The organism is Kitasatospora sp. NPDC029312 (assembly GCF_055569215.1).
In genome coordinates this window covers 1-57,391 of record NZ_JBVHXY010000014.1, presented here as the reverse complement: position 1 = coordinate 57,391, position 57,391 = coordinate 1, and the positions used below count along the sequence as shown (strand labels likewise).

Sequence of the window (57,391 nt, the reverse complement as noted above, 5' to 3'; positions counted from 1 at the left end):
TGCCCGAGGAGGTCTGCGGGATCCGGCTGACCGGGCGGATCGTCTCCGGTACCCGATGCGGCGGCAGCCGCCGACGGCAGAAGGCCAGGACCGCCGCCGGATCCGCCTCGCCGACGACGTAGCCGACCGGCACCTCACCGAGCACCGCGTCGGGTTCCCCCGCCACGGCCGCGTCCCGGACGCCCGGGCAGCGGGCCAGCACCTGCTCGATCTCGGCGGGGTGGATGTTCTCCCCTCCCCGGATGATGACCTCGCTCACCCGCCCGGTGACCACCAGCCGGCCGTTCTCCTCCCGGCCGAGGTCCCCGGTGGCCTGCCAGCCGACAGCGCCGGGCATCCGCAGCTGGAGCTCACCGTCGACGAACCGGGTCTCGATCCCGGGCAGCACCACGCCGTCGACGGCGACCTTCCCGGAGACCTCCGTGCTGCCGTAGCCGTCGTGCAGCTCACGGCCGGACACCCGGCGGAACCGATCCCGCAACTCCTGCGGCAGCGGAGCGCCGGCCGACAGGCAGCGGGGCGGCAGTGGGGCCCCGGCGTCCAGGAGCTGGGTGAAGACCGTCGGCACGCCGCCCAGTGCCGTGAACGGCGTCCGGCGCAGTAGGTCGGCCGCCGCCTCCGGCGTGAAGCGGTCCATCACGTGGGCGCTCGCGCCCAGGGCCAACACGCCCACCACGCACATCGAGTGCCCGAAGGCGTGGAACAGCGGCAGCGGCCACAGCAGGCGGTCCTCGGCGGACATGCCCAGCAGTTGCCGGTAGGCGTGGTCGGCCGACCGGAGCCAGGCCGCCTGCGTCGACAGCACGCCCTTCGGGTCCCCGCTGGTCCCCGAGGTGTAGTGCAGCCAGGCGGGCGCGTCCGGTTCGAGGTCGTCCCGGGGCGGCGTACGCGTGGGAGCGAGCAGGTCGTCCACGGTCACCACCCGGACACCGGCCACCCGTCGGGCCCGCGCCAGATGGGCGCGGTCGGTGATCACCAGGTCGGCGCCGCCGTCGGCCAGGCGGAACCGCAGGTCGTCGTCGCCGATCCGCGGGTCGAGCGGAACGCCGACCGCGGCGGCGCGGGCGACACCGAGGATCGCGGTGACCGCGGGCACCCCGCCGGCCAGGCACAGCGCGACCCGGCTGCCGCGCTCCACCCGGAGGTTGCCGGCCACCAGCGCCGTGTGGCGGGCGAGGCCGCCGTAACTCAGCGCGCCGCGGGCGTCGGCGAAGGCGGTCTTGTCCGGATGCTCCGACGCGTGCCGGAGGATCAGCTCGTGCATCTGGCACCCCTGCCTTCCGCGGTGTGGTGAACGGGTTGCCGCAACAGTCACGCGCGGCGTGTTCTTCCGTCAAACCCGAAATACCGGCAGCGAGTAGGGCGTCCTTGAGTCAGTCCATTAGTCAGTGCATCGACTCGGCGCTGGACTCTCCCACCGTGGGAGAGTCCACCATGATGGCGTGCACGACGAACTCCTCACCATCGGGCGCTTCGCCCGCCTGTGCCGCCTCAGCGTGAAACAGCTACGGCACTACGACGACACGGGGCTGCTGGCTCCCATCCGCGTGGACGCCGGCTCCGGCTACCGCTACTACGCACCCGAACAGGCGCGTGACGCCCTGACCATCGCCCTGCTGCGCGAGATGGATCTCCCCCTGGCCGTGATCGCCCAGGCACTGGCCGCCGGGCCTGAGCGCAGGGCAGGGATCCTGCGCGCCGAACGGGACCGGCTGGCCGAACGGATCAGCAGGGACCAGGCCCGGCTGGAGATGCTGGAACGGCTGACGGAAAGCGGTCTGCCCGGCTACGAGGTGACGCTGGGCAGGGAGCCGGAGCGACGGCTGGCGGTGATGCGAGCGGTCAGCACCCCCGCGGAGATCGCAACCAGGATCGAGGAGTGCGTAGGCCGACTGCTGCCCGCACTCGGCACGACGGGAATCACCTGGGAGCCGCCGCTGTGGGGGCTGTACCCGCTGGACCTGGAAGAGCGGATGGAGATCGCCGTCGGAGCGCAGACCCCGCAGGGGGAAGGCATGCCCGGCCTGGAATTCGCGATGCTGCCCGGCGGATTCGTCGCCGAGACCACGCACATCGGACCCTACGGGCACCTGCCGTTGGCCTACAACGCGCTCTTCGCCGCCATCCACGAGCGCGGACTGCGCCCGCAAGCACCCGTACGCGAGGCGTATCTCGTCGGACCGGCAGAGGCACCACAAGAAGAACTGCTGACCCGACTGGTCATCCCCGTCCAGGAGAGCACCGCATGACCACGGTCATAGGCATCGACGCCCGCGCCACGCAGCACTGCGAGACCACAGCCCTGGGGGTGCTGCTGCGGCACCAGGGACTCGATCTGTCCGAGCCCATGCTGTTCGGCCTCGGCTCCGGTCTGTCCTTCATCTACTGGGACGGCAAGAACATGGACTTCCCCTTCCTCGGGGGACGGGTCAAGCCCTTCGACCTCACCAGAAACCTCGCCACCAGGCTCGGGCTGGAACTCCTGACCCGGGAGACCACCTCCCCGCGCAAGGCATGGGACAACGTGGCGGCCTCCATCGACGCCGGCCACCCCGTCGGACTCCAGCTCGACAGCCACCACCTGGACTACTTCGGCTACGACGTCCACTTCGGCGGCCATATCGTCGCCATGTACGGCTACGACGACCACAAGGCCTACCTGGTGGACACCCACCAGCAAGGCGGAGCCGTCTCCACCAGCCTGACCAGCCTCGCCCAGGCCAGAGCCGCGCGCGGCCCGATGACCGCCAAGCACCGCTCCTTCACCCTCACCGCGCCGGAAAACCTCCCCGCCCCGCACGAACACATCATCCCCGCCATCACCGCCTGCGCCGACGCCTTCCTCAACCCGCCCATCGCCAACCTCGGCCACCGCGGCATCGAGAAGGCCGGCAAGCTGGTACGCACCTGGCTCCAGCGCACCGACGACCCCCAGCGAGACCTGCCTCAGGCCGCCCTGTTGATGGAGAGGGCCGGCACCGGCGGCGCCCTGTTCCGCAACCTCTACCGCGACTTCCTCGCCGAATGCACCGACCTGCTCGACAGCAGCCACCTGCGCACCGGCCACACGCTGTACACCGAGGCGGCCACCCTGTGGACGGAGGTAGCAGCACTGATCGAGAAGGCCGGTGAATCGGGCGATGCGCAGTGCCTCGCCCAGGCCGGCTCGATCCTCGGCGATCTCTCACGTGTAGAGCGCGAGGCCATGGAGGCGCTGAGCTGCCTGGGCAGTGAGACCCCAAGAATGATCCAGCCCTGACTGTCTTCGAGAACCATGGCGACCTCAAGCGGTCAGCGGATCACCTCATAGATGATCATGTCGTCCTGGAGGTGTAGGTGCGTGGTCGATCCCCCGGCGGGCCGGGACGGCGGCGAGCACTCCCGACCCCGTCCCGAGGTCCCATGCGGTACGGCGACCCGTACGACGGGCCGCCAGCGCGGGGAGCGGGAGCGGCGCTGGGCAATGAGGTCAACATATTCGCCCCTGACGGGGGAGGTCAGGTCGGCGGGCTGCAAGCTGAAGACGTCGTGCACGCCCTGCGCTGCCGCGCGCAGGGACTGCGGGTCGTCGAGGTCGCCGGTGACCAGTTTCGCGCCGAGCGCCTGAAGGTGCTTGGCGCCAGGCTTGCCCGAGTCACGGACGAGGACGCGCACCGCCCAGCCGCTGTCGAGCAACCTGCGGGCGACAGCGCTGCCCTGACCGCCGGTCGCACCCGTAACCAGGACGGACTTCATCTCCGGCACTGCGAGATCCTTCCAACTCCAACGCTTCAAAGATAAGGCCGTATCCCGTGCCCAGGAGTCTTACCGACGTGCCGTCAGCCGAGTGGGCGGGGAAGTTGCCCGGCAACGATCGCGGCGAGCGAGAGCACGAATCCCACGAGCTGGACAGGCCCGAGCGTCTGGCCGAGCACGACGGCGCCGAGAACGGCGGCGACCAGCGGCGAGAGCAGGACGAGCACCGCGACAGAGCTGACGGGCAGTGTGGTGACGCCGCGGAACCACAGCACATAGGCGAGCAGACCGCCGGCCAGACCCATCCAGAGGTAGCCGAGGACAGCCGACATGCCGATTGCAGGAGGTGCCCCCTCGACGAGAAACGTGACCGGCACCAGGAACAGACCCCCCGCGGTGAGCTGCCAACCGGCGAAGGCGGTATGGCTGGCCCTGGTGGGACGCCCCCAGCGCTTGGTGAGTGTCACCCCGAGCGCCATCGAGGCGGCGCTCGCCAGGCCGGCCACCACCCCGACGGGGTCGAGTGCCGCCTTCGGCCCGATCACCACCAGACCGACGCCCGCGACCCCCACTGCCCCCCAGGCGAGGCGCCAACCGGACAGGCGCTCTCGCAGGACCGCCACGGCCAGGACGGCGACGGCGAGCGGCTGGGCCGCCGCAAGGGTGGCGGCAACGCCTCCCGGCAGGCGTTCGGCCGCGATGAAAAGCAGCGGGAAGGTCAGGCCGATGTTCAGCAGGCCGAGCGCCGCGGCCTTCCCCCACCACGCACCGCGCGGCAGCGTCCGCGTGATCGCCAGCGCGATCAGGCCGGCGGGCAGCGCCCGCAGCAGGCCCGCGAACAGCGGATGCCCTGCCGGGAGGAGCTTGGTGGTGACCACGTAGGTGGTGCCCCACACCATGGGTGTGAGGGCGGTCAGGAGGGTGCGCGGCAGATTTCCACGGGGAGCATCGGGCGCCCCGGGAACACCACGGCCGGCTCGGTCGGAAACCCTCTGTACTGCTGGACTTGCTGGACTTGTCACGCTCGCAGTTCATCCCGCAGCGATCAATGAGTCCAACACATGTTTGTCACTCTATTGATCTCGATCCAAGATGGATACATGGAGCTCCAGCAGATGCGCTACGTCATCGCCGTCGCCGAAACGAACAGCTTCACCCGGGCCGCCGAACGGTGCCTGGTCGTCCAGTCCGCCCTGAGCCACCAGATCGCGCGCCTGGAACGGGAGTTGGGCGCGCGGCTCTTCGAGCGGACCAGCCGACGGGTGCGGCTGACGCCGGCCGGTGCGGCGTTCCTGCCCGCTGCCCGCCAGTGCCTGGACGCCGCCGAGCGCGCGGCGGCCGAGGTCGCGGCGACGGTCGGAGAGGTACGCGGACGGCTCGCCGTGGGACTGATCCCCACCGTCGCCGCAGTCGATGTCCCTGGTGCGCTGCGCGACTTCCGCGAGCGGTACCCGCACGTGCGCATCGCCCTCCGGGTGGGTGCCAGCGAGGATCTCGTCGAGCAGGTCAGGGAAGGAGCCATCGACGTGGCCTTCCTCGGGCTGCCGACCACGGCGCGGTCGCACGGTGTCGCCGCCCGCGAGCTCGCCCGCGACCGGCTCGTCGCCGTGGTCGCGCCGGACCACCCGCTCGCCGGCGAAACGGAGGTCGACCTGCGCAGGCTCGCGTCCGAGGTGTTCGTGGACCTTCCGGCCGGCACTGCCGGACGTGTCCAGTCCGACCAGGCCTTCGCGGCCGCCGGCCTCAGCCGCGACGTCGCCTTCGAGGTGACCAGCGCAGATTTCATGGCCCGCCTGGTCGGGCAGGGCCTCGGCATCGCCATGTTCGCCTCCGCCTACGTGCCGCAGCTCACCGGCGTCACCACCATCGAGGTCGCCGACGCACCGGCCCGCGTCGAGTACGTCATCTGGAGCCCCGTCAGCCGCACGCCCGCGGCAACCGCCTTCCTGGACATCCTCGACATCCTCGGCCCCCCGGCGGCAGCCGACCCTCACCTCACAGGGCGGTAAGTGACTTGCTGCCCGGTTCGGTGTCGCCTGATGGTGTGACGGTGGGGACTCCGGGCTGGTCGAGGGTTGGGCAGTGTTGGAGTGACGGGGTGAGCGACCGCAAGCCATCGCGCAGCGCATGAAGCTCGTTTTAGACAACCGCCAAGACCACCACCCTCCTAGCAGGATCGCGCGCGCTCCCTCCTCATGCGTTCCCGACCTACACGAGCCATCTTGCTGCTAAGTGGGTGGATGTCTTGGCGATTGTCTAAAGCAAGCTTTTTCGATGCCCGCCCCCTCTCCGCCTTCCTACCTGTTCAACATCAAAGCCAGCGGCCCCGGGCATGGCCTGAGCCCGCTGCGCGACCCGGACGCCGCGGAGGACGCCGATGACGAGTGGCGTGAGGCCGGCCTGCGGGTCAGCGCATGGTCAGGCCGCGGTCCCTTTCTTGAGCAAGCGATCCAGATAGGTTACGGTGGAGCCATGGCAAGGACCCGGGAGTTCGACACTGAGGCGGCGGTGAGCCGCGCCATGGAACTGTTCTGGATGCGTGGCTACGAGGCCACTTCGGTCCGCGACCTGACCCAGCAACTGGGAATCGGGCAGGGATCCTTGTATGCCGCGTTCGGCGACAAGGAGGGCCTGTACCGGGCGGCGCTGGAGCACTACCGCACCACCCTCGCGGCGGCCGCCCTGCGCAGCCTGGAGGAGGGAGCGGACGCCCGGTCGGCGATCCGTACGATGCTGGTCGAGCGGGTCCGGATCGCCGTGGAAGGCGACGGCCGGGGCTGCCTGGCAGTCAACGCCGCCTGCGAGCGCCTGCCGAAGGATGCGGCGATCCGGCGCACCGTGCGGGACATGCAGGACGCCAGTCGGGACGCGCTCGCGGAGGTGCTGCGGGTCGCGGCGGAGCGGGGCGAGGTCGCGGCGCGGCACGACCCGCACACGCTGGCCGCTTTCCTCGTCACGTTCCTCAACGGACTGCTGGTCTCCTCGAAGATCACCCCGGATGCCCACGCCTTCGAACCCCTCGTGGAGGTCGCCCTGGCCGCCCTCGGCTGACTTTTTCATGCCCGCAAACTGTATCAGTCGATCCAGAAAAGGGGCCGAAGCCCGCATGAGCACGGGATCCGGCGACATCCACCCCTGCTTCATCGACGCCTTCGGAGGACCCATGCCCCCCGCGCCCACTCCGAGCACACCCGCTCTCGGCGGTAGCTGCTGGAACACCTTCCCCGCCGGTGGCACCACCCTGACAGCCCGCGATTTCCTCACCGCCACCGAGCCGCTGCTGCAGGGCATCGTCGATGACAACGCCCTCACCAGCGCCGACGGTGAAGTGCTGGAGGGCCAGATCCGCGCGACTCTCGCCCTCGGCACCCGGGAGAGCTCCCTGCCGCTGGCCATCGGCCCGGACAGCTCCTCGGCAGCACGCGAACTGGGCACACAGGCCGAGACGATCGGCCGGGAGCTCGTCTCCTGGGCCACCGCCGCGGCCTTGAAGAGGCTGCTCGCTGACCGGATACCGCTGCCCGCCGGACCGCTGGTCGTCCGCAGCCACTGCTATGGCCACCTGCTCACCCCTCCCGCGGCCGATCTGCTCCGCGGCCGGCGCGGCGGGCCTGTCACGATGCAGCTCTCCAACGAGTGGCTGCATCAGATAGTCCTGCTGCGCGACGCCCTGCTGCCCTTCACAACTGGCAGGACGTGCCGCTCCTGATCACCCCAACCGGGCTGCGGCACACCGAACCGGCCCGCGACGCGTTCCTCACCGAACTGCTGGTCCGCCAGATCCGGCACTCCAGCATCATGGACTCCGCCCGCCACGTCGTCACCGGCACCTCCGGCCCGGCCGACTACGGCTTCGAGACGGGTGGCGGCACCGCCCTGCCCGCCGTCCTCGACCAGCTGCACCTGACCGCGCCCCGGCACCTGCTGACCTGGCGCACCGACCCGGTCGCCGAAGACACCGTCACGTATGTCACCGAAATACAGGACTACTACGCCGCTCCCCGCACCCTCGTCGAAGACCTGCCGCCCGCCAACACCGCATCGGGGCCGCTCACCGCCCGTACCATCACCGGGCCGATCACCGACGGGACTCGCACCGCCCGCATCGAGATCGCCCGCGACGTCACCACCGCCCACGTCGACCTCGGCCAGGCCCTGCGCGGCCACCGCTTCGCCCACCGACCGGACCCGGCCACAGGCGCCGCACACTCCGTTGCCGCGCCCGGCACTGCAGATGTGTGGTCCGCACTGCGCGCACCGGGGCTGGTGTGGACGCAAGCAGGCGACGTCACCCTGGACGCCACCGGCCAGGACGACCTCGTCGTACTGGCCCTGCTCGGCCGGCTCTACCCGGAGAACGTCACCCTGGACCCCGCAGGCCGTTCCGCTGCCCGGCCGACCTCGGACGGCACTGGACCGAGCCGCCTGGTGACGATCGTCGGCCCTCCCCAAAGCCCACTGACACCCGTATCGCGAAGCACACCAGGAAGGTTGGCGAACATGATGTTCGACCATGACAGAATGCCCGTCCGCACGGGCCGAGCCGCCGTCAACGGAACGAGTCTGCACTACCGCACAGCCGGATCCGGCCCCGCGGTGGTGCTCCTGCACGGCGTGCCCAAGACCAGCTACCACTGGCGCCACCTCGTCCCGAAGCTGACGCCCCACTACACCGTCGTCGTGCCGGACCTCCGTGGTCTCGGCGACTCCGCCCGACCGTCGGACGGCTACGACTCCGCGACGATGAGTGACGACATCGCCGAGCTGATGGCCCATCTCGGACACGAGACATACGCCGTGGCGGGTGAGGACTGGGGAGCGGTGATCGGCTACCAGCTCGCCGCCCGCCACCGCGACCACGTCACCGCTCTCGTGTTCGCCGAGGCGCTGTTCCCCGGATTCGGCTTCGAGGACCACACGGCCCTCACCCCCGAGAATGTCTCCAGCGGCCTGCACCTGTGGCATCTGGGCTTCTACTTCCAGCCGGACGTACCCGAGATGCTGATCGCCGGACACGAGCGCGAGCTGATCACCTACATGATCAAGTACGAGCGTAACCACCCTGACACCGCCACTCCCGACGCGGTCGACGAATACGTGCGCTGCTACTCCATGCCCGGCGGCATCCGCGCGATGCTCTCCGTCTACCGGGCAATGCTCGTCGATGCCGAACAGAACCGGCAGGCCGCGCAGAAGAAACTGGACATCCCGGTCCTGGCGCTCGGCGGATCCGCGTTCATCGGCGACCGCAACGAGTCCCAGATGCGGCTCATGGCCCACGACGTCACGGGACATGTCTTCGACGCCGGCCACGACCTGGCGGAGGAAGTGCCCGACGAGATGGCCGACGTCGTCATTCCGTTCCTGGCCGCGCATCTGTAACCGCACCCGGCCGCCGAGGTTGGCGAGCTGAAGCGGCCTGCAGGCCGTGGGGACCTCCTGGCTGAGGGGACCTGCCCGGACCCGCGCTGCCAGGAGGCCCCGTGGCACCCGACGACTCTCCGGTCGATGTGCGCTCGGCAATCCTCACCCGGCGGCGGTGAGAGCGTCGATCTGCCGTTCGAGCTCTGCACTACGACCGTGATCACCACGCCCGCACCCAGGCCCAGGCCCGACGTACGGCGCTCGAAACCGGCGGACAGCTGACGTTCGACTTGTAGGCGAACGCAGCAAGATCAATCTCGGCGGCACTTCTTGTACCGCAACTACTCACACTCGGAGAGCCCCGCGAGTTCGCGGAGACTGAAGGTTCCTCAAGGCGAACCCACGGGCTGACCACCCCGATTCTCGCGAAAGAACCCGCGAGTAGAGCCGAGTACGTGCACATCGACGCCCTGTTCGGGGAGCCGGGCCGCAACGTCATCGAATCCGAACTGATCGAGCCCCAGTTCCGGCACCTCATGCGGGTGGCCGTCTCCGTGCGGGAGGGCGCCATCTCCTCCACGCCGCTGCTGCGGCGCCTGCGGGCGGGCTCACGCAAGAACGCCACATACACGGCCTTCCGCGAGGTCGGCCGCGTCATCCGCACCGTCCAGCTGCTGCGCTACCTCTCGGACGCCCCGCTGCGCCGGCGGGTGATCGCCGCCACGAACAAGGTCGAGGCGTTCAACGGCTTCTCCCAGTGGATCGACTTCGGCAATGGCGGCGTCGTCACCGACAACGACCCCGTCGAGCAGGAGAAGACCGCGAAGTTCAACGCCCTGCTCACGAACGCGGTGATCTTCCACAACGCCCTGGACATCGCCGAGATCGTGCGCCAGCTCCAGGAGGAGGGCTACGTCATCGACCCGAGGACCTCGCCCACATCTCGCTGTACCTGACCGAGCACATCCGCCGCTTCGGCGAGTACTCCACCCACGAACTCGGCATCCAGCCCGAGGCGTACGACCCGCATCTGGACGTCGACTTCAGCCCGCTCCGAGGCAACGACCCGCCCACCCCGGACGGTTACGGCCAGGCGGCATGATCAGGAGAAGTCGGCCCTGGAGTCCTCCTAGCCCAGACACCAGGGGACACCTGACCCGCCGGTAGGTTGGCGGGGCCGTACCGCCGTTCGGCTTCCGTCTGGATGCTGGCCCTGGTGCGTTCCAGGACTCGATAGACGGTGGCCCGGCTGACGGAGAACTCGGCGATGGTGTGCTCGCGGGTGGCGTGCTCCTTGACGAGGCCGGCCAAGCCAGCACCGCATGACTTGCCGCGTGAAGTTGTAACAACTACAGTTACGACTAGGACCGAGGGGCGAGGGAGGTGGAGTCCGACGTGAGTGCCAACAGCAGACTGACCATCGCGGCGCACGCCCTGACATGGATCGGGCTGTATCAGCGGCGCGGCCACGAGGTCGCGACCTCCGAGCAGATCGCGACGAGCGTCAACACCAACCCGGTGGTGATCCGCCGCCTGCTGGGCGAGCTGCGCAAGGCCGGCCTGGCCGATTCACGGCGGGGTGCGGGCGCAGGCTGGATGCTCGCGCGGGACCTGGCGGCGATCACCCTGCTCGACGTCTACCAGGCGATCGAACCGGGACCGGTCTTCGCCCTGCATCGCGCGACACCGGATCCCGAGTGCGTCGTGGGCCACGGCATCGGGCCGGCGATGACCGCCGTGTACGGCAACGTGGAGGCTGCGCTGCGCAGGGAGCTGGCCAAGACCACGTTGGAGGACGTGCTGCGGGACGTCTTGAAAGCCGCCTGACCTCGGACCGTCGACCTTCCTTGATCGAGGGGGGTCGCATTCCGCGCACATCGATGTAACCAAAATAGTTACACTAAGGAAACGCAGAGTCTCATGGGACAACTGGAAGACAAGACCGCCCTCGTCACCGGCGCCTCCAGCGGCATCGGCCTGGCGATCGCCCGCCGTTTCGCCGCCGAGGGCGCCACCGTCTACCTGACCGGGCGCCGCAAGGCCGCGCTGGACGCCGCCGTCGCGCAGGTCGGCGCCCGCGGCATCGCCGTCCAGGGCGACGCCTCGGACCTCGGCGACCTCGACCGACTCTTCGCCGAGATCGCGAACCGCAGCGGCCGCCTGGACATCGTGGTGGCCAACGCCGGGGTCGGCGACTACGGCCCGCTCGGCGCGATCACCGAGGAGGAGTACGACCGCACTACCTCGATCAATCTCAAGGGCACGGTCTTCACTGTCCCAAAGGCGCTGCCGCTGCTGACGGCCGGCGCCTCGGTGATGCTGCTCTCCTCCAGCGCGGCCCTGCGGGCCACCCCGGGCCTGGGCGTCTACGCCGCCACCAAGGCCGCGATCCGCAGCCTCGCCCGCACCTGGGCCGCGGAACTGGTCGGCCGCGGAATCCGCGTCAACACCCTCACCCCAGGCCCTGTCGAGACCCCGGGCCTGGACGAGCTTCTCGCAGCTTTCCCGCACGGCGATCGGCCCACCGCGGCCGAGCCAGCCCCACCGACCCCGCTCGGCCGTGCCGGCCGTCCCGACGAGGTCGCCGCCGCCGCCCTCTACCTGGCCGGCGATCAAAGCAGTTTCACCACCGGCGCGGAACTGCTCGTCGACGGCGGCGCCACACAGCTCTAGGCGTCGAGTTCGCGCCGGTCGACCTCGGCGCGCTGCGTGAAGGCGCGGCAAGCACTTCCTGTTCCAGGGCTGAGGCTCGACCGACACCTCAAGCAGACGAAGAGACAAAGGACAAGGACCATGGCAACAGATACTCAGACGTCGCGGACCGTGGCCGAGAAGTTCCTGGAGAGCCTCGGCAGGCGGGACCCCGACGGCATCCAGGAACTGTTCTCCGAGGAGATCGACTGGCACGTCCCCGGCAGTGACGCGCTGCCCTGGACCGGGCGCCGTACCCGCCGGGAGGAGGTCGCGCCGTACTTCACCACGATGTGGCCGCACTTCGCGCACGGCCAGAGCAAGGTCGTGCTGGAGCGCTTCATCGTCGACGGTGGTGACGTGGTGCTGCTGGCGGTCTTCACGCACACCGTCGCGGCCAGCGGCAAGGAGTTCACCACACCGGTGGCCATGCACCTGGCGGTCGAGGGCGGCAGGATCGTTCGCATGCACCTGTACGAGGACACGCTGACCGTTGCCGAGGCGTTCGACACCGCCTGAGAGGAGGGCGCTCAGGGGCCCCGCGGCCCGGGGCGGCCCGGCCGGGCATGTACGCAGAGGGTCAGCCGGGACACGACCAAAGCCGAAACGGAGAGCAGAACTCGCCCCCGGCCGATCGCTACCAGCCAGCACGTTGGGGCGGTCGGCCTTCGGGGCTGACTGCCGATCAGTTTCACCAGCGACGCCAGGCCGTCGGCCGGTGTCGCCATGTCGACCTGGCCAGGACGCTAGTGCCGCATCAGGCAACGTTCGCCCTGCCGTGACGTGGCCGGGATCCGTCCCGCTGTTCGCGAGGTCAGTCAGGTGTGTCCCGGTGGCGCTTCAGTCGGACTCGCTGGCGGACGAGAGGCCCTCGACGAAGGATCCGAAGTCCGAGGCGAGGGCCAACTCCACGAAGTCGACGTCGAACCACGCGACTGAAGGTTCCCCATGTCGGCCGCACGCCCGGTAGTCCAGCGCGATCCAGCAAGGCCCGTCACCCGAGAGGAGCACGGCAGGCGAGGGTAGACCCCATTCCTCGACCAGGTAGGGGGTGTCGAGCAAGGACGGCCAGGGCCTGGGCCGCGGCGGATCAGGCGGTCCACGGCAACCGGGTCGCCGGGAGCCTGCACGCGCAGGGCGGCGAGTTTGATCACCTCGACGTCGCCGAGGGCGTCGAGGTCGTCCTCGACGCGGTCGGGGGTAGCGCAGTAGGTGAGGTCGCAGTCGCGTTTGGTGAGGCGCTCCAGGACCAGCACCAGCTGGTCCTCTGCCCAGCGCAGGGCTTCGGCGGCCGGTTGGCGATCGAGGGTCCAGCCGGTGGCGCCCTCGGGGGTCGTCCCAGGCGTGCCAGACGGTAGCGGTGGTCTCGTCGAGCCACACGGTGTGCAGGTCGGCGTCCAGGACCGCCGCGCCGCCAGTGCCATCAAGTCGACGGCGTCGGGGGCCATGGCGTCGGCACGGGAAGTGGCGGCCGAGTAGTCGGTCTCGGTCAGGATGGACGTGAGCTAACTGCGCTCCGACTGCGGTAAGGCGCTGGGTCCCAGATAACGCTGGCTCCCTCGAGCCGGAGGCGAACGCGCCCCGACCCGCGCTGGCGCCAGACAATCGCGCCCTCCCGGGGCCGCCGTTGGGGTCACGACGTCACGGTCACCTCCGGGCTGTTCGAGTGGACGCCAAGTACGACGCCGGGTGAGAGCGCCCCGAACTGAGCCGGTTCGTGCAAAAACGGAATGTCAGGTTGGCGCTCCGGCACCTCCGGGCGTGCGTCCCCACCGCCGACGCCGACAACCACGCACTGCTTCCCGTCGATCGCACCCGTGAAGGCGAGGAAGGCGCTGCGTCGTACGTATCCCCATCTCGAAGGAAGGTCCACTCGTGAAGAAATCCCATCGTTGCCTGATGGCGAACGCCCTAACCGCGGTATGCAGCCTCGCTCTCGCGGCGCCGGCTCATGCCTCGACCACCTTCAAGGCCCGGCCCCCTGCCCGCTCCGCGGTCTCCGTCACCGAGCCGCGGCAGATCCTCCAGCCGCCCGCAGACGCCAGGACGGATGCCCTGGTGAACACCGCCTGTACGCAATGGCGCGCGGAGGGGTGGCCGACGACCAGTGGGATCTACACCTGGAACAACGGCCAGCGCGTCCAGGGCGGCGCAGGCTACGACAACCGCGATGGCCAGCTGCCCGGCGGAACCACGTACTACAAGTACGACATCCCGGTAGCCCCAAAGGGTGCATACGACCCCGTGAAAAACCGAGGCGTGACGAGACTGGTGCGCTCCGCCGCCGGCGACGTTTACCTGACCCTCAACCACTACAAGGACTTCCGGCAACTGACGCACTGCTCCGCCGCTTGAGCCGAGGCCCGGCCGCGTGAGGGAGCGTCCTGCGAGCCGTAAGGCATCGGGTGGGTCTGAATCCTGGCAGCCCTTGGTGTTGACGGCCGCCGACGTCTTGCTCATCAATTTCATTGATGGATTGACGAATGCCGGCGCCGGGGCTTCGTTGCAGTGCTGCTGTACCTGGCGCTGCGCGTCGCATCGACGGAGCGGGCAGTGCGGAGCGGCGGCGTTCATCGGAGGATGGACGGCCCGCCCCCGCTTGGACGTCGAGAGGCGGGCCGCCACCTCTTGGAGCGCGCATCGTTCGTCTGGATTCCAGGCCGGCGGCCTCTGCGGTGTTCTCCCGTGGAGGCGCTCGGACCGGTCGAGGCGGCGCACTTCTCACGGCCTGGTTCGCGCCGCCTGGTGGAGTGAATTCCGTTGGCCGGGCCGCATATTCGGTGACCGGATGTGCCATGGTGTAAATGGTTCGTCCGGGAACCATTTGATGGGGTTCATCGGATCGCCGCCGCCCTGCGCTGCGGTCGACCACTCGCCCGGGCCTGTGCGCCGGCCTCGGTGCCCTTGTTGAATGCGGAGGAGAGTGCAGTGGCAGAAGTGCGTCGCGATGCCGGGAAGAACGACTCCGAGGGTAAGCCGTGGATGATCCGGTACGTCGGCGGAGACCAGGGCTGGTCGAGCCCGTCGGCCGTCGCGGAGGTCATCGGCGGCTGGCGCCCCGCGCTCGCATCGTTCGCACAGTACCCGCAGAAGGCGAAGCTGTACTGCTTCTACACCGGTACATCGGGCGACCAGGCACTGAACTGGTCCGCTTGGGACGGTACGCAGTGGTCCCCCGGCCAGGACTCCTCACGTACCGTGCTCTACCGCGTGAGCGCGGCACGGCGCAACGAGTTGCTGCACTGCGTGTACACCACCGACGAGTCCGGCACGCTCAACTGGGCCTCCACGAAGGACGGCGTCACGTGGAGCAAGGGAGTCGGGGTCGCGGGTATCTCGGCGTACTGGTACGACCTGGCATGCGTCAACAACAAACTGATCATGGTCTACACCGGCAACGACTACGACCTGCACTGGACTTCCTTCGACGGAACGAAGTGGGCCGCTGGGCAGCCGATGGCCAACCAGCGGCGCTGCTCCGCCGTGCCGGCGCTGGTCTCCTTCCGGGGAATCCCGCACTGCGTCTACCAGACGTTCGATGGGTCCCTGCTGTGCACCCGATACGACCAGGGCACCTGGAGCACGCCGTCTCCTCTGCCCGGCTTCACTGGTGTCGCCTACCCCGCGCTGGGCAGCACCAAGGACGACCAGCGGCTCGTCTGCCTCGTGTCGTACTTCGACTACGGCTTGTGGTGGAGCGAGTTCGACGGCAAGAAGTGGTGGGACAAGCCCCGCCACGTCTCCGGCATCAGCGACCCCAACAGCCAGCCCGCACTCGGCTTTCACGACGGCTCCCTGTACGCGGTCTACACGACTCCCGGTGCCTGACGCACCTCGTTGTCCGACCGGCGTCACGCCGCCGTCCCGACAAGGCCTCAGGCGCTTCCGGACCCACGTCCGCACCCATGACCTGCCCGGAGGGCCGATCCTCCGGGTGCCCAGTGAAGGAGAACCCGGCATGACCTACACCCTCAACATCAACCCTCTGGGAAACCTCGACTACATCACCAAAGTGCTCAAGCAGCAGGTCGTCGTCGCCAAGAGCACCACCATCGGGGGCGACGGCACCAAGCACGACAACGACGACCAGCCCACCAACGTCGGCTGGCTGATCTTCACGCCCATGGAATCCAACAACATCACCTGGGACGTCAAGTACACCCTCTATGCCAGCACGACGGACATCAAGAACGGTGCCACCATCTACCAGGCCTCCTGGGTCGACCCGCCGGCCGACTCCGGCCTCTACTACGAGTTCGACGGCGGCGCGTTCAGCCGGGGCGCTAAGGCGGGGGAAGGCCAGTTCTGGGTCCACAACAACACCACCGACGTCTACAACTTCGGTATCTCCCAGGCCGCGAACCTCACATCCGGCAATTTCTCCCCCCTGATCATCACCCCGCTCGGAGGAGACGAAAAGTGCAGCTTCACCCCTGAGCAGACGGTCAGCGTCTTCTTGTCCAAGCACGTAGACAACGGGACGATCATCCTGGAGGAATGGAGCAACCCTTGCACGGTCACTCTCCTGGACAACCAGCCCGTCACCTTGCTCTTCGACAAGGACAACTCCCGCTTCTACGTCCAGAACTAGCATGAGGGTGGCCCCCGCGTCGAACGGCTCCGCTGTTCGACGCGGGGGCCGTCCACATGCGAGGAAGCTCGTCAGGCCAGCCACAGCACTTCCCTACGCCCGAGACCACCGAGTAAGCGCGCTGACTCCAGCCGGCCTCTCAGGCCGACTCGCGCCGCCGGCCTCCGACACGCCCACGCGCTCTTACCGATGCTCTCGGCTTTCGCCGACATCTCCTCGGTCCTCGAGCCAGAACCGATGCCAGAACTCGCCGACATCCGCTCTCCGAGCTCGCCTGAACAGCCAAGGCGCAGATGCTGCGAACTTCTCGGCAACAGCTTCCCAGCCCTGAGGTGACCGCAACGACAACTTGGAGAGGACACTGAAGGCCCGCCAGGTCGCCGCCGAAAGGCGACCGTCCGCGACAGCCGGAGCGTCGCCGCCGCCAGCTCCGGCACGCGCGCCAGCTCCTCCGCAGGCGACGCATTGCGCCGTCTGGGCACCTCGGGCGACCCCGCCCAGCGCAGCACTGCCGTGACGTGCCGCGCGCTGCCGCGCGGGCTGGTGCCGGTGACAGCACGGCGGACCAGCACCTGCTCGGTGACGGTCAGTTCGTCCCAGTTCTCCATGGCAGGAGATCGTGACACACGCACCCGCTCCGACCTGCAGAATTTTCCCGGTTGCGGCCCCGGAGCGGGCGGGACACCGCCCGCCAGCACGGCATCGCCGCATGCTCGCGCAGCAACCCACAGACCTTCCCTGCCGGTCACGATCAGGTGGCAGAAACCGGCTGGTGGTCAAGATCGCATCGCAACGGTCAACGCCCCCTGTCACAGGACAGTGGTGTCCAACCTCTTCGGCCATGCTGTCCTGGTGGCCGAACGAGCGCGGGCGCGGGAGATCTTCTCTGGGCCGTTGCTGCGCTGCGCAGACAGCGTGTTGAATCACAGGCCATGACCCGCTTCCGCCGCCTGGTGATTGCCACTGTCTCCGTTGCCGTCCTGACGGGTGGCGCCGTCTGGTGGCACCGGCAAGGTGAGGACCGGGCCATCTGCCAGGCCATGCAGAAACTTGACGGCCACACGTACCAACCGGGGGTGGTGCGGGCGATCCGCGCGAGCGGACACAACTGGGACGGAGACCACCTCAGCGAGATCGCCGGCTCGGCAGACGGAGAGAGCTTGCCAGGCCATCTCCTCCTGAACAGCGAGGACTACGACTACACGCTTTCCACGTGCTTCGACCTGCACGTGCCTGTTCACCACCTCGACTGACCCGGTGCCGGCGACGTTCGACGTGCACCGACGCGGGCGCCGAGGCGTCAGGCGGGCTGGGCGGTGATGGTGCAGAGGCGCTTGGTGGCCCGGGTCAGGGCTACGTACAAGTCCCTCTCCCCGCCGGGGCGGGCCGTGACGATCTCCTCGGGGTTCATCACGACGACCCCGTCGAATTCCAGGCCGCGTGCCTCGGACGCCGGCACGATGCGTGCGTGGTCAGCGATGCCTTGGGCCGTCAGCTCGTTCACCCTGGTATCCGCGCAGATCACTCCCAGGAGCTCGCCCGGGTGCGCGGTGCTCTGGGCGCGGAGTTCCTGGACGACGGCGGTGACCGACCCGTCCGCAGGTGTGGTCAGGGTGCGAGGGCTCTCACCGCTTCGCAGTGACCGGGTGGGCTTCTGGTCCGGAGCGATCCGCGTGAGCAGGTCCCGGACGCTCTCCAGGATCTCCCGCGTCGTGCGGTAGCTGACGGTCAGGTGGTGCAGCTTGAACCGCGGTCCGACGTGGGGGCTCAGTGCCTCCTTCCAGTCGCGTGCCGTCGCGACCGGGCCCGCCTGGGCGAAGTCACCCACCAGCGTCATCGCCCTCGCCGGGCAGCGGCGGACGATCATCCGCCACTGCATGGCGGTCAGTTCCTGAGCCTCGTCGACGACGACGTGCCCGTACGTCCGCTCCGGGGGGCCGTCGAGCAGGCTCGCCGCCTCGTCCAGCAACGCCACATCGGCATCGGTCCACGGGGCGTCCGGACCGCGCAGCAGAAGGGACCGCTCCTGCGCGCTCAGGCGGGGCAGGAACTCGGCGAGAGCGCCGGCATTCGTCAGGAGCGCCTTCACCAGGTCACCGGGTACCAGCCGCGGCCACAACGCCTCGACCGCCCGGTCGACGCCGGCGTCGTCGAGGAGGTCGGCGCGGACGGCGTCCAAATTTAGTTCGTGGGCCGGACCCGCGTCGGGCGCGCCTTCGGTACGGCGCTGGGCGGCTCCTGTGAACCGGTCGAGGTCCAGGCCCGTCATGCTGGCGGCATCGGCGTCGATCTGTTCCAGGAGGTCGCCCATGTCTCGTTGCATCGCGTCGGTGACGGCGTCGACCAACAGCTCTTTGAACACCTGGCGGGCGGGGTTGTGCCCCGGTACGGCCGCCACGGCGGCGTCGCGTGCGGTGGCGACTTCCTCGGCGGACAGGTGGACCGGTTCCTGTCCGACCCGCACGGTGAAGTCACCGGCGGGGGCTTGGTGGACGCGCAGCAGGCCGGTCAGGGCGTCGGCGAGGTCGGAGCCGCCCTTGAGACGTGCCGTGTCGAACGGGTCCACCGTGTCCGTGGGCACTGCGGCCAGTTCCCGGCAGGTCGCCAGGACGACGTCGTTCTCCCCGAGTGAGGGAAGGACCTGGGAGATGTAGTCCAGGAACCGGGCGTTGGGGCCCACCACCAGGACACCCTCCTGGGCGGCGCGCGGGAACGCGTACAGGACGTAGGCCGCCCGGTGCAGGGCAACCACCGTCTTGCCGGTGCCGGGCCCGCCCTGCACCACGGTCACCCCGCGGTGGGCGGAGCGGACGATCTCGTCCTGCTCGGCCTGCAGCGTCGCGACGGCCGCGTGCATCCTGCCCGTACGCCGCGCCGACAGAGCCTCGGTCAACGGGCCGTCGCCCACGACGTCCTCGTCGGTCGGGGCGGTCCCGTCCAGCAGTTCGTCGCTCACCGAGACGACCGTGCGCTCCTCGAGGCGCAGGTGCCGGCGCCGCCGCAGGCCCATCGGGTGGACCGGTGTCGCCTCGTAGAAGGGCCGCGCCGCGTTCGCGCGCCAGTCCACGAGCAGCGGCAGGTCGTCCTCCTCCGTGTGCAGTCCGATCCGCCCGATGCGCAGGGCCGTGCCATCCGTCCAGTCGATGCGCCCGAAGACCAGCCCCTTTTCGGCGCCCTCCAGCCGACCGATCTCCTTGGCCAGACGCTCGGCGGTGATTTCTCTCTCATACGCCTTATCGGCGCTGTCCGCCGGGGCCTTCAGCACACTCGCCCTGTGTGCTCGCGCCTCGGAAAGCCGCTCGGTGAGCAGCTCATACAAGGAGGACACATAAACCTGCTCGGATTCAACCGGACGCGCAGCGGGATCGTTCATCTTCGACAAGAGGGGGCTCCTTCGATCGGAGCCATACCATACGGTCAAGTTTCCTCGAAGGTAAGTCTTGACTTACCTGGTCAAGCCATGTCCTTACGGCTGAATCCATGACGGCTGACCGTATGGCGTGGCGTATTACGCATTCCGCCGTTCCGTATATCGCCGATTGCGCTCCCGACGCCCGGTTGCCTTATGGGCGAGCCCGCCCTTGAATGCCGCCGAGGTTTTGCCGCGCTCGGGAAAAGGGGGAAGACCCGGCGAGGCGACCGGCGCCATCGAGCTCACCGCCAGGGGGCATCCGGTCGCTTCGTCCGGCGATCCGACCGGCCCTCGGGGCGTGGCCGTAGGACGCGAAGGCCCGCCCCGTTGCGCAGGGCAGCCCTGCCACGGCTTCAGCTATCAATCACATGACGAACGTCCTTGCGAGCCTCAGGAAGTCTGCGAACGCCTCCGGGGGTGACGAGCAGGGCTGGGCCATCGGGGTCCTTTGAGTCGCGGATAGCGATGGCGTCATACGGCGTGCTGGTCAGGTCGGCGATCTCGACGCAGTTGTTGCCAGCGCCGCTGTAGGACGACTTGATCCAGTCGGCCGCATCAGCAATTTCGGGGGCGGTGACGTGCTTGGTCATCAGCTGGCCCCTCGAATGAGCTCGTGCAGGAATGCGGGCGTCGCAATCGGAGGGCAGCGCCGAGCGGGACAGCGACTCGAAGCTGCGGACGCAGGGGCGACGTCTCAGACCGTGGCGGGCCGTCTGTCGCCGAGTGCAGGAGCGTGAAGTCAGTGAGCGCCAGGTAGCTGCGATTGCCTGGCGGCCGGCCGGGCAGCGCCCGGCTCGCCGGGGAGTTCGGACCGACGGAACCGTACAACCGAACACCGGCCGGCCCAGCAGTCCGGCCGGACTCAAGCGATGCCCCCCCCTCTGCGCCGAGTCCGTCGTTCTCAGCCGCGCAGGCAACCTGAACGAGGCCGACATCCACGTCAAGCGCCCGGACCTGGCCCAGGAGTCCCAGCCGAGAGACCAGCCCTGAACGGTCCTGAGCGGAAGCTGGTACAGCGGATAACGGTGAGATTGATCTTGGAGTTCGGGCAGCGGCCCGGTTGCGCTGTGGGCGCACGGGGGACGCGCAAGGCGGCGGGCGGTGGTGACCGGTCGGCCTCGCGTCCTGGGGAGGTGCAAGGCCGACCGGCGTTCTATGCGGTGGCGATGGCGGTCAGCACGCGGGTGCGGGCGGCCTTCATCGCGGGCAGGATCGCGGCGGCCAGGCCGGCCAGGGCCGCGCCCGCCAGGACCGCGAGGATGGTGGCCCACGGGATGCTGAGCGCGGTGATGCCGTACAGGGTCAGTACCTTCTGCCCGGCCACGCCCCAGGCCAGGCCCAGCCCGAGGCCGAGCAGGGCACCGTGGACGGCGATCAGGACCGATTCCAGGCGGACCATCCGTCCGACCTGCCCCCGCGAGGTGCCGACGGCCCGCAGCAGGCCGATCTCGCGGGTGCGCTCGATCACCGACAGGGCGAGGGTGTTGATGACGCCGAGGATCGCGATGACGATCGCGAGGGCGAGCAGGGCGTAGACCAGGTAGAGGATGGTGTCGACCTGGCCGGTGATCGACTTCTTGTAGTCGGCCTGGCTCTGGACGCTCACCTGCGGGTAGGGCGTGAGCGCGGTGTCGAGGGCGGTCTGGACCTGCTGCCGGTCGGCGCCGGGCGCGGTGTTGAGGTAGAGGGTGAAGTCCTGGGCCTCGGGCGCGAACTTGTTCAGCGTGTCGAGGGAGACTTCCCAACTGCCGCCGTCCTTGCCCGCGCCCGCCGGGGGCTTGGAGATGGCGCCGACGGTCAGGGTGCCGTTGTTGCCGTTCAGGAAGTTGAGCGTGACCTGCGAGCCGATGGTGAGGTGGTCGGCGGTCGCGGTGGTCTGGTCGACCATGAGCTTTCCCGCGGCCACGTCGGCGGTGGAACCCTGCACGTGCTGCGGTTTGACGGCCTGATCCACGGTCGCGACATCGACGCCCGACAGCACCAGCTGGTAGCCGTTCAGGTGCGCCACGGCGTACCGCTGGCGGGTGACGGCCTGGATGCCGGGCACGGCCTTGACCCTGGCGGTGACCTCGTGGCCGATCGGGGTGGCGCCGTTGCCTGAGAGCACGTAGTCGGCGCCGAAGGTGTTGTCCACGTCCTTGTCGACGGAGGTGGTGAGCGAGGCGGCGAGGACGGCGACCGCGCCGACCAGGGAGAGGCTGATCATCAGCGCGCCGGCGGTGGCGCCGGTGCGGCGCGGGTTGCGCACTGCGTTCAGCCGGCTCATCCGTCCGACCGCACCGAACAGCGCCGGGAACGGCGCGCCCAGTCCGTACACCACGACCCGGGACAGGGCCGGGCCGAGGACGACCAGGGCGACCAGCGATGCCACGATGCCGCCGCCGAGCAGGCCGGCCGCCGTGATCAGGGTGGCGTGATGGGTCGCGGCGCCGTACAGCAGGCCGAGGCCGGCCACCAGCAACACGGCGCCGAGCGCGGTGCGCCGGCCCAGCTGCGGGGCGGGCGGGGTGGCGGCCTCGCGCAGTGCGGCCATCGGGGAGATCCGGGCCGCCCGGCGGGCGGGAAGGTACGCCGCGACCAGCGTCACCAGCACACCGACCGCGTAGGCCGCCACCGGCGTGACCGGGTTGACGACCAGCGCGGTGCCGGACAGGTCGACGCCGAAGCCGGAGATCAGCGACTTGAGGCCCAAGGCCAGCCCGATGCCGGCCGCGAGGCCGAGGGTGGAGCCGATGACGCCCAGCAGCAGCGCCTCGGTCAGGACCGCGCGCATCACCTGGCCGCGTCCGGCACCCAGGGCCCGCAGCAGGCCCAGTTCGCGGGTGCGCTGGGCGACCAGCATGGAGAAGGTGTTGAGGATCAGGAAGATTCCCACCAGCACCGCGAGGCCCGCGAAGCCGAGCAGGGCCGTGGTGACGACGCCGAGGAAGGAGCTGATCTGCTGGGCGGCGGTCTGGGCCTGCTCCTCCTTGGTGGCCACCGAGTAACCGGAGCCGAGGGCGGCCTTGATCGCCGCCTGGGCGGCGGTGTGGCTGGTGCCGGAAGCGGTGTCCACGGTGATGCCGGTGAACTGGTCGGGCTTGCCGAGCAGTTGCTTCTGGGCGGTAGCGGTGTCGACGTAGGCCATGGTCACGCCGGGGTTGCCGCTGGTGTAGGTGACGATGCCGACCAGCGTGCCCGGCATGGAGCCGGTGGGGGAGAGGATGTGCAGCGCGTCGCCCAGGCGGATGTTCTTGTGCTGGGCGCTGGCCTGGTCGAGGACGATCTCGCCCGCGGTGGTCGGGGCGTGGCCCCGGACCAGGTGGACCTGCGGGTCGTCATACCAGTTCTGGCCCAGCGTCGGGGTGCCGGTGGTCGGGCCGACCGGCTTGTCGTCCTTGTCCACCACGGTCAGGTTCTGCAGCGAGACCTGCCCGCGGGCGGCCTTGACGCCGGGTACGGCGGCGAGCTTCGCCACCACCGAGGCGGGCAGGGTCGGGGTCTCGCCGGACAGGCCGCGGTCCTCCACCTCCGGGGTGAACGCCTGCTTCGGCTTGACGGTGACGTCCGCCGCCGTGGAGCTGGAGATGTTGGTGAACGCGACGTTGATGGTGTCGGAGAACGCCAGGGTGCCGGAGACGAACGCCACGCCGAGCAGCACGGCCAGCGTGGACAGCGCCATGCGGCCCTTGTGGGTCAAGAAGTTGCGGATGCTTGCCTTGACCATGCGTCAGCTCTTCCGTCCGGCGCCGTCGAACTTGCGCATCCGGTCCAGCACCGAGTCGGCGGTGGGCTCCAGCAGCTCGTCCACGATCTGCCCGTCCGCCAGGAAGAGCACGCGGTCGGCGTAGGAGGCGGCGGCCGGGTCGTGGGTGACCATCACGATGGTCTGCCCGAGCCCGTCGACCGAGGAGCGCAGGAAGCCGAGAACCTCGGCCCCGGCGCGGGAGTCGAGGTTGCCGGTGGGCTCGTCGGCGAAGATGATCTCCGGCTTGCTCGCCAGCGCGCGGGCGCACGCGACGCGCTGCTGCTGGCCACCGGACAGCTCGGACGGCCGGTGCTTCAACCGGTCCTTGAGCCCGACCGTCTCCACCACCTTGTCGACCCACGCCTGGTCCGGCTTGCGGCCCGCGATGTCCATCGGCAGCGTGATGTTCTCCAGCGCCGTCAGGGTGGGCAGCAGATTGAACGCCTGGAAGATGAAGCCGATGCTGTCCCGGCGCAGCTGGGTGAGCTTCTTGTCCTTGAGGCGGGTGATCTCGGTGTCGCCGATGAAGATCTGCCCGCTCGTGGCGGCGTCCAGGCCGGCCAGGCAGTGCATCAGGGTGGACTTGCCGGAGCCGGAGGGGCCCATGATCGCCACGAACTCGCCGCGCCGGACGGTCACCTGGACCGCGTCCAGGGCCACCACGCGGGTCTCCCCGGCGCCGTACGCCTTGGTCAGTCCCTCGGCGCGGGCCGCGATGGTCTGGGGCGGGGCACCGGCCGCCGTTGCTGTGCTCACGGTTGCTGTGCTCACGCACATCCTCCTGGGTTCGCTGCCCGGACCTGCCCGGGCCTGCCGGGAAGGGGCGGGCATGGCAGACTCTGGGCAGGCACGTAGCTTCTACGAAAACGTAGAACTTCTACGTGAATGTAGAAGATAGTGCAGGAGGTGACCAAGTCCGTGGCCGCACACGAACACACCCCACCCGAGGGCCGGGCCAAAGGCGAACTCGAATCCGAGATCCTCACTGCCCTGCATCGGGCAGCGCCCGAGGCGCTGACCCCGGGCGAGGTGCTGGAGCGACTGGACGGCCCGCTCGCCTACACCACCGTGGTCACCGCCCTGACCCGGCTGCACGACAAGGGAGTGCTGGACCGCGCCAAGCGCGGCCGGGCCTACGCCTACGCACCGGTCGCCGACGAGTCCGGCCTGGCCGCCCGCCGGATGCGCAAGGTCCTCGACGACCGCAGCGACCGCCAGGCCGTCCTCGCCCACTTCGTCGACGAGCTCTCCGACGACGACGAGGACTTCCTGCGCCGGCTCCTGGACGGCGGAAAGTAGGCCTGCCCCGGTGCGCGTCGCCGTCTACCTGCCCCTGCTCCTCCCGCTACTGGCCGCGCTCCTCGCCCGGCCCATCGGCGAGAAGCTGCCGCCCCGGCAGGCCACCTGGCTGCTGACCATCGGCTCCCTGGTGCTGGCCGCCGCCAGCACGGCGGCCCTCGGCATGCTCGCCGTCACCGGACTGATCCGCATCCCCCTGCTCGCCCGCCTCGCCCAAGGCCACTGGTCCGCGCACGCCGCCCAGCACCACGACCCCGCCCCGTTCTCCACGGCCGTGCTCGCCGGCACCCTGCTCACCGCACTGGCCATCCTGGCGGGCCGCATGCTCTGGCGCCGGGCCCGAACCCTCGCCCAAGCCGCCGGCGAAGCGGCCTGCCTGCCCGGCCACGAGCAACTGGTCGTCGTCGACGACGACGCCGCCGAGGCATACGCCGTCCCCGGACTGCCCGGCCGCATCGTCGTCTCCACCGGCATGCTGGAAGCCCTCGACAAGCACGAACACGAGATCCTGCTCGCCCACGAACGCGCCCACCTGACCCACCACCACTACCTGTTCGTCGCCCTGGCACAGCTCTCCGCCGCCGCCAACCCGCTCCTGCGTCCCCTGGCCTCCACCGTCACCTTCACCGTCGAACGCTGGGCCGACGAGAGCGCCGCAGCCGCCATCGGCGACCGCAAGCAGGTCGCCCGCACCATCGGCAAGGCCGCACTCGCCGCGCGCCGCACCCGTGCTCGCACCCGGCAGCCCCTGCTGAACCTCCTCGGGGCCTCCGCAGCCCGCAGCCTCCTCGACCGCCTCCGCCCCAGCGAACTCGGGCCCGTCCCGCGCCGGGTCACGGCCCTGCTCGCGCCCGCGCCGTCCCGACACTCCTGGACGGCCGCCGCATTCGTGGCCCTCGAAATCGCTGCCGCACTGAGCGCCGCCGAAGCCGCACACGACCTGGAAAGACTGCTGGAACTGGCCAAGCACGCCGCGTCCCACGGCTGACACGGAAAAGTCCCGGGCTTCCAACCTGCTCCCGGTGCAAAGTGAGGCGGCAAACCCGCACGCCATCCTGTGCCACTGCATGGAACGCTGACGCCCGACTCCGACGGTTCATCGCCGCTCCGCCCTCCGGGCGCCGGGCCACTCCTCGTCCTGGTCGTCGTCCACCCCGGCCGGGTCGCGCAACGGGCGCAGGGCACCCTCAGGCTGGGAGGGGGTGAAGGCGTATCGCCCAGGACATTCAGACGCCCGGCTTTAGCGGCACAGACGGGCCACGACCTGGCCCATGACGTCCTGGACACGCTGGTTGGCGCAGCGCCCGCGTCCCGGACAACTGATCTGACGGCGAACCAGTACGTACTCGACCAAAAACCGCTCACCGGAGCTGTCGTTGCCCTGCTGAACCCTGATCGCCGCCTTGACGACCTTCGCCGTGACGTTGCCCAGATTGGATATGGAGGCGACCAGACCAACGGTTGAGTCCAGCAAAGCGCCCGAGAGGCATGGAGAATGGCCGGTTGGCGATCTTTCACTGCTCGAATTACCAGCTGCCTCTGACCGTGGAGGTGCAGCTGTTAGATCGGGCCGCGGTCGCGGCGAGCAGGCAGACGGCAAGGGCGGCGATGCCGGCGCGGCGCATGATCCGCCCTGGGCCGCGAGATCGTGGTGGGGACCAGTACCGGCGAAGGGTCACAGGGCTGGCCGGTTTATCCGATCTGTGACCGGACGGATCAGGGCCGTGCCGCTGCAACTGCGTCGGTGTAGAGCTCCGTCGTCAGGTCGTCCTCGCTGATCCCGAGGTCGGTGAGTGCGGCCCGGACGACGTCGAGCGCCGGCGCGAGGTCGTCCGCGGTGGCTGCGGCCGTCTCGACCTCGATGAACGTGGCGTCCAGCTCGGGGATTCGGACGAGCGTGGCGAGGAGGCGCCGTCCGGCTCGTTCGAAGGCAAAGTTCCTGCACCGCTTCTCGAACTGGATGCGCGGGGCGAACCCGAGACCGCGGATGATCTCGTGGACGGCTTCGGCATCCTCCACCCTCGTCTCCGCTTCCGGCTTCGACCCGGAGGCCTCGTCGACCCGGGCGCCCTTGTACGTGAGGACGGTACGGGTGTCGTCGGAGCTGTGGACGGTGCGGACGCGCAACTCGCGGTCACCGCTCATCAGACTGCCGTCGGCGGCGTCGAAGTAGGTGTCGCGGTAGACCTCGGCGCGGCCGGCACCATGGTGGTCCTCCAACTGCTTGAGGACCGCCTCGGGATCGTGCACAACCGCCTTGAACTCCGCCTCGATCGCCATCGTGGTCCCTCCGTCAGATCACGCGCTCAGCGCCGTCCAGCAACATCTCGAACTGCCGCCACCCCCGGTACAAGGGCCCGCTGGGGGTGGGCAGCACCTTATACGTTGCGGACTCATGCCCCTGGAGTGCATGGAGTCAGCGCATGGAGCGTGATCGAAGCGGTCACGGGGCGGTCTGGACGGGGAATCCGGTGGGGCGGTTCTGCTGCTTCAACCAGGAGAGCACCTGGCTGAGGGCGTCGACGGTTTGTTGGCGGTCGCCGCCGCCGTCGTGGAAGAGGATGGTCGGACCGTTGCCGATCTCCTTCTTGACCGTGCCGACGATGGCAGCCGTGCCGGGCTTGGTGAAGTCCTTCGAGTCGACGTTCCAGCCGAGCGGGCGCATGCCGTTCGCGGCGGCGATGCGCCGGCTGTCGGGGGTGAACGAGCCGCCGGGCGCCCGGTAGTACAGCACCTTGGCGCCGCCGCCCGCGGCCTCCTCGATCGCCTTCTTCGCGTCGAGGATCTGCTTCTCCTGGTAGGCGACGGGCTTCTTGTCCATGGTGGTGTCGTGGTCCATGGTGTGATCGCAGAGCCGGTGGCCGCCCGCGACGACCTGCTTGACGAGGTCGGGGTGGGCCTTGGCCTGCGGTCCGATCATGCAGAACGTCGCCTTCACGCCGTACCGGTTGAGCACATCGAGGACTTTCGGGGTCCAGACGGGGTCAGGGCCGTCGTCGATGGTGATGTTGACGGCGCTGGGGCCGGCCTCGGAGGCGTGGGCTATGCCCTCGGGTATGCGCTCCTGCTGCGTACCGCCGTTGCTGCCCGGAGCGCCGTCCTGGCTGTTGTGGCTGTCGGCGGTCGCGTCCCGTTCGGGGGCGGCCTTCTGGTGGGAGGCGGAAATCGACCCGGTGACCGCCGGAACCGCCCAGGACGTCGCCGCCACGGTGACGACCGACAGAGCGATGGCCACCCGCGAACGGATGCCCGACTTCCCCACGCGCGCCTTGAAATCCATCAACGCCCCCTAAACCCCGAATGCGACTGCGCCTTCTCTGAGGTCCAGGACATCGACCGGCGCGGAGGGGTTCCCCAGGCTTGACGCGCGTAGCAGGTCGGTGACAATTCGACGTTGTCGTCTCAGTCCAGAGGCTAGGTCGTACAAGTGCCACCGAAGCCCCGAAGGGCCCGGGTGGCGAAAGCCGGTGATGTCACGAGCAGCTAGGAGGGCCGCGCGGGGCGTCGAGCCCTCGTCGGCATCGCCCACCTCCCTGCCCGCTACACCCGAAACCTGATCAAGCACCTGACCCGCCGAACGGGTGAATCCGAGAACGGCTGCGCGCTCGGCGACCGCCGCGCCCGCCGCGACGTCCGCGGCCGCCTCGGACCCGGCCGGAGGCCCGTGCTCGAACAGGCGCTCGCCGCCTGCGCACTGGGCTCCGTCGTCCTCCCCGAGCCCCTGTGCGATCGACCGGAAGGCGCTCTGGCCCTCACTCGGGGTGTGCTCGAAAAGTCCCCGTTCGACCCGGGCTCGCCCGGAGGCAATTCGCTTGAACGACGCGCTCGAACAGCACCATCATCGGACGCCACCCGCCCGTAGCGGACCCGCCAACTCGGCCTGGCCGAAGCCTACTTGGGCTTTGCGTCCGGCCGAGCCCGGCACGTTCCGCACGTCCGCGCACCGCTTCGCGTCTGGAGGATCTGTGGCCTTTCCCGTCGCCCCGGCGATCCACGTCCCACCCGTCCCAGGGCCCCTGGCGGCCCGCGCGCCGCGCACGGAGGCGAACGCGTGAGCACCGCGACGGCGTCGGCCGTGACCGCCGACGAGGAACTGCAGTGGCTGGCCGACGGACGCCGCATCGAGGCGATCGAGGCGATCAGTGTCAGCGCGATGGCCCGCCGCCTGCCCGCGCTCGTCGTCCGCGCCTTCCGCCTCGGCTGGCGCATCGACCGCACCTCCGTCGCGCTGCTGCTGACCTGTCAGGCGGTCTCGGCGGTGCTCGGCGCGGCCGGCCTGTTCGCGACCACCGGCACGATCTCCGCGCTGTTCGGGCCGGGCCAGGTCGGCGACAAGCTCGCCCACGCGGCGCCGTCGCTGGTCGTGATCGCGGCGGCGGCCGGCGGCCGTTCCCTGCTGGGCATCACGATCCGCACCATCACCATCCACCTGTCGCCGCGCATCTCCCGGGAGGCGGAAGCCGCGGTGTTGCGCGCCACCGTGGCGGCCGAGCTGACCGCCTACGACCACGCCGGCTACAACGACGAGCTGGAAGCCGCCGACCGTGGCGCCGAGGTCTGCGTGGACATCGTCGGCGAGGCGCAGAACCTGCTCGCCTCCCTCGCCTCCCTCCTCGGCGCGGCCGGCGTCCTCACCGTGCTCCACCCCGCCTTGCTGCCCCTCCTGGTGTTGGCGGCGCTGCCGCAGGGAGTGGCCTCGGTGCACGCCGCCCGGGTGCAGTTCCTGGCGAACCGGGCCACGATCGGCGACCGCCGGATCATGGCGAACCTGCGCTGGTACATCCACCTCAAGCGCAACGCCGACCAGGTCCGCTCCGACACCATGGGCGAGTTCCTGCTCGCCAAGTACGACCAGGTCGGCCGGCGGCTGGACGCCAGTTCCAGGCGCGCGGCGATGCAGAGCGCCCGGGTGTCGGTGATCGGCGCCGCCGCCTCCGGCCTCGGGACCGCGGTGGTGTGGGCGGCGATGCTGTGGCTGGTCAGCACCGGCCGGATGAGTCTGCCGCGCGGCGGCGCGGCGGTGTTCGCGTTGACCGCGGTCGGCACCAGCCTGCGCGGCATCGTCGGCTACGGCGCGGACCTGTTCCGCACCGGCATGTACCTGGACGACTGGTCGAGCTTCCTCGACACTGCTGGCGGCCACCGAGCCGAGCGCGGCACCGAGGCCCCGGAGGCACCGCACCGGATCACGGTGGAGGAGCTCGGCTACGCCTACCCCGCGTCCGACCGCAAGGCCTTGGACGGGGTGAACCTGCACGTCGAACGGGGCGAGATCCTCGCGCTGGTCGGGGAGAACGGCTCCGGCAAGACCACCCTCGCCAAACTCCTGGCCGGGCTCTACCTGCCCGATGCCGGGTCCGTGCGGTGGGACGGGCGCGACACCCGCGACCTCGATCCGCACGCCCTGTGGCGTCAGGTCGCCGTCGTCCCGCAGGATTACGCGCGCTGGCCGCTGACCTGCCGCGAGAACATCACGCTGGGCCAGCCCACCGCCGACGGCGACGCGGCGGTCCTGCGCGCCGCCGACGCCTCCGGCGCGTCCGACGTCGTCGCCAAGCTCCGCCGGGGGCTGTCCACCCTGCTGGCGGTGGAGTGGATGGGCGGCGAGGAGCTGTCCGGCGGCCAGTGGCAGCGCCTGGCCATCGCTCGGGCGTTCCACCGAGAGGCCGGGCTGCTCGTCCTGGACGAGCCGACCGCCGCCCTCGACCCGCGCGCCGAGCACCGGATCTTCCAGAACCTGCGGGCGGTCGCGCGGGAGCGGGCGGTCGTCCTGGTCACCCACCGGCTCACCAACGTGGCCGTCGCCGACCGGATCGTGGTCCTGGAGGACGGGAAGGTCCTCCAGGAGGGCACCTTCGCCGAGCTGGTCGCCGACGAAGGCGGCCGGTTCCGGGAACTGTGGGACCTGCAGAACGAACGCACCGGCCTCCCGGCCCAACGAAGCCTGCCGGTCCATGAGGCCGAGGAGAGCGACCGGTGATCGACTTCGACGTGCTGACCGACCTGGCTCTGCGCCAGGGCATCGAGCGGATCGGCGTCGGCGTGGTGGTCCGCGACGCCTCCGGCCGGATCTGATGGTCCGCCGGGCCGCGCACGCCGTCCTGCCCCGGCTGTGGGAGTACCCGGGCGGGGCCGGGAGGACGGCGAAGCCGTGCCGGCGGGCGCGGCACGGGAACTGGCCGAGGAGGACCGGGTTCATCCGGGCTGGTGTGGGAGTACGCGCGGTACCTGGACTTCACCGACCAGCGGGGCCTGCAGGTGCGCCAGGAGTGGCCGGGCCGGTGGGCGGCCGGGAGGTGCCTCAAGCTCCTGCCACCCCGATCGGGATATGCATAAAGGATGAATATAAAGCTGCTATGCTTCAGGTGTGAGTCGCCAACGCGCCGTGCACGGCGCTTCCGATGCCATCGGGTCAGCCCTCTACGGGCTGGCCACCAGAGCCGTGAGACGCCTTCCCCGCGACATGAGCCTGACGTCCGCCGCCACCTTGGCCACCCTCGACAAGACCGGCCCGCGACGGATCACCGATCTGGCGGTGGCCGAGGGCGTCACCCAGCCCGCGATGACCGTCCTGGTCCGGGTGATGGAGGAATCCGGGCTGGTCGAGAGGAAGGGCGATCCGTCCGACAAGCGGGTCACGCTGGTGTGCCTGACCGAGGCCGGCGCGTCGTACGTCCGGACACGGCACCAGGCGGGCGTCGACGCGTACGTGCGGTTGATCGACGAACTCACCGGTGACGAGGTCGAGGCCCTGGCAGCGGCCCTTCCGGCTCTGCTGCATCTGGCAGAGCTCGAAAGCCACGACCGAGAGGAGTCGGACCGGTGACCGCGGCCCAGGCTCATGGCCAGCCCATGGGCACTGCCCTGATACGTTCCGAGGCACGTCTGCTGGTCCCCGCCCTGGTGTTCATCGCCCTGGTCGTGGCGGCGGTGGCCAGCCTCGGGACGCCGCTCATCACCAGCGTGGCGACCACGTTCCACGTCTCCCTCGACAGCGCGCAGTGGACGCTGACCATCGCCCTGCTCAGCGGCGCCGTCGCCACACCCGTCCTCGGCCGGCTCGGAGCCGGCCCACACCGGCGGGCCGCGATTCTCGCCACGCTGGCGATCGTCATCGTCGGCAGCGCGCTCACCGTGCTACCGCTGCCGTTCGCCTGGTTGCTCGTGGGCAGAGCGGCCCAAGGCGCCGGACTCGGTCTCACGGCGCTGATGATGGGCGTGGCCCGCGACCATCTTCCCGAGGAGCGCAGCGCGGCCACGATCGCCCTGATCTCAGTGGTCTCCATCATCGGAGCCGGCGTCGGCTACCCGCTGGCCGCGCTGCTCGCCGAGTTCGGCGGACTGCGGGCCGCCTACGGCCTCGGCCTGCTCGTCACCGCCATCGCCTTCGTGACCGCGTGGCGCTCCATGCCCGCAGCTCCCGAAGGCCGCTCCGCTCACGTGAACGTGGCCGGTGCGCTCGTCCTGGCGGGTGGACTGCTCCTCGTCCTGTTCCTGGCCGGCGAGAGGAGCCTGTGGACCCGACACCTCGCCGTGGCGGTGACTCTTGCCGTCGCCGCCGTACTCCTGCTCTGCGTCTGGACCGTTTCCGAACTGCGAACCAAGACGCCCCTGATCGACGTCCGAGCGGTACGGCACCCGGCGGTCGCCGGGGCGAACATCGCCATGTTCGTCGGAGGGAGCGGCATGTACCTCCTGCTCACGCTCATCACCCGCTACGCGCAGACGCCGCACAGCGCCGGCTACGGCTTCGGGCTGACCACCTTCGTGGCGGGGCTGGTCCTCATCCCGTTCTCCGTGCTGGGCTTCGTCGCCGGCAAGCTCACACCCCGGGCCCGGACGCGGATCGACGGACCCCTGCTCCTGGCCGGCAGCGCCGCCATCGTCGGCGGCGGGTTCGTCCTGTTCGCGGCGGCCCGCTCCAACCTGACCGAACTGCTCGCGGCCCTGGGCGTGCTGGGCTTCGGCGTCGGCAGCTTCTCGGCCGCCATGCCCGGCGTCATCCTGGCCGTCACGCCCACGAGCGAGACGTCGAGCGCCATGAGCTTCCACTACGTCGTCCGCAGCGTCGGGTACTCCCTGGGCAGCGCCATCGGTGGTCTGGTCCTGGCCGCCGGCACCGACACCGGCCGCCTCTTCCCGAACGACGGCGCCTACACCACCGCGGCGCTGGTCGGCGTCGCCGCGATGGCGATCACGACGATGACCAGCCTCGCCCTCGCCCGCCGACGCCCACCCGAGACCGATCCGATCGCAGCCCCAGCCGGTTGATCGAAGCCGTCCGACTTCGACGCCGTCTCCGTCGGCTCGCTGACCCACAGCGCGCTGGCCGTGGATCAGAGCACGCTTCCGAACATCGAGCATCAATTCCGAACACAGGAGGAACCGTGGCCAAGGGCTACTGGGTCAGCGCCTACCGCACCATCGCAGACCCTGAGAGGCTTGCTGCCTACAACGAGCTGGCCCGTCCAGCCGTCGCGGCCGCGGGCGGGCGGGTGCTCGCCCGCGGCGGCCGGGTCGTCGCCCACGACGCCGGAATCGCCGAGCGCACCGTCCTGATCGAGTTCGACAGCTTCGAACAGGCGGTCGCCGCACACGCGAGTGCGGCCTACCAGGAGGCGCTGGCCGCACTTGCCGACGGCGTCGAGCGCGACTTCCGCATCATCGAAGGCCTCGACTGACGACCGGTCGGTGGTAGTGAAGTCGTCGTCGAGACACACTGCGGCGCCCGGCCTGTAAGCCGCTGGCCGCATCTAGACCACCTGACAGGGCTGGTGAGCACCGAGCCCATGTGAAGCCCTGGACATGCCGAGATGCTCACGATCGGGCCGGTAGGCGGGTGACGCCTGAGGCTGAACCGAGTTCGGCTTTCGCCTGTTCGAGTTCGAGCGACAGTTCGGCGATGATCCGGCGCATCACCTTGGTCCTCGACCGCTCCTCGGCCAGTTCGGTCCTCAGCTCCGCTGCGGCCGCCTTGAGCGCGCGGTTGGCGTCGGCGAGTTCCTGCATCGCGGTCGGGGTGGAGTCCTGGGCCTTGGCTCGGGCCTGGAAGTCCTGGGCGAGGTCGGTGTGGCCATAGACGATGTCGCGTCGAAGACCGCTTTCGGTGATCAGCTCGGACGCGGTGAGCCTCCCGGACGATGAGCGCAGGGGTGTGCCGGCCAGGAGACGGTCGGCCGCCGACTGCCGGTCCGCTGACCACCGGCCGCCGGACAGGGGACGGCCGGTCGATCGGAGCGCCGGGAGCCCCGATACCCGGAAGCCGGACCCGGGCGACCCGGGCGACCCGAGCGGCCGTACGCCAACCGTGTCCGGCCGCTCGGCCTTCCGTCCAGGGCGAGGGCTACCGTTCGGGTGATCTTCCGCTGCTCGGGGCCGTGGCGGCCCACCGGGCTCGTTGAATCCGGTGATCCAGTCACGACGAGTCGCGAGTGCAGCGACCTCATCGAGCAGGGAGACCGGATGACCGATCAGGACGCCTTCTCTCACGGACGAGTCCCGGGCAAGGCCTGTTTCGACGACATCTACGACCAACCCGATCCGCGGGCCTACTTCACCAGGCTGGCCGCGCTCGAGTACCAGATCCCGCACCACGCGCAGGCGGAGTTCCGCCGGACCCTTGCCGAGCGCAACCAGGCGGCCGACCGCGCGGGCGAGCTCGCCGTTCTCGATCTGTGCTGCTCGTACGGCATCAACGCGGCCCTGCTCAACCACGACCTGACGCTTGCGGACCTCTATGCCCACTACACCGACCCCGCGCTGCGGCGCGTGACGACGGAGGAACTGGTCGAGCGGGACAAGCGGTTCTACGCTGCCCGACGCCACCGCGACGCCGTACCGGTCATCGGCCTCGACATCGCGGGGAACGCGCTCTCCTACGCGCTGGCCGTGGGTCTGCTGGACGACGCCTGCTCGGTCAACCTCGAACACGACGAACCGAACGCATCGGTGCGTCGTGCGATGGCGCGCACCGGCCTGATCGTCGCCACCGGTGCCGGAAGCTACATCACCGACCGCACCGTCTCCGCCCTGCTGGACCAGGCGCGCCGCCCCGTGTGGATCAGTGCCTTCATCCTGCGAACGGTGGACTACCGGCCGGTCGTCGACCGCCTGAACTCCTACGGCCTGCTCACCCGCTCCGACCCGGCCGACCTCCACCCCCAACGGCTCTTCGCGACACCGGAGGAACAGGACCACGCCGTTGCGGCGGTGCTGCGAAGCGGTCAGGACCCCCGCGGCCTGGAAGGCGCAGGGCGGTACTACGCACGGCTGTACCGCTCCCGCCCCGCCGACGCCTGGGCCACCCGACCAGCCTGACGTGCTGAAAGCGCGGCGGTGAACAGGTGCGTCGCCGACGGCGTCCTCGCCCAGGCCACCGCTGACCCATGGATGCCGCCCCTCTGACGCCCGGCCCGGCTCATGGCACGGAAGGCGAGGGCCTCGGCCGCTCGCGCGGCGGGGAGCGCCTTACCGGCGTTTCGGCGGTGGATCGAGGGTGACTTCGCGATTACGCGGGATGAGGGCTACGGTCCGCTCGCCGCGGCCGATGGCCTAGTCGATCTTCTTGATCTCCGTCCAGGTGAAGCCCTGGACGTAGTGCGCGGCGTCAGGACAAGAAGGGCGTGCCGGACTGGTCGATGGTAACGGTGCCGTGTTGTCCCAGGCAGGTCCAGTCCAGCTCTAAACGCCACTCGATCAGACCTTCGACTCCGGTCGGCCGGATCACGAAGTACTCGGGGTCGCCGGAGGTGACGGCGAAAGGGAAATCGGCGCTCCCGGTGGGGCGGAGCTGGTCGACTTGGACGGTCGCCTGGTTCAGGTCGGCGATGTGATGGTGTGGTGGCACGTCGAGGTTCACCGTGAACGCGAACTCCCGCCTCGGCATCTCCCTCGGGAAGCCGGCGCTGTAACGGGAGATGCGCCTGGAGACGACCGGGCGGAAGCGGTGCAGGATGACGGCCTGCTGGGTGTACGCCTCGACGACCACGTGTACCTCGCGGACCCTACCTTTCTCCCTTGGATAAGAAGGCTCATCGTCGCGGTCGTAGAGGTAGGTTTCCCTCCCAGAGTTCAGGGCGACGACCGAGACGATCAGCTGCTTACCCGGGGGCCGCTGAGGTGCGGCCTGGACGGTCAAGCTGCCCTGTATGACGCCGACTTGGATGACGGACTGAGCCGTGCCGCCGGAGACGTGGTTGGAGATGTTCGGCAATTCTTCTGTCATGAGTCCACGCTAGGTGGCTGGTGGTCCGTCCTGTGGGCGAAGCCGTGGATTGGGTCGTTTTGACCGGGATGGTGCGAACTCGAAGACGCCGGCTCGGACTGGGGCGAGGACGCCGAGCGGGTGGCGGCCGTACTCGAGCAGGCGCGCGGTCCTGGATGGCAGAGCACAGCCGCGAGCGCGCGGAGGTGTTCGGGCAGCTCCGCCAAGCCGTTCAAGACCGTGAGTCCGAAGCCGTGCGTACCCTGCCGGCGCGGGTGGATGCCGCGGCTGCCCGGGATCGGACCCCGGCGCATCACGCCATCGCGACAGATGCGGCGGACCTCCTCAAGGACCAGGAGCGTCAGGCCGCCTGGGCTCGCCAGTCCCAGCGGGCCCTGGAATTCGCCGCCGAGAACGCGCGTCGCCGCGACTGCGCGCCCGTCCCGCCGGCCGAAGACCGGCTCGGCGCCCAGGTCGGCGAAGGCACCCGATCCGACCGAGGTCGCGCACCGGCGGATGCGAGACCTTCTCGGCGACCTGCGGCGGCTGGGGACCCGAATGGGACCCCGCACCATGCTGCACCTGCTGGACTCGCTGGCGACAACGATGAAGGGCGCCGGGTGCGGGTGACCCCGGCCCAGCGCGAGGAGATTCAGCGGTGGCCGGCGCACGGCCGGCGGCTGCGCGGCTCGGCCAGCATCGAGGCCGCAGCGGTGCCGAGAACGGCGGCCGATATTCCGGCCTCCCGGCGTAGCCCTGAGGCTCGGACGGCCGAGCGCGACGGCGGTCGGGTCAGGCGAGGCGGTGACAGGTCGGTGTCAGCGCCCGCCGAGCGCAACAGCGTCTCCGCCGAGCCGCCGGCGCGCTCGAAGAGGAGGACGGCACCGGCGGGTCCCTCCCGGCTGCCGGCCGAGGCGGTGGCGCCGGTGGCGGCCGCAGTGGCCGGGGCCACTCAAGAAGACCGCCCGGGAACGCTCCACCACCTCCTGGTCGCGGCTGCGCCGCCAGGTGGGCAGCGCGCTGCCCGACCTGCACCGGACGACCAGCTGGAGGTGCCGGCCCAGATGGAGGCGGACACGACGGCCGGCGAACCGCTGCTGTCCTCGCTGCTCGCCGCGGACGGCAGCAGCCCTCCCGCGCTCTACCAGGGCCTGGCTCGTCGCCTGGGCCGGACGCTTCCTGCCGACGCCGGTGCGGCCCGCGCGCACTGGCAGTCCGAGGTCCTGAGCCCGCACCAGCTCTTCCGCTACCGCTGACCGGCCTGCTGGTGCCGCGCGGTCTCCCGGCGGCTGGCCACGCCTGGGTCGAGGACGCCACCCGCACCGTCTTCACCCTGGTCACCCGCTACGGCCTCCCGGCCTGGAACGGCGCGTACCGTACGCCTGGCAGTGCGTGGCTCCGGGAGTGACAGCACCGCTGCCCCCGCGAACCCCAACCGCTGGCCGACGTGTTCCTCGCCCTGGTCGCCGCCACCAGGCCGCCGCCACCGGCCGGTCGGCCACCGGCGGTTCCCGGCTGCTATCCCCGGTTCGCGGCCTGCTTGACGGTCTTGATCGACGGCGCCGTCTCGACGTGGGTGACGGCCGGGAGCGCGGCGACCCGGGTGGTCAGGTAGCGGTAAAGGGCGCGCTGGTCGGCGCACACCACGGTGGCATACAGGTTGGTCGGACCGGTCGTCGCGCAGGCGAAGGCGACCTCCGGGTGCCCGGCCAGCGCCCGGCCGGCCTCCTCCAGGTACGGGGGAGCGACCGAGATCCACAGCAGGGTCCTGGTGCCGACGCCGAGCAGGCGCGGGTCGCAGTCGATGTCCAGGTAGAGCACCCCGCGTTCGCGCAGCTCGGTCATCCGGCGCCGGACGGTGGTGGGCGACCAGCCGGTGACGGCGGCCAGTTCCTCGAACCCGGCGCGGCCGTCCGTGCCGAGGGCGGCGAGCAGCCTGCGGTCGCCGTCGTCCAGCCGCACCGGGCCGGGCGGCTGCGGCACTCCTTCCGGCTGCGGCAGTCGGTCCCGCGGCGGCCGGTGCGGCGGGGCCGGGCGCAGGGCCGCGACAGCCGCCGGGGCCAGCGGGCCGAGCTTGGCTATCAGGCTGTCCGGGCCGCCGTAGAAGGTGTGCAGCACCGAGTGCGCGCTCACCCCCTCGACCCTCGGGGTGCGCGGGAGCCGGGCCAGCAGCAGGGCCTCGCTGTCGGCCTCGGTCTCGGCGCGGACGGTGCAGGTGATTTCGGTGCCGCCGGAGGTCAGGCTCACCCAGGAGGTGTCGGGGCGGCGGGCCAGCGCCTCGGCCACCGCGACCGCCGCCGAGGGCGCGCAGCGCACCCGTAGCAGCCACAGCTCCGCGCCCAGCGCGACCGGGTCGACCCCGCCGAGCACCCGCACCGCGCCGGATGCGCGCAGCCGGGCGTACCGGCGCGCGACGGTGCGGTCCGATACCCCGAGGACGGCGGCGACGGTGCTGAACGGGGCCCGGCCGTCGATCTGCAGGGCGTGGACGAGGCGGCGGTCCAGCTCGTCGTAGTCGGATTCCACCGTGCCGAGGGTAGCCGCTGTCGGATTCCGCCGTCACCGCGCCGGTCACTGGCCCAACGGCCCCCACCGGAGCGAGCGTTGACCCCGTCAACGGAACCACCCGGCGGAACTTGAGGAGACGCACCATGGACACCGACGTACTCGTCGTCGGAGCCGGACCGACCGGCCTGATGGCGGCCAACGAACTGCTGCTGGCGGGCGTGTCGACCGTGCTCGTAGACCGGCTGCCCGCGCGCAGCGCCCTGTCCAGGGCGGGCGGCGTGCAGACCCGGACACTGGAGGCGCTCGACCAGCGCGGGCTGCTGGAACCGCTGCTGGCCGGCGGCGACCACCCGGTCGGCGGGGGCCACTTCGCCGGGATCCCGCTTCCGGACGCCCCGGCCGCCGACACCGAACCCCCGGGCGCCCACCGCCCCCGGCAGCCCTGGCGCTCCGTGCCCCAGGTCGTGCTGGAGGCCTTCCTCGAGGAACACCTGGCCGGGCAGGGCCTCAAGGTCAGGCGCGACCACGAACTGGTCGCCCTCGCCCAGGACGAGGAGTCCGTCACCGCGACCTTCGCCGACGGCCGGTCGCTGCGCGCCCGCCACCTGGTCGCCGCCGACGGCGCCCACAGCACCGTGCGGTCGCTGCTCAGGGCCGAATTCCCGGGCCGGGCAGGCACCTTGACCACGATCGCCGCCGACGTGCGGCTCAGCGGCGCCGACGGCCTGCCCACCCACCACCACAGCCCGGACGGCCACTGGACGGGGATCTTCCCGCTCGGCACCGACAGCGAGGGCAGGCCGCTGCGCCGGCTCGCCATGGGCGGGCCGGGCCGCTCGCTGCCCAGGGACGTGCCGATCACCGAGGAGGAGATCCGCGACGGACTGCGGGCCGTGTTCGGCGATCGGGTGCAGCTGCTGGAACTCTGCCACGCCCGCCGGATCACCGACGCGGCCCGGCAGGTCGCCCGATACCGCCACGGACGGGTGTTCCTGGCCGGCGACGCCGCCCACGTCCACCTCCCGCTCGGCGCCCAGGGCATGAACGGCGGGATGCAGGACGCCTTCAACCTCGGCTGGAAGCTCGGCGCCGCGGTCCGGGACTGGGCGCCGGAGGGCCTGCTCGACAGCTACCACACCGAACGCCACCTGGCAGGGACCACCGTGCTGCGCAACGTCCAGGCGCAGGGACTGCTGATGGACTGGGCCGGCACCCGCGACTCGGACGTGCTGGCCACCCGGGACCTCTTCGCCGAGCTGATCACCCTGCCGGAGGTCCGGCGCCGGCTGAGCGGCCTGATGTCCGGCACGGCCACCCGCTACCCGATGCCGGACACCGGCCCGCACCCGCTCCTCGGCGGGCCGGTGCCCGACATCGACCTCGGCCCGGTCCGGGTGCACCAGCTCCTGCGCTCCGGCCGGGGCCTCCTGCTCGACCCGCAGGACGCCCTCGCCGGGGCCGTCGCGCCCTGGGCCGACCGGGTGGACCGGGCCGACGGGGGAGCGCCCGTCGAACCGATGCTGATCCGCCCGGACGGCCACGTCTGCTGGGTGGGCACCCCGGAGACCCTGCGGTCGTCACTCACCCGCTGGTTCGGCGCGCCGAACCCGGCCGCCTGACACGTCCCCGGTGCCGGGCGGGTGCCGTGGTCAGCCGCCCGTGGTCATCCGGTCGAGCAGGGCGACCAGTTCGGCGGGCCGGGCGAGGAAGGGGAAGTGGCTGCCGGGGGAGTCGGTGGACCGTGTCGGTGCGCGCCGCGAGGCTCTCCTGCCGGGCCGGTTCGAGCGCCAAGTCGTCCTCGCAGACGATGTAGCCGGACGGTCCAGTGCGCCAGCCTGCCACGGTCACCCGGGCATCCGGATCGGTGAGGGCGGCCCGCGCTGCGGCCGGGGTGCCGGAGGCGTCGAGGATGGAGAGGTGGGTGATCGCTGTGGCCCGAACCCCGACCGTCGCGGGAATTCGCTTCCGCCTGGAACCTGGGAGGGGGACGGGCGGGTCGGCCGCCAGAGGCGGCTTCAAGTGGCCGCTCGCGACGACCGACCCGCCTGCCGTTTCGTCAATCCGTCACAGGATCTGGATGGACTTGACCATCGGCGGACGGTTCGGGAACGAGATGTCGGTCCAGCGCGGGATCTTGACCGAGTCGCCGTTGGCGTCGTAGTAGATCAGGTCGTTGTTCCCGGTGTAGATCCGGTCGACCCACCAGTTGCCGAAATCGGTCCGGCCGGCGTTCGCGTAGCAGTCCACGCTGTTGCGGTCACCGCTGTGTGACCAGATCTTCAGGAAGTTCTCGCCTCCCTTGCACTCGATGTGGTCGATGGCGAAGGCGTTGCCCGACGGGACGGCGACGGTGAACGCGGCCGCCGCGGCGAACGCGGCGGCCATGGAACTCACGATCTTCTTTGTTTTCGAGATCACGTATTCTCCTCAGTCGAATCACAAGCCATCGAATGCTGAATCAGGAACCCACTCTGCGGTGAATTCCGGTTGGGTCGTGCCAGACCAGACTCCCGGCGGTCGTGTACACCGTCAATCGCGCCCTTGATCGACCGCCTGCATATCGGTCATATTTGTCCGAACTTTCCGTGCACGATGAGACGTCGGGTGCCTGATGGGACGTGAGTGACTGCTCCATGGGCCGGCCGAACCGCCCCCTCCCGGGGCCACGTCGGGCGGCTGCTGCGGTAACCGGGTGCGTGACCGCCCCGGCCGGGCCGCGCAGCCGGAGCGCCGGGCATGGGTGGCCGATCCTCGCCCCCGCCCGGACCGGCCGTTGATGCCGGCGTGGAAATTCTTCCGGGGTGCCCTGCAACCTCGGCGAGGGAGTGAGCGGGTGACGGGTCGGTCAGTGGTGCGGTTGTGCTGGAGGGGGCGGGTCGTCGCCGGCAGCCGCTGGCTGATGTGGGCGCCGGCGCGTTCGTTGGAGGGGCCGCCGTTGCCGTCGGCTGTCGCCTCCGTGGCGGCCGGCGGGCGTACCGTGCGTGGGTGCGGCGATCCTCGAAGGGCCGGATCGAGCGGGGCGAGCCGCAGGACTTGTATCCCACCCGGGCGGCGGCGTCACGGGTGTTGGACGGCCTGTCGGCGGGGGGCCGCTGGGTGGGGGAGTCGGAGGGCCAGGAGCGTTCCGGCTGCGGCCAGGGCGGCTGTCGCCAGGGCGGATGAGGTGAGGGCGGTGCCGGGCGGGGTGCGGCCCGCGACGGTGGTGGCGAGGGCGACGCCCAGTGCTGGGCCGATGTTCATCGCCGTCTGCTGGAGGCCGCCCGCGACCCCGGCCTCGGCGGAGGTGGCGCCTCGGACGATCATCGAGGTGGCGGTGGCCATCACCGCGCCGAAGCCGCTGCCGAGCAGGAGGAAGCAGCAGCCGATGGCGAGGGCGCCCGAGGACGGGCTCAGCCGGGCGGTGAGCAGTGCGCCCGAGGTGATCACCGCCATTCCGAGCAGCACGGTGGTGCGCGAGCCGTGGCGTTTCGCCAGTCGGGCCGAGGCCCGCGCGGCGAGGATCATCGCCCCTGCGAGCGGCGCCCCTCGCAGGGCGCTGTCCAGCGGATCGAGGCCGAGGACGTCCTGCAGGTAGTAGGTGGCGGGGAAGAGGGTCCCGAACACCGTGGCCGACGCCGTGAGCAGGACGCCGAGCGCGGGGCCCACCGCCGGTGACCGGAGCAGGTCGGCGGGCAGCAGTGGACGGGCGGTGCGGCGCTCGTGGCGGGCCAGGGCGGTGGTGGCGAGTACGGCGGCCGCGAGGCCGAGGATCGTGGTCGGGGACCAGCCACCGGTGGGCAGGGCGACCAGGGTGTGCACCAGGCAGGCCAGGGCGAGCGCGAGCAGCCCCGCGCCGGGTAGGTCGAGGCCTGGGGCGGTCGTCCGCTCGGGCGGAGCCGAGGGCACCGCGAGGGCCGCGAGCAGGAAGGCGGCCACGGCCGGCAGGACGCCGAGCAGGAAGACGGCCCGCCAGCCGAAGTGGGTGGTGAGGGCGCCGCCGACCAGCGGTCCGGCCGCCGCGGAGAGGCCGACGGCGGCGGTGCGGGCGGCGATCGCGCCGGGCAGCCGGTCGGCGGGCCAGACGGCGCGCAGCATGCCCAGGGTGGCGGGCTGGAGCAGCGCGCCGCAGACGCCTTGGAGGACGCGCAGCGCGATCACCCAGCCGATGCCGGGCGCGAGGGCGATTCCGGCGGAGGCGGCGGCGAAGCCCGCCACGCCGAGGGTGAAGACGCGCCGGTGCCCGTACCGGTCGCCGAGGCGGCCGGCGAAGACCAGCAGGGCGGCGACGGTGACCAGGTAGCCGGTGCTGGTCCACTGGACGGCGGTGAGGGAGGCGTGCAGGTCGTGTTGGAGGGTGGGCTGGGCGACGGTCAGGACGGTGCCGTCGAGGGCGACCAGGACGGCGCAGGTGATGCTGGCGGCGAGGGTGAGCCGTTGGCGGCGCTGCGGCGTCACCGGGGGGCCGGGCCGAGGTGGGCGTCCAGGGTGGCGCGCAGCAGCGGGGTGATGTCCTCCGTGCCGGTGACCAGGCGCAGGCTGCCCCAGGCGCGCAGCTGGGCGAGGCCGTGCAGGTTGGCCCAGAGGGCGGCGGTGGCGGCGGTGGGGTCGTCGCACTGCGGGTGGACCTCGGCGATCAGGCCGCTGAAGGTCCGGAACAGCGGCAGCGTGGTGCGGCGCAGGTCGGCGCCGCTGCCCTCCAGCAGGTCGTGACGGAACATCAGCTCGAACATGCCGGGGTTCGCCGCGGCGTAGCCGAGGTAGGCGCGGGCGAGGGCGTCGAGGCGGGTGCGCGCGTCGGCGCCGGTGGTGGTGGCGACGGCGTCGGCGCCCGCGAGGGAGTCGGTGAGCCTTCCGAAGCCGTGCTGGGCGATGGCGGCGAGCAGTTCCCGGTGGGTGGGGAAGTGGCGGCGCGGGGCGCCGTGCGAGACCCCGGCCTGTCGGGCGATCTCGCGCAGCCCGAGCGCGTTGACGCCCTCCCGGGTGACCAGCTCGACGCCGGCGGCCACCAGTCGGGCGCGCAGGCCCCTGTCCTGTTCAGTCATGGACACTGTCTACCAGCACGTCGTAGACAGTGTCTACCAGCCTGTGGCGACGCGAACGGAGGCAGAATCGGGGTATGGACGAAGGCGGCGAACCGGCCTGTTGGCTGGACCGGGTGTGCCCGGAGTGCGGACGGCTGCGCGAGCGGCCCGGGCCGTGGCCCTGCGAGAACTGCGGCGCGGTCGGGGAACCCGAGGCCGGCGGAGTGCCGGATCCCAGTGGGTCGCCGGATCCTGGGGCGTTGCCGGAAGGCACGCGGGAGCCCCGGCACGAGCCGGAGCCGGTGTTGGATCGGCCACGGGAACGGGACCGTCCGGGCCGGGGTGACGGCTGAGAAGCGCCGCACCCCGGCCCGGACGGGCGGAACGGGTGCCGCGTGCTACTGCGGCGGCTGGTCGCGGAACTGGTCCTTGAGCCGGTCCTGGGCGGCGTCCGTCTGGCTGCTGTACTTGCCCTGAGTGCGTTCGTCGAAGGTGTCGCCGCCCTTGTCGACGGCCTTTTCGGCTTGCTCCTCGTGGCCCTTCAGCATGCTCTTGAGCTTATCCAACATGGACATGTGGTCACCCTCCTGGATGAGACGCCCCCTCTCCAGGATCACCGCGAAGGGCGTCCCGCGCATTTCGCGGCCGCGCGGCGGCCTTGGCAAGTCGATCCCGGTCATGTCAAATCGTGAGTTCACGGGCCGTCGGAAGGAGTCTCCTTGAAGCCGCCCAGCCGTCGTCAGACGTCCCCGTTCGACCGTCCCACTCCGCCGGACCACATCGCCCTGCCTGAATCCGCCGTCGCGGGCCCGGATCCCACTGCCCCGGCTCCGCTTCTGCTCACTGACCGTCACCGTGGCGACGGAGGCGCCGCGCTGACCGCCGCCGCGCTGGTCACCCCGCTGCTGCTGCTCGGGGTCGGTACCGGCACCGCGAACGCCGACTCGGACCCGGCGCTCCGGGGTGCCAGGCTCGCCGAGCGGCTGGTCGAGACCAGCAGCGCCGAGGGCGCGCACCGGACGCTGGCCGCGCTGCAACGCTTCGCGGACCGCAACGGCGGCACCAGGGCCGCCGGTTCGAAGGGGCACGAGGAGTCGGCGCGGTACATCGACGAACAGGCGCGGCGCGCCGGCCTCAAGGTGTCCGAGCAGGAGTTCGAGTACACCTTCTTCGAGGTGCGCTCGGAGCGCCTGGACGTCGTCTCCCCGCAGGCCGAGTCAGTCCCGGTGAGGGCCATGACCTACTCGGTGAGCGGTCCGGAGGCGGGCCTGACCGCCGACCTGGCCGTGGCGCCGGTCAGTGCGGCCACCGGCTGCACGCCCGCGGACTACCCCGCCGGCGCCTTCACCGGTCGGATCGCGCTGATCCGCCGCGGCGGCTGTGGTTTCGCCGAGAAGCAGGCGGCCGCGGCGGCGGCCGGTGCCCTCGGGGCGGTCATCTACAACAACACCGAGGGTGACCTCAACGGGACCCTGGGCGAGCCGACCTCCGGGAGGATCCCGACCGGCGGGATCGCCGCGGCAGCCGGGGAGGCGCTGGCCGCGCGGGCGGCCGCCGGGCCGGTACGGATCGAGCTCGACATCCGGGCCCTCATGGAGCCGCGCAGGACCTGGAACGTCATCGCCGAGACCCGCGGCGGTGACCCGGCGAACACCGTGATGGTCGGCGCCCACCTGGACTCCGTCCCCGCCGGGCCCGGCGTCAACGACAACGGCTCCGGCTCGGCGGGCATCCTGGAGGTCGCCAGGAACCTCGGCGTCCGCCCGGTGAAGAATAAGGTCCGCTTCGCCTGGTGGTCCGCCGAGGAGTTCGGTCTCAAGGGCTCCGAGGCGTACGTGAAGTCACTCTCCGCAGCCGACCGCGAGAAGATCCGGCTCTACCTCAACTTCGACATGATCGCCTCCCCCAACTACGCGCAGTTCGTCTACAACGGCTCCGGCAGCGCGGGCGGCGGCGCGGGCCCGGAGAGCTCGGCGCAGATCGAGCGGGACCTCACCGAGTACCTGGACGGCCGCGACCTCCCGCACGACCCGTCGGCCTTCAACGGCCGCTCCGACTACGGACCGTTCATCGACGCGGGCATCCCGGCGGGCGGCACCGACACCGGCGCCGAGGTGATCAAGTCCTCCGAGCAGCAGGCCCGTTACGGCGGCACGGCGGGCACCGCCTTCGATCCCTGCTACCACAAGGCCTGCGACGGCCTGGACAACATCGACATGGACGCCTTCGACCTCAACATCGACGTGATCGCCCACGCCGTCGGCACCTACGCCTGGGACCTCTCGTCGCTGCGGCGGCCCGCGCCCGCGCCCGCCCTCCGCCCCGCCGCTCAGGCGGCGCCCGGAACGGGTATCAGCGGTACGGGCGGCGCCTCCGGCGGCGGGGCGGACGCCCACCAGGTGGCTGCCTGACGCCCGGGTGGGCCCGCTGCCGTCCTCGGGCGGCGGGCCCACCCGCCTACCCTGCGCACACCATCCATCCGGGAACCTCCCCTCCGACATCGCCCCTGGTGGGGCCGGGTACGAGCCACCGTAGTGGGGACCACTGACAATCCGGCCCGGGCGCTGTACGGTGCCGCGCGGAGCGCATCCACCGAGACCCGGTGGGTGGGCCGGGTCCGGTCCTGACACCATGGGACCGAGATCACGACACCGTGACACCCTCGGAGGAGTCAGCAACATGAGCACGCACTACGACGTCGTCGTCCTCGGCGCGGGCCCCGGCGGCTACACCGCCGCCGTCCGCTCGGCCCAGTTGGGCCTGAAGGTGGCGGTCATCGAGGCCAAGTACTGGGGCGGCGTCTGCCTCAACGTCGGCTGCATCCCCTCCAAGGCCCTGCTGCGCAACGCCGAGCTCGCCCACATCTTCACCAAGGAGGCCAAGACCTTCGGCATCAAGGTCGACGGCCAGGTGACCTTCGACTTCGGCGAGGCCTTCCGCCGCAGCCGGTCGGTGGCCGACGGCCGGGTCAAGGGCGTCCACTACCTGATGAAGAAGAACGGCATCACCGAGTACGACGGTTGGGGCACCTTCGTCGACGACCACACCCTCCAGGTCGCGCTCAGTGGCGGCGGCTTCGACGTCGTCACCTTCGACCACTGCATCATCGCGGCCGGCGCCACCACCCGCCTGCTGCCCGGCACCAGCCTGAGCGAGCGGGTGGTCACCTACGAGGAGCAGATCCTCACCGAGCAGCTGCCGGAGAGCATCATCATCGCGGGCGCCGGCGCGATCGGCGTCGAGTTCGCCTACGTGCTGCACAACTACGGCGTGAAGGTCACCATCGTCGAGTTCCTGGACCGCATGGTCCCGCTCGAGGACGTCGAGGTCTCCACCGAACTCGCCAAGCAGTACCGAAAGCTGGGCATCGAGGTGCTCACCTCCACCCGGGTCGAGTCGATCGACGACAGCGACCCGGCCGCCAAGGTCCGCGTCACCGTCACCAAGGACGGTCAGCAGCAGGTGCTGGAGGCCGACAAGGTGCTCCAGGCGATCGGCTTCGCGCCGCGGGTCAACGGCTACGGCCTGGAGAACACCGGGGTCAAGCTCACCGACCGCAACGCCATCGCGGTGGACGGCCGCGGCCGCACCAGCGTCGACCACATCTTCGCGATCGGCGACGTCACCGCGAAGCTGATGCTCGCGCACGCCGCCGAGGCGATGGCCGTGATCGCCGCCGAGACCATCGGCGGGGCGGAGACCATGGAGGTGGACTTCGTCATGATCCCGCGCGCCACCTACTGCCAGCCGCAGATCGCCTCCTTCGGGTACACCGAGGCGCAGGCCCGCGAACTGGGCTACGACGTCAAGGTCGCCAAGTTCCCGTTCACCGCCAACGGCAAGGCCCACGGCCTCGGCCACCCGATCGGCTTCGTCAAGGTCATCAGCGACAACAAGTACGGCGAGCTGCTCGGCGCCCACCTGATCGGCCCGGAGGTCACCGAGCTGCTGCCCGAGCTGACCCTGGCCCAGCAGTGGGACCTCACCGTCCACGAGGTCGCCCGCAACGTGCACGCCCACCCGACGCTGGGCGAGGCGGTCAAGGAGGCCATCCACGGCCTGGCCGGTCACATGATCAACATGTGACGGACCCGGATCCGACACCGCGCCCCGCCGGGAAGTCCACCGGCGGGGCGCGTGTGTTTCCCACCCGGCCGCCATCAGGTCCACCCGGCCACCGAAGCGCAGGCAGGGCGTCAGCGAGGCGCCGGCCGAACCGGGCGGGACGCGGCGGATCGGTGCCGCGCGGCGGGTCGGTGACGGCCGGTCAGCGCAGCCGGGAGTGCAGCCAGTCGGTGACCTCCGGGGTGACCGGGTCGGCGAGATCGGCGAACTCGGCGTGCTTGGTGAGGAAATCGGCCACGTACGAGCAGACCGGCACGACTCGCCGGCCGGCGGCGCGGACGTCGGTCAGCGCCTCCTGGACAAGCCGGCCGGCCAGGCCCCGGCCGGAGAAGGCGTCGCCCACCACGGTGTGGTGGAAGACCCGCTGCCCGTCGCGGTCCAAGTACTCGGCGAATCCGGCGAGTTCGTCGTCGACCAGGATCTCGTAGCGGTGCAGGTCGTCCGCCCGCCGGACGACGGGAGTGCTGGGAGTGCTCACGGTCGAGACCTTTCGCTTCCGGGGCGCAGACGGGACACGGACGGGTCGCGGTGCGGGGCCGGGGCCGCCCCGGGCACTGTCCCGCCCGAGGACGGCCGGTGTCCTGGTCCCGTCCGGTTCCACGGCAGCCTACGGGTTGCCTGGCGGGGTCTGCGGTGAAGGCGCCCGGTGCTGGGCCGATCGTGCGACGGCCGGGGGCGCGAGGCCGTTGCGCGCGCCTCGACGGGCCGCGCCGCCTAACGTGGGGCGCGACGTCTCCGCCCGGAGCCACGCGCCCGGCGGGGATCCGGACGGCTTCCGGATGGGCGCGCGGACCGTCGAGAAGCCGTGAGCCGAGAAGCCGTGAGCCGAGAAGCTGTGAGCCGAGAAGTCGAGAAGCCGTAGGCCGTGGAGCGGGAGAGACGGCCGGCGGGAAGCCGTGACGTCGGATTGGGCGGATGAGTGGAGGGGCACTTGCCGGGACGGTCCGTGGAGGTGCAGCAGCAGCCGCTGCCGATGCTGGCCCGGTACGGCCACCGATCGTGGCTGGTGCCCGCCGCGCTGCTGGTGGCGGTCATCGCCGTGGACGCGCTGACGCCGCACTCCTTCGCCTCCGTCAGCTGGCTGGTCCTGGTCCCCGTGGTCGCCGCCGGGCTGTGCGGGCCGCTGCTCACCGTGGGCTTCTCCGGCCTGTCGATCGCCATCTACCCGGCGCTGGACAGCATCTGGGCCAAGTCCCAGGGGATCGATGACTTCCTGCTGGTGATCGCCGGGGCCGCCCTCGCGGTGCCGCTCAGTCTCGCCCGCGCCCGGGCCGCCGCCTACGTCCGGCACCTGCAGGGTGCCGCCGAGACCACCCGGCAGGTCATGCTGCGTCCGGTGCCGCACGGCTGGGGCGGAGTGGACTCGGCGGCCCGCTACCTGGCGGCGGACATCGAAGCCCGGGTGGGCGGCGACTTCTACGACGTCGTGGCCACCCCGTTCGGCGCCAGGGTCATCCTGGGGGACGTCCAGGGCAAGGGACTGCCGGCCGTCTCCACGGCGGCGGCCCTGGTCGGCTGCTTCCGGGAGGCCGCCTTCCAGCTGGAGGACCTGGCGGACGTCGCGTTCCGGCTGGAGGAACGGCTGCTCCGGCAGAACCGGATGTCGGCCCGGCTGGGGGAGCGGGAGGAACGGTTCGTCACCGCGGTCGTCCTCTGGTTCCCGGCCGACGCGACGGGGGAGGTCCGGCTGGTCAACTTCGGCCACGACAGCCCCCACGTCATCGGTCCGGCCGGCGTGCGGCAACTGCCCGCCGGCAACGGTGCGCCGATCGGCCTCGCCCAGCTGACCGGCGGACTTCCGGAGGTTCAGCGGCTGCTCCTGGCGGCGGACGAGACCGTGCTGATCGTCTCCGACGGGGTGACCGAGGCGCGCGACCGGCAGGGTGACTTCTTCGACCTCCGCGCGCACCTGGAGCACCTGGCCGGGCAGTCCGGTGCCGCCGACCCCGAACACCTGGTGGGCGACGTCGCCGCGGCCGTCATCCGGCACACGGGCGGTCGCCGCACTGACGACACGGCGCTGCTCGCCGTCCGGCGGTCCGCCGGGGTGTCGCCGGAGGAGGCGATGTGGGGCTGAGCGCCGCTGGCCGGCGCCTCCTCGGCGCTTCCTCGGAGACTTCCTCGGGGCGCCGCCGCGCGCGACCGCCGCTCAGGCCCGCAGCTGCGCCACCGCGAGCGAGGGGCGCGGGATCCGGCTGATCACCGCGCCGATCAGGGTGCCGATCGAGACCCCGAACACCGCGGACACGGCGGCCAGCACCGACTGCGCCCCGTTGCCGACCTCGATCTGCGCGGTGTTGAGCAGGCCGAACGAACCCGGCACCACGATCCAGAACGCCGGGAGGTACAGCACCTGCCAGAGCGGGCCGCCCGGCAGCCAGTGCACCACGGTGGCCGCGACGGCGGCGCTGACCGCGCCGGCCAGGCCGCCGATCGCCGCGCCGTGGACCGAGCCCACCACCACCTGCACGGTGACGCTGACCGCAATCACCGCGACGATCCACGGAGTGGCGGCCGGCGGGGTGTGGACGTTGATCACCACGCCGGCCACCGCGAGCGCCAGCCCCAGCCCGAGTACCCACCACGTCGGTTCGGCCACTTGTACGTTGGCGAGAGCGGAGGCCGGCATGCCGGTCGCGGTCGCGGCGGCGGCCACCCCGGCGAGGAAGAGCGCCAGCTGCACCGCGCCGGACACCAGCCGGGCCGACCCGGCGCTGGCGGCGCCCGCCGCGATCTCCGACAGTCCGGTGACCAGCAGCCCGCCCGGCAGCAGGATCGCCAGGGTGGCCACGATGGTGCGCAGCGGCCCGTCCAGCAGCGAGGCCCGGGCGAGCGCGAGGACGAGCAGTGCGACCAGGAGCCCGGCCGCGACGGGCAGCAGCGGACGCAGCCGGGGCAGCCGGCGGGCCAGCATGGTCAGCCCCACCACGACCAGCGAGCCGGCCCCGGCGGCCAGCACGTTCGCCGGCACCGGCTGGAGGAAGACGCAGACGCCCACGCCGACCGGCAGTGCCCCGAGGTCCGCCACCCAGGCGGGCCAGCGGGCCGGGGCCCGGCGTATCCGGTCCAGTTCGGCCAGCGCCTGCGGGCCGTCGGACTCGCCCGCGCAGGCGGTGGACGAGGTGCAGGACGTCCGCGGTCTGCTCGAACCGGAGCGCGGCGCGGACCGGCTGGAACCGGGTGGCCTCGTCCGCGTCCAGCGCGACGAACAGCCCGTTCGTCAGGGCGGCGACCCGCACCTCCGGAGCCCCCATCGCCCGCCCCAGGCCGTGGAGCTCCTCCTCGACGTCGTGGACGGGAAGGCCGCCGCCCAGCAGGGCTTCGCCCAGTTCGAGCAGCAGGCGGCGGAGCGGATCCGGTGGGACCTCGGGGCCCCGGACCGACGGAGACGTGCTAGACATGGCAGGTATCGTCCCATCCCGCCCGAATCAGTCCGACTCGGCCCTGGTCTGTTCGCGGCCGGGCGGTTTCCGGCCGAATCCTTACGCACGCCTGCAGGCGGGAGGGCGCCGGGCCTCGCGGGGCGGTGGGGGCCTCGGGGCCGTGGGGTCACGGGCCGTCAGCGACCGGCGCCCCGAGCGCCTCCCATTCCTCCGGGGTCAGCCGCAGGGCGGCCGCCGCGATGTTCTCGTCCAAGTGGGCCGGATCGGCCGTCCCGGGAATGGCCAGCACATGCGACCCGCGGTGGAGGGTCCAGGCGAGCCGCACCTGGGCCGGTGTGGCGGCGTGGGCGCGGGCGACCGCGCGAACCCGGTCGTCCCGCTCCTGCCCGGCGGCCGCCTCGCGGCGCCGCCCGGAGAGCGCGAAGAAGGGGACGAAGGCGATGCCGAGCTCGCCGCAGAGGTCGACCAGGCCGTTCTCGTCGGCCCGGCGCCAGTCGAGTCCGTAGGAGTTCTGCACGCAGACCACCGGGGCGATGGCCCGGGCCTCGGCGACGTGCTCGGGTCGGACGTTGGAGAGGCCCAGGTGCCGGATCAGGCCCGCTTCGCGCAGCTCGGCGAGCGCGCCGAAGTGCTCGGCGACGGAGGGCAGGCCAGGACCGCTGCCGCGCAGGTTCACCACGTCGAGGTGGTCCCGGCCCAGCTGCCGCAGGTTCTCCTCCACCTGGCCGCGCAGCTGGTCGGGGCGGGCCATGGGCTGCCACTCGCCGGACGGATCGCGGCCCGGTCCGACCTTGGTGACGACGACCACGTCGTCCCGGTAGGACGACAGCGCGCGGTTGATCAGCTCGTTGGCCGAGCGCAGCGGGGAGAAGTAGAAGGAGGCCGTGTCGATGTGGTTGACGCCCTGGTCGACCGCCCGGCGCAGCAGGCGGACGGCGAGGTCGCGGTCGATCGGCGGGCCGTCCGAGTTCCCGGCCATGCCGTTGCCGGTCAGCCGCATCGCCCCGTAGCCGATGCGGCTGACCTCCCGGTCACCCAGTTTCCATGTCCCCGCAGCCGTCGCCGTCACCGTGCCCCGATTCCCTTCATCTCGGCGGACAGCCATGTCGCCGTCCGGCCGGAGCCTGGAGTATGGGGCGGCTGCGGGGCGTTCCGACAGCGGTCGGCGATGCGCGGATCATCACGTCCGGTTCGGGAACCAACGGTCACCGCCCAGCCGTTGGACCTGCTGAGCTGCTCGACACGCCGAGCAGCCCAACACGTCTTCAGTGCACCGGTGCGGTCGAGCGAGCGCGTGTGGGCGGAGGACCTGCTGCGCAACACCGGGGCGACCGTCGCCGCCGTGGCCCGGGAGGTCGGCTACGACGACCCCTTCGCCTTCAGCGTGGCGTTCAAGCGCGCCCGGAGCGTCACCCCCTCCGCCTGGCGCCGGCAGGTGCACTGACGGTCGAACCGTCGGATCCGCAGGGGCGGCAGGCGGCCCCTGCGGATCCGCGCCGGCCGGGAGCGGAGGAGGGTCAGTTGACATAGACCGCCGGGGCGCCCGGCTGGGTGGTGTCGGTGACCGGGCCGTAGCTCGCGGAGAAGTAGCCGTCGGCGGGGCAGAGGCCGGAGCCGCCGCTCTTGGCGAAGTGTTCGTTGGTGAAGGTCAGGCTGTGGGCGGTGTTGTCGGCGGCGCCGGTGAAGGAGCCGCTGAGCTTGTAGGTGCAGGTGATGGCGCCGAACCAGGAGTTGAGGACGGCGGTGGCCTGGATCGGGCCGGCGGCGCCGCCGGTGAGGGTGACGGGCAGGCCGGTGCCGTCGGCGACGCTGACGCCGTAGGGGAGGGTGTCGACGGTCAGGCTCCGCACCGAGGTGACGCCGGTGACGTTGCTGGTGCAGGAGCCGAAGGTGAGTCCGGTGAGGGACTCGGTCGCGGTACCGGGGGCGGCCGGGTTGGTCAGGACGGTGGTGCCGAGCCGGGAGGTGGCACAGGTGACGCCCGTGGTGCTGGTCGCGGTCGAGTAGAAGGTCGCGGAGGTGTGCGCGGCGAGCGGCGCCGCCAGCGCGTCGCCCGCCGTGACGGCGGTGCCGCCCGCGCTGCCGGCGGTCAGTACGGCGCCGGCGGCGTGCGGCGCGGCGGAGGCGGGGACGGTGGCGGGGACGACCGCGGCCAGCGCGAGTGCGGCGACGGCGGCTGCGGACACGGTGAGGCGGGGGCGAATGCGCATGGGAAAGCCTCTTCCTCGATGAGGGGGCGAGAAGGCGGACGACCGCTGCTCCCGATGGTGGGGGATCGGGGCAGCTGTCTACGTTCTAGGACTGTGTCGGTGTGCCGTCAAGGTGATGCGCGCAAGTTGCTGACGTTTCGTCAACAAGGGCCGATGCGGAAAACGCCCCGCCCGGGCCGGAGTTGCTGGTCTCGGACGGGGCGTGTGACGGTGATTCAGTCCAGCGCGGCGAAGGCACCCGGCTCGAAGGCGCCGCCGAGGCTGTTGACGATCACGCTCATCCGGTTGGCCGCGTTGATCAGCGCGACCAGGCAGATCAGCGCGCCGACCTGGTCGTCGTCGTAGTGCTTGCGCACCTCGGCCCACGTCGCGTCGGAAACGCCCTCGGCGCCGTCGGCGATCCGGGTACCCTCCTCGGCGAGCGCCAGCGCGGCGCGCTCGGCCTCGGTGAACACGCTGCTGTGTCGCCAGCCCGCGACCAGGTTGATCCGCAGCGCGGTCTCCCCGCGGGCCGCGGCCTCCTTGGAGTGGATGTCGATGCAGAAGCCGCAGCCGTTGATCTGGCTGGCGCGCAACATGGCCAGGTCCTGCACGGGCTGGGAGAGCGTCGACTCCTGGAGGGCCAGCGAGGTGCTGTAGAAGCGCTTGGCGACCTTGGCGGCGGTCGGGCTGTCGAACAGGTTGAAGCGGGTTTCCATGGTGACGTCCTCACTCGTACTCGTCGTGCGCATCCGCGCCGGACGACCACAGGACACGGACGACGCGGCGCCCGTGACAGTGGGCGGCTGTGACGCACGCCACCGCCGGGCGATGTCACGGGCAGGCGTCCACCGGTGTCCCCTGTGCAGCGCACCCGAGCGCACCCGAGCGCACCCGAACGCACCCGAACGCACCGAGCGCACCCGAACGCGAGAGGCAGGAACGGACATGAACCAGGACCCCACGGCGGCCGAGCACCCGGTGAAGGCCGCGACCGAGGTCTTCCTCGCCCACCGCAACCTGCTGTTCACCGTCGCCTACGAGCTGCTCGGCTCGGCCGCCGATGCCGAGGACGTGCTGCAGGAGACCTGGCTGCGCTGGGTGGGCGTCGACCTGGCCGCCGTCCGCGAGCACCGTGCCTACCTTGTGCGGATCTGCACCCGCCAGGCGCTGAACCGGCTGCGGACGCTCGCCCGCCGCCGCGAGTCGTACGTCGGCCCGTGGCTGCCCGAGCCGCTGCTGACCACGCCCGACGTGGCCGAGGACGTCGAACTGGCGGAGAGCGTCTCGCTGGCGATGCTGCTGGTGCTGGAGACCCTCGCGCCGACCGAGCGCGCCGTGTTCGTGCTGCGCGAGGTGTTCGGGCTGGAGTACGGGGAGATCGCCGAGGCGGTCGACAAGTCCCAGGCCGCCGTCCGGCAGATCGCCCACCGGGCCCGCGCCCACGTCGCCGCGCGCCGACCGCGCGGGGCGGTCTCGGCGGTCGAGGCCCGGCGGGCGGTCGCGGCCTTCCAGCGGGCCGTCGAGACCGGTGATCTGCGCGCCCTGCTCGACCTCCTCGCGCCCGACGCCGTCCTGCTGGGCGACGGCGGAGGCGTGGTCCAGGCCGCGCCGGCCCCGGTGGTGGGCGCCGAGTCGGTGGCCGCGCTGCTGTGCCGGATCACCCGGCGAGCGGTCTCGCTGACGGCGGAGCAGGTCAACGGCCGTCCCGCGCTGGTGGTCCGCCTGGGCGGCGAGGTCGACACCGTGCTCGCGCTGCGCCTGGAGGACGGCCTGATCACCGGGCTGTACGCGGTGCGCAATCCGGAGAAGCTGTCCCGGATGACCCGGGAAACGGCGCTCGGCCGTTGACCGCCCGCCGGCCGGAAGACGGACACCGCCGGGCCCTCGGGTGAGGGTCCGGCGGTGTCGGGGGTGAGCGTCAGGTTCAGGCGCGGCGGCCGCGCTTGCGGCGGGCGAGGTAGACCGCGCCGCCGCCGAGGGCGAGCAGGGTGACGGCGGCGGCTGCGATGGGGCCGGTGTCGGAGTCGGCACCGGTGGCGGCCAGGGCGGGGCCGCCGGTGGTGGTGGCGCCCGCGACCGTGGCGGTGCCGGTGCCGGTGCCGGTGCCGGGGTTGCCGGTGGTGGTCGCGGGGCCGGCCGGGGTGGTGGCCGAGGAGCCGCCGGTGGGCTGGCCGGTCGGGGTCGAATCGCCGCCGGCGGGCTGGCCGGTGGTCGGGTCGAGGATCAGCGTGGCCGACTGGGCGTTCTTGAAGTCGAACATGCCCTCGATGGAGCCGGCGTGCTCGTCGAAGGAGTAGTCGCCGATCCGGCCGGTCTTCCAGTTCTCCTCGACGAAGCGCAGGATCGAGGTCTGGTCGGTCTGGGTGTGGTCGACGAAGTTGGACTTGGCGTACGGGGACGCCAGCAGCAGCGGCAGGCGCGGGCCGTAGCCGCAGCGGTCCGCGTAGCCGCCCCAGCCGGCGTCCTTGCCGCACTGGCCGGCGGCGCTCAGGCCGTCGTTGGCGCCGTCGCGCGAGCCGTTGACGGGCTCGGCGAACTTGTGGTCGTACCAGCCGTCCGAGTCGTCGTAGGCGATGACGACGGCGGTGGAGGCCCAGTCCTTGGACTTCTGCAGCTTGTTCAGGGTGTCGACGACGAAGTGCTGCTCGTCCAGCGGGTCGGAGTAACCGGCGTGCCCGTCCTGGTAGTTGGCGGCCTTCAGGTAGCTGACGGCGGGCAGGTCGCCGTGCTGGAGGGCGGCGTCGAAGTCGGTCAGGTCGTACTGGTGGTTCGCCTGGCCGTCGTGGCCGATCTCGTCGACGTCCTTCGGCGCCAGGTGCTTCGGGTTCGCGGTGGACTTGTAGTACTGGAAGGGCTCGTGGTGCGGGTTGTAGTCGGTCTGCGAGGCGCCGACGATGTTGTTGTGCGCGGCGCCGCAGACGGCCTTGCCGTTCGTGGTGCCGGTCGGCTTGAAGCCGCCCTGGAACCAGCCCCAGCTGACGCCCTTGTCGTTGAGCAGGTCGCCGATGTTCTTGCCGGTCATGACCAGTTGGTTGTGCTGCGGGTTGGAGCACTCGTCGTAGCCCGGGTCCGGGTCGTTGATGACGGTGCCCACGCCGTTGGCGTCGGGGGAGGCGACCACGTAGGCGTCGGTGGTCTTCTGCCCGGTCTTCGGGTCCACCGGGTAGCCGCCGTGGGTCTGGCCGGAGATCAGGTTGATCGCGCCGGGGGTGGAGGGTCCGTAGGTGGTGCCGAAGGAGTTGTCGCTCATCGCGAAGCGCTGGGCGTAGTTCCACATGCCGGTGACGGTGTTGCCGTCGTAGTAGTCCATCCCCAGGCCGGGCGCGGTGTACATCGGGGCCTTGCAGCTCTCGACGTCGGTGTGCTCGACGAACTTGTCCATCTTGCCGCCGTCGACGGCGAGCTGCTCGTCCTTGTAGGTGTGGTCCTGGTCGCAGGTGACGGCCTGGGCGGGCCCGAGGCGCTGCGGGTTGTTCCGGTTCGGGTTCTTGTGGAGCAGGTCGTCGCTGAGGCCGTCGACCTTGGGGGTGCCGGGCTTCGCGGTGAACTTGACCTTGTCGTCGGGGGTGTTGGCCGCGTTCGGGTAGGTGCCGAAGTAGTGGTCGAAGGAGACGTTCTCCTGGAATATCACCACCAGGTGCTTGATCGGCGTGGCGGTCTGCGGGCCGTCGGCCGCGAAGGCGGCGGGTGCGCCGGCGAAGGCGGTCAGTGAGGCCGCGCCGATCAGACCGGCACCGTAGCGGAGCCACCGCTTGCGGGTGGGAACTGCGTGCATGGTTGGTTCCTCGACGTCATCGTCATGTGTCAGAAGGTGGGGCCGTGACGCGCGTAGCTCTAGCGGCGCGGCGGCTAGAAACTAGAGGTACCAGATGAACGCGGTTGACGGGTCCATGTTAACGACGGGTTGACCAGGCCTGTACGGAACGGTGCGTCAGGGCTTCGGATCGGTGGGTCAAGTCCGCCATGTCTGCTGAATGTCCGGCGAATGCGACATTTGGCCGGAATTCCTGCCGCACCGTCAGCGGGAGGCCGGCGTCCCCCTGCCGCGCGTCGGGCCCCGGGGGGGGGGGGGGGGGGGGGGGGGGGGGGAGGGGGTCGGGGGGGGGGGGGGGGGGAGGAGGGGGGGGGAGGAAGAGAGCGCGGCAGCGCTGGGCAGTTGGG

General features: G+C 71.0%; 48 protein-coding genes and 4 pseudogenes (1 of these 52 cut by a window edge). 29 read left to right on the top strand and 23 right to left on the bottom strand.

The annotated features are described in order from the left end of the window. The coding region annotated (locus ACZ4WV_RS14375; RefSeq protein WP_465746332.1) for an AMP-binding protein crosses the window boundary (this coding region is incomplete at its 3' end): on the bottom strand, positions 1-1,264 show 1,264 of its 1,602 nt. The annotated region extends 338 nt beyond the left edge of the window. 178 nt (positions 1,265-1,442) lie between these two features. Between ACZ4WV_RS14375 and ACZ4WV_RS14370 the strand changes: the two genes are divergently transcribed. Continuing rightward, positions 1,443-2,249 (top strand): MerR family transcriptional regulator, encoded by an 807-nt coding sequence (locus ACZ4WV_RS14370; RefSeq protein WP_465746330.1) that lies wholly within the window; start codon positions 1,443-1,445, stop codon positions 2,247-2,249. Beyond that, positions 2,246-3,259 (top strand): BtrH N-terminal domain-containing protein, encoded by a 1,014-nt coding sequence (locus tag ACZ4WV_RS14365; protein WP_465746328.1) that lies wholly within the window; start codon positions 2,246-2,248, stop codon positions 3,257-3,259. Before ACZ4WV_RS14370 ends, ACZ4WV_RS14365 begins: the two co-directional genes overlap by 4 nt. Before the next feature lie 84 nt (positions 3,260-3,343). Here ACZ4WV_RS14365 and ACZ4WV_RS14360 read toward each other — a convergent pair. Next, positions 3,344-3,744, bottom strand: a pseudogene (locus ACZ4WV_RS14360) (SDR family NAD(P)-dependent oxidoreductase); the annotation flags it as partial. A gap of 74 nt (positions 3,745-3,818) precedes the next feature. Beyond that, positions 3,819-4,634 (bottom strand): EamA family transporter, encoded by an 816-nt coding sequence (locus ACZ4WV_RS14355; protein ID WP_465746326.1) that lies wholly within the window; start codon positions 4,632-4,634, stop codon positions 3,819-3,821. 201 nt (positions 4,635-4,835) lie between these two features. Between ACZ4WV_RS14355 and ACZ4WV_RS14350 the strand changes: the two genes are divergently transcribed. From ACZ4WV_RS14350 to ACZ4WV_RS14315, 8 genes and pseudogenes are all read left to right on the top strand, one after another. Next, positions 4,836-5,744, top strand: a complete 909-nt coding sequence (locus ACZ4WV_RS14350; protein ID WP_465746324.1) for a LysR family transcriptional regulator — start codon at positions 4,836-4,838, stop codon at positions 5,742-5,744. A 463-nt stretch (positions 5,745-6,207) separates the two neighbouring features. After that, entirely contained in the window at positions 6,208-6,786 is a 579-nt protein-coding gene (locus tag ACZ4WV_RS14345; protein WP_465746478.1) for a TetR/AcrR family transcriptional regulator, read from the top strand. 112 nt (positions 6,787-6,898) lie between these two features. Next, positions 6,899-8,190, top strand: a pseudogene (locus ACZ4WV_RS14340) (hypothetical protein); the annotation flags it as partial. Between the two features lie 45 nt (positions 8,191-8,235). Further along, positions 8,236-9,117 (top strand): alpha/beta fold hydrolase, encoded by an 882-nt coding sequence (locus ACZ4WV_RS14335; RefSeq protein ID WP_465746476.1) that lies wholly within the window; start codon positions 8,236-8,238, stop codon positions 9,115-9,117. A gap of 296 nt (positions 9,118-9,413) precedes the next feature. Then, entirely contained in the window at positions 9,414-10,055 is a 642-nt protein-coding gene (locus tag ACZ4WV_RS14330) for a Tn3 family transposase (protein WP_465746474.1), read from the top strand. A gap of 439 nt (positions 10,056-10,494) precedes the next feature. Then, on the top strand, positions 10,495-10,926 hold the full coding sequence (locus ACZ4WV_RS14325) for an Rrf2 family transcriptional regulator (RefSeq protein ID WP_465746322.1): 432 nt from the start codon (positions 10,495-10,497) through the stop codon (positions 10,924-10,926). 93 nt (positions 10,927-11,019) lie between these two features. Then, entirely contained in the window at positions 11,020-11,772 is a 753-nt protein-coding gene (locus ACZ4WV_RS14320) for an SDR family NAD(P)-dependent oxidoreductase (RefSeq protein ID WP_465746320.1), read from the top strand. A gap of 120 nt (positions 11,773-11,892) precedes the next feature. After that, entirely contained in the window at positions 11,893-12,309 is a 417-nt protein-coding gene (locus tag ACZ4WV_RS14315; RefSeq protein ID WP_465746318.1) for a nuclear transport factor 2 family protein, read from the top strand. A gap of 321 nt (positions 12,310-12,630) precedes the next feature. Here ACZ4WV_RS14315 and ACZ4WV_RS14310 read toward each other — a convergent pair whose 3' ends face one another. After that, positions 12,631-12,801 (bottom strand): hypothetical protein, encoded by a 171-nt coding sequence (locus ACZ4WV_RS14310; protein WP_465746316.1) that lies wholly within the window; start codon positions 12,799-12,801, stop codon positions 12,631-12,633. An 864-nt stretch (positions 12,802-13,665) separates the two neighbouring features. On the opposite strand from ACZ4WV_RS14310, the gene ACZ4WV_RS14305 reads away from it, so the two are divergent. The 4 genes from ACZ4WV_RS14305 (at position 13,666) to ACZ4WV_RS14290 (ending at position 17,634) form a co-directional block, all read left to right on the top strand. Next, complete coding sequence (locus ACZ4WV_RS14305) at positions 13,666-14,145, top strand: hypothetical protein (RefSeq protein ID WP_465746314.1); 480 nt, start codon at positions 13,666-13,668, stop codon at positions 14,143-14,145. A gap of 573 nt (positions 14,146-14,718) precedes the next feature. Beyond that, positions 14,719-15,618: a hypothetical protein gene (locus ACZ4WV_RS14300; RefSeq protein ID WP_465746313.1), complete on the top strand. Its 900-nt coding sequence runs from the start codon at positions 14,719-14,721 to the stop codon at positions 15,616-15,618. A gap of 130 nt (positions 15,619-15,748) precedes the next feature. Then, a complete protein-coding gene (locus tag ACZ4WV_RS14295) occupies positions 15,749-16,381 on the top strand; it encodes a hypothetical protein (RefSeq protein ID WP_465746311.1) in 633 nt (210 codons plus the stop codon). Between the two features lie 932 nt (positions 16,382-17,313). Continuing rightward, entirely contained in the window at positions 17,314-17,634 is a 321-nt protein-coding gene (locus tag ACZ4WV_RS14290) for a hypothetical protein (RefSeq protein ID WP_465746309.1), read from the top strand. A 47-nt stretch (positions 17,635-17,681) separates the two neighbouring features. Here the strand turns inward: ACZ4WV_RS14290 and ACZ4WV_RS14285 are convergent, their stop codons facing one another. The 4 genes from ACZ4WV_RS14285 to ACZ4WV_RS14270 all read right to left on the bottom strand — a co-directional run bounded on the left by ACZ4WV_RS14285 (position 17,682) and on the right by ACZ4WV_RS14270 (position 24,297). Next, entirely contained in the window at positions 17,682-19,709 is a 2,028-nt protein-coding gene (locus tag ACZ4WV_RS14285) for a HelD family protein (protein ID WP_465746307.1), read from the bottom strand. 437 nt (positions 19,710-20,146) lie between these two features. Further along, a complete protein-coding gene (locus ACZ4WV_RS14280) occupies positions 20,147-20,383 on the bottom strand; it encodes a DUF397 domain-containing protein (protein ID WP_465746305.1) in 237 nt (78 codons plus the stop codon). A gap of 563 nt (positions 20,384-20,946) precedes the next feature. After that, complete coding sequence (locus ACZ4WV_RS14275; RefSeq protein WP_465746303.1) at positions 20,947-23,499, bottom strand: ABC transporter permease; 2,553 nt, start codon at positions 23,497-23,499, stop codon at positions 20,947-20,949. Between the two features lie 3 nt (positions 23,500-23,502). Continuing rightward, on the bottom strand, positions 23,503-24,297 hold the full coding sequence (locus ACZ4WV_RS14270) for an ABC transporter ATP-binding protein (RefSeq protein WP_465746301.1): 795 nt from the start codon (positions 24,295-24,297) through the stop codon (positions 23,503-23,505). Between the two features lie 129 nt (positions 24,298-24,426). Here ACZ4WV_RS14270 and ACZ4WV_RS14265 point away from each other — a divergent pair, with 129 nt between their 5' ends. Further along, positions 24,427-24,819: a BlaI/MecI/CopY family transcriptional regulator gene (locus ACZ4WV_RS14265; protein ID WP_465746299.1), complete on the top strand. Its 393-nt coding sequence runs from the start codon at positions 24,427-24,429 to the stop codon at positions 24,817-24,819. A 10-nt stretch (positions 24,820-24,829) separates the two neighbouring features. After that, positions 24,830-25,807: a M56 family metallopeptidase gene (locus tag ACZ4WV_RS14260; protein ID WP_465746297.1), complete on the top strand. Its 978-nt coding sequence runs from the start codon at positions 24,830-24,832 to the stop codon at positions 25,805-25,807. Positions 25,808-26,535: 728 nt separating this feature from the next. On the opposite strand, the gene cyaB is transcribed toward ACZ4WV_RS14260, so the two are convergent. Together cyaB and ACZ4WV_RS14250 are read right to left on the bottom strand one after the other, a co-directional pair. Then, complete coding sequence (gene cyaB, locus ACZ4WV_RS14255) at positions 26,536-27,099, bottom strand: class IV adenylate cyclase (protein WP_465746295.1); 564 nt, start codon at positions 27,097-27,099, stop codon at positions 26,536-26,538. A gap of 163 nt (positions 27,100-27,262) precedes the next feature. Then, positions 27,263-28,054, bottom strand: a complete 792-nt coding sequence (locus tag ACZ4WV_RS14250; RefSeq protein WP_465746293.1) for a polysaccharide deacetylase family protein — start codon at positions 28,052-28,054, stop codon at positions 27,263-27,265. 816 nt (positions 28,055-28,870) lie between these two features. Between ACZ4WV_RS14250 and ACZ4WV_RS14245 the strand changes: the two genes are divergently transcribed. From ACZ4WV_RS14245 to ACZ4WV_RS14230, 4 genes are all read left to right on the top strand, one after another. Beyond that, a complete protein-coding gene (locus ACZ4WV_RS14245; RefSeq protein ID WP_465746291.1) occupies positions 28,871-30,799 on the top strand; it encodes an ABC transporter ATP-binding protein in 1,929 nt (642 codons plus the stop codon). A 483-nt stretch (positions 30,800-31,282) separates the two neighbouring features. Continuing rightward, the gene (locus tag ACZ4WV_RS14240) at positions 31,283-31,645 is read left to right on the top strand and encodes a MarR family winged helix-turn-helix transcriptional regulator (RefSeq protein WP_465746289.1); all 363 of its coding nucleotides are present in this window, start codon (positions 31,283-31,285) and stop codon (positions 31,643-31,645) included. A 26-nt stretch (positions 31,646-31,671) separates the two neighbouring features. Next, positions 31,672-33,090, top strand: a complete 1,419-nt coding sequence (locus ACZ4WV_RS14235) for an MFS transporter (protein ID WP_465746287.1) — start codon at positions 31,672-31,674, stop codon at positions 33,088-33,090. A gap of 116 nt (positions 33,091-33,206) precedes the next feature. After that, positions 33,207-33,500 (top strand): DUF1330 domain-containing protein, encoded by a 294-nt coding sequence (locus tag ACZ4WV_RS14230; RefSeq protein ID WP_465746285.1) that lies wholly within the window; start codon positions 33,207-33,209, stop codon positions 33,498-33,500. A 136-nt stretch (positions 33,501-33,636) separates the two neighbouring features. Here the strand turns inward: ACZ4WV_RS14230 and ACZ4WV_RS14225 are convergent, their stop codons facing one another. Continuing rightward, entirely contained in the window at positions 33,637-34,308 is a 672-nt protein-coding gene (locus ACZ4WV_RS14225) for a hypothetical protein (RefSeq protein ID WP_465746283.1), read from the bottom strand. Here ACZ4WV_RS14225 and ACZ4WV_RS14220 point away from each other — a divergent pair. Continuing rightward, on the top strand, positions 34,282-35,136 hold the full coding sequence (locus tag ACZ4WV_RS14220; protein WP_465746281.1) for a hypothetical protein: 855 nt from the start codon (positions 34,282-34,284) through the stop codon (positions 35,134-35,136). The genes ACZ4WV_RS14225 and ACZ4WV_RS14220 overlap by 27 nt on opposite strands. A 289-nt stretch (positions 35,137-35,425) precedes the next feature. Here the strand turns inward: ACZ4WV_RS14220 and ACZ4WV_RS14215 are convergent, their stop codons facing one another. Next, positions 35,426-36,043, bottom strand: a complete 618-nt coding sequence (locus ACZ4WV_RS14215) for a hypothetical protein (protein WP_465746279.1) — start codon at positions 36,041-36,043, stop codon at positions 35,426-35,428. A gap of 794 nt (positions 36,044-36,837) precedes the next feature. Here ACZ4WV_RS14215 and ACZ4WV_RS14210 point away from each other — a divergent pair. Together ACZ4WV_RS14210 and ACZ4WV_RS14205 are read left to right on the top strand one after the other, a co-directional pair. Further along, positions 36,838-37,278 (top strand): hypothetical protein, encoded by a 441-nt coding sequence (locus ACZ4WV_RS14210; RefSeq protein WP_465746277.1) that lies wholly within the window; start codon positions 36,838-36,840, stop codon positions 37,276-37,278. A gap of 11 nt (positions 37,279-37,289) precedes the next feature. Next, on the top strand, positions 37,290-37,430 hold the full coding sequence (locus ACZ4WV_RS14205; RefSeq protein ID WP_465746275.1) for a hypothetical protein: 141 nt from the start codon (positions 37,290-37,292) through the stop codon (positions 37,428-37,430). Between the two features lie 110 nt (positions 37,431-37,540). On the opposite strand, the gene ACZ4WV_RS14200 is transcribed toward ACZ4WV_RS14205, so the two are convergent. Continuing rightward, on the bottom strand, positions 37,541-38,548 hold the full coding sequence (locus tag ACZ4WV_RS14200) for an Lrp/AsnC family transcriptional regulator (RefSeq protein WP_465746273.1): 1,008 nt from the start codon (positions 38,546-38,548) through the stop codon (positions 37,541-37,543). A 125-nt stretch (positions 38,549-38,673) separates the two neighbouring features. Between ACZ4WV_RS14200 and ACZ4WV_RS14195 the strand changes: the two genes are divergently transcribed. Next, positions 38,674-40,149, top strand: coding sequence for an FAD-dependent monooxygenase (locus ACZ4WV_RS14195; protein ID WP_465746271.1), 1,476 nt, complete (start codon positions 38,674-38,676; stop codon positions 40,147-40,149). A 445-nt stretch (positions 40,150-40,594) separates the two neighbouring features. Here ACZ4WV_RS14195 and ACZ4WV_RS14190 read toward each other — a convergent pair whose 3' ends face one another. From ACZ4WV_RS14190 to ACZ4WV_RS14175, 4 genes are all read right to left on the bottom strand, one after another. After that, positions 40,595-40,948 carry a beta/gamma crystallin domain-containing protein gene (locus ACZ4WV_RS14190; protein WP_465746269.1) on the bottom strand — a complete coding sequence of 118 codons (354 nt, stop codon included), beginning with the start codon at positions 40,946-40,948 and terminating at the stop codon, positions 40,595-40,597. A 639-nt stretch (positions 40,949-41,587) separates the two neighbouring features. Beyond that, complete coding sequence (locus tag ACZ4WV_RS14185; RefSeq protein WP_465746267.1) at positions 41,588-42,964, bottom strand: MFS transporter; 1,377 nt, start codon at positions 42,962-42,964, stop codon at positions 41,588-41,590. After that, positions 42,961-43,551, bottom strand: coding sequence for a TetR/AcrR family transcriptional regulator (locus ACZ4WV_RS14180; protein WP_465746265.1), 591 nt, complete (start codon positions 43,549-43,551; stop codon positions 42,961-42,963). The genes ACZ4WV_RS14185 and ACZ4WV_RS14180 overlap by 4 nt, the downstream gene beginning before the upstream one ends. Before the next feature lie 377 nt (positions 43,552-43,928). Continuing rightward, the gene (locus ACZ4WV_RS14175; RefSeq protein ID WP_465746263.1) at positions 43,929-44,105 is read right to left on the bottom strand and encodes an antitoxin; all 177 of its coding nucleotides are present in this window, start codon (positions 44,103-44,105) and stop codon (positions 43,929-43,931) included. Positions 44,106-44,405: 300 nt separating this feature from the next. Here ACZ4WV_RS14175 and ACZ4WV_RS14170 point away from each other — a divergent pair, with 300 nt between their 5' ends. Further along, positions 44,406-45,941, top strand: a complete 1,536-nt coding sequence (locus ACZ4WV_RS14170; protein ID WP_465746472.1) for a M28 family metallopeptidase — start codon at positions 44,406-44,408, stop codon at positions 45,939-45,941. A gap of 268 nt (positions 45,942-46,209) precedes the next feature. Continuing rightward, a complete protein-coding gene (lpdA, locus tag ACZ4WV_RS14165) occupies positions 46,210-47,616 on the top strand; it encodes a dihydrolipoyl dehydrogenase (RefSeq protein WP_465746261.1) in 1,407 nt (468 codons plus the stop codon). Between the two features lie 181 nt (positions 47,617-47,797). Here the strand turns inward: lpdA and ACZ4WV_RS14160 are convergent, their stop codons facing one another. Next, positions 47,798-48,133, bottom strand: a complete 336-nt coding sequence (locus ACZ4WV_RS14160) for a GNAT family N-acetyltransferase (RefSeq protein ID WP_465746259.1) — start codon at positions 48,131-48,133, stop codon at positions 47,798-47,800. A gap of 453 nt (positions 48,134-48,586) precedes the next feature. On the opposite strand from ACZ4WV_RS14160, the gene ACZ4WV_RS14155 reads away from it, so the two are divergent. Then, a complete protein-coding gene (locus ACZ4WV_RS14155; protein ID WP_465746257.1) occupies positions 48,587-49,732 on the top strand; it encodes a PP2C family protein-serine/threonine phosphatase in 1,146 nt (381 codons plus the stop codon). Positions 49,733-49,804: 72 nt separating this feature from the next. On the opposite strand, the pseudogene ACZ4WV_RS14150 reads toward ACZ4WV_RS14155, so the two are convergent. Further along, positions 49,805-51,056: pseudogene (locus tag ACZ4WV_RS14150) on the bottom strand (threonine/serine exporter family protein). Between the two features lie 148 nt (positions 51,057-51,204). Then, the gene (locus ACZ4WV_RS14145; protein ID WP_465746255.1) at positions 51,205-52,143 is read right to left on the bottom strand and encodes an oxidoreductase; all 939 of its coding nucleotides are present in this window, start codon (positions 52,141-52,143) and stop codon (positions 51,205-51,207) included. A gap of 195 nt (positions 52,144-52,338) precedes the next feature. Here ACZ4WV_RS14145 and ACZ4WV_RS14140 point away from each other — a divergent pair. Next, positions 52,339-52,482 (top strand): annotated as a pseudogene (locus tag ACZ4WV_RS14140) (helix-turn-helix domain-containing protein); the annotation flags it as partial. A 73-nt stretch (positions 52,483-52,555) separates the two neighbouring features. On the opposite strand, the gene ACZ4WV_RS14135 reads toward ACZ4WV_RS14140, so the two are convergent. Together ACZ4WV_RS14135 and ACZ4WV_RS14130 are read right to left on the bottom strand one after the other, a co-directional pair. Then, on the bottom strand, positions 52,556-53,248 hold the full coding sequence (locus ACZ4WV_RS14135) for a Tat pathway signal sequence domain protein (RefSeq protein WP_465746253.1): 693 nt from the start codon (positions 53,246-53,248) through the stop codon (positions 52,556-52,558). 215 nt (positions 53,249-53,463) lie between these two features. Further along, a complete protein-coding gene (locus ACZ4WV_RS14130) occupies positions 53,464-53,946 on the bottom strand; it encodes a carboxymuconolactone decarboxylase family protein (protein WP_465746251.1) in 483 nt (160 codons plus the stop codon). A gap of 229 nt (positions 53,947-54,175) precedes the next feature. Between ACZ4WV_RS14130 and ACZ4WV_RS14125 the strand changes: the two genes are divergently transcribed. Next, positions 54,176-55,078 (top strand): RNA polymerase sigma-70 factor, encoded by a 903-nt coding sequence (locus ACZ4WV_RS14125; protein ID WP_465746249.1) that lies wholly within the window; start codon positions 54,176-54,178, stop codon positions 55,076-55,078. 76 nt (positions 55,079-55,154) lie between these two features. Here the strand turns inward: ACZ4WV_RS14125 and ACZ4WV_RS14120 are convergent, their stop codons facing one another. Continuing rightward, entirely contained in the window at positions 55,155-57,005 is a 1,851-nt protein-coding gene (locus ACZ4WV_RS14120) for a phospholipase C (RefSeq protein WP_465746247.1), read from the bottom strand. Positions 57,006-57,391 lie beyond the last annotated feature (386 nt).

Bases quoted from the DNA above. Each gene is read 5' to 3' on its own strand.
- cyaB (WP_465746295.1), bottom strand. From the start codon at position 27,099: ATGGCGATCGAGGCGGAGTTCAAGGCGGTTGTGCACGATCCCGAGGCG.
- ACZ4WV_RS14180 (WP_465746265.1), bottom strand. From the start codon at position 43,551: ATGACTGAACAGGACAGGGGCCTGCGCGCCCGACTGGTGGCCGCCGGC.
- ACZ4WV_RS14355 (WP_465746326.1), bottom strand. From the start codon at position 4,634: ATGGTGTGGGGCACCACCTACGTGGTCACCACCAAGCTCCTCCCGGCA.
- ACZ4WV_RS14350 (WP_465746324.1), top strand. From the start codon at position 4,836: ATGGAGCTCCAGCAGATGCGCTACGTCATCGCCGTCGCCGAAACGAAC.
- ACZ4WV_RS14235 (WP_465746287.1), top strand. From the start codon at position 31,672: ATGGGCACTGCCCTGATACGTTCCGAGGCACGTCTGCTGGTCCCCGCC.
- ACZ4WV_RS14290 (WP_465746309.1), top strand. From the start codon at position 17,314: ATGACCCGCTTCCGCCGCCTGGTGATTGCCACTGTCTCCGTTGCCGTC.
- ACZ4WV_RS14295 (WP_465746311.1), top strand. From the start codon at position 15,749: ATGACCTACACCCTCAACATCAACCCTCTGGGAAACCTCGACTACATC.
- ACZ4WV_RS14280 (WP_465746305.1), bottom strand. From the start codon at position 20,383: ATGACCAAGCACGTCACCGCCCCCGAAATTGCTGATGCGGCCGACTGG.
- ACZ4WV_RS14220 (WP_465746281.1), top strand. From the start codon at position 34,282: ATGACCGATCAGGACGCCTTCTCTCACGGACGAGTCCCGGGCAAGGCC.
- ACZ4WV_RS14335 (WP_465746476.1), top strand. From the start codon at position 8,236: ATGATGTTCGACCATGACAGAATGCCCGTCCGCACGGGCCGAGCCGCC.
- ACZ4WV_RS14270 (WP_465746301.1), bottom strand. From the start codon at position 24,297: ATGTGCGTGAGCACAGCAACCGTGAGCACAGCAACGGCGGCCGGTGCC.
- ACZ4WV_RS14345 (WP_465746478.1), top strand. From the start codon at position 6,208: ATGGCAAGGACCCGGGAGTTCGACACTGAGGCGGCGGTGAGCCGCGCC.
- ACZ4WV_RS14365 (WP_465746328.1), top strand. From the start codon at position 2,246: ATGACCACGGTCATAGGCATCGACGCCCGCGCCACGCAGCACTGCGAG.
- ACZ4WV_RS14120 (WP_465746247.1), bottom strand. From the start codon at position 57,005: ATGCACGCAGTTCCCACCCGCAAGCGGTGGCTCCGCTACGGTGCCGGT.
- ACZ4WV_RS14215 (WP_465746279.1), bottom strand. From the start codon at position 36,043: ATGACAGAAGAATTGCCGAACATCTCCAACCACGTCTCCGGCGGCACG.
- ACZ4WV_RS14275 (WP_465746303.1), bottom strand. From the start codon at position 23,499: ATGGTCAAGGCAAGCATCCGCAACTTCTTGACCCACAAGGGCCGCATG.
- lpdA (WP_465746261.1), top strand. From the start codon at position 46,210: ATGAGCACGCACTACGACGTCGTCGTCCTCGGCGCGGGCCCCGGCGGC.
- ACZ4WV_RS14145 (WP_465746255.1), bottom strand. From the start codon at position 52,143: ATGGCTGTCCGCCGAGATGAAGGGAATCGGGGCACGGTGACGGCGACG.
- ACZ4WV_RS14175 (WP_465746263.1), bottom strand. From the start codon at position 44,105: ATGTCCATGTTGGATAAGCTCAAGAGCATGCTGAAGGGCCACGAGGAG.
- ACZ4WV_RS14315 (WP_465746318.1), top strand. From the start codon at position 11,893: ATGGCAACAGATACTCAGACGTCGCGGACCGTGGCCGAGAAGTTCCTG.
- ACZ4WV_RS14125 (WP_465746249.1), top strand. From the start codon at position 54,176: ATGAACCAGGACCCCACGGCGGCCGAGCACCCGGTGAAGGCCGCGACC.
- ACZ4WV_RS14135 (WP_465746253.1), bottom strand. From the start codon at position 53,248: ATGCGCATTCGCCCCCGCCTCACCGTGTCCGCAGCCGCCGTCGCCGCA.
- ACZ4WV_RS14130 (WP_465746251.1), bottom strand. From the start codon at position 53,946: ATGGAAACCCGCTTCAACCTGTTCGACAGCCCGACCGCCGCCAAGGTC.
- ACZ4WV_RS14240 (WP_465746289.1), top strand. From the start codon at position 31,283: ATGAGCCTGACGTCCGCCGCCACCTTGGCCACCCTCGACAAGACCGGC.
- ACZ4WV_RS14195 (WP_465746271.1), top strand. From the start codon at position 38,674: ATGGACACCGACGTACTCGTCGTCGGAGCCGGACCGACCGGCCTGATG.
- ACZ4WV_RS14320 (WP_465746320.1), top strand. From the start codon at position 11,020: ATGGGACAACTGGAAGACAAGACCGCCCTCGTCACCGGCGCCTCCAGC.